The sequence below is a fragment of the Nesterenkonia pannonica genome (assembly GCF_019575955.1).
GTDB classification, from domain to species: Bacteria; Actinomycetota; Actinomycetes; order Actinomycetales; family Micrococcaceae; genus Nesterenkonia; species Nesterenkonia pannonica.
Genome location: NZ_CP080575.1, coordinates 700,064 through 754,429, shown reverse-complemented (window position 1 = coordinate 754,429; position 54,366 = coordinate 700,064). Strand labels below are relative to the sequence as shown.

55 protein-coding genes and 20 pseudogenes (2 of these 75 only partly in view) are annotated in these 54,366 nt (G+C 68.2%); 18 read left to right on the top strand and 57 right to left on the bottom strand.

Annotation, left to right across the window (positions count from 1 at the left end; translation table 11 throughout):
• On the bottom strand, positions 1 to 366 hold the 5' end (the start) of the coding sequence (locus K0H76_RS05750) for a hypothetical protein (RefSeq protein WP_258934775.1). 393 nt of this gene lie to the left of the window's left edge; 366 of the gene's 759 nt are visible here — the first part of the coding sequence; the start codon lies at positions 364 to 366; its stop codon lies beyond the left edge, outside the window.
• On the opposite strand from K0H76_RS05750, the gene K0H76_RS05745 reads away from it, so the two are divergent.
• Positions 358 to 690, top strand: coding sequence for a hypothetical protein (locus K0H76_RS05745; RefSeq protein ID WP_258934774.1), 333 nt, complete (start codon positions 358 to 360; stop codon positions 688 to 690). The two genes, K0H76_RS05750 and K0H76_RS05745, sit on opposite strands and share 9 nt — an antisense overlap.
• Positions 691 to 702: 12 nt before the next feature.
• Here K0H76_RS05745 and K0H76_RS05740 read toward each other — a convergent pair whose 3' ends face one another.
• The 9 genes from K0H76_RS05740 to K0H76_RS05700 all read right to left on the bottom strand — a co-directional run bounded on the left by K0H76_RS05740 (position 703) and on the right by K0H76_RS05700 (position 8,137).
• Positions 703 to 2,157 (bottom strand): ATP-dependent helicase, encoded by a 1,455-nt coding sequence (locus K0H76_RS05740; RefSeq protein WP_258934773.1) that lies wholly within the window; start codon positions 2,155 to 2,157, stop codon positions 703 to 705.
• Positions 2,158 to 2,481: 324 nt separating this feature from the next.
• Positions 2,482 to 3,549, bottom strand: a complete 1,068-nt coding sequence (locus K0H76_RS05735; RefSeq protein WP_258934772.1) for a PD-(D/E)XK nuclease family protein — start codon at positions 3,547 to 3,549, stop codon at positions 2,482 to 2,484.
• A gap of 431 nt (positions 3,550 to 3,980) precedes the next feature.
• Entirely contained in the window at positions 3,981 to 5,129 is a 1,149-nt protein-coding gene (locus tag K0H76_RS05730) for a UvrD-helicase domain-containing protein (RefSeq protein ID WP_258934771.1), read from the bottom strand.
• Positions 5,042 to 5,545, bottom strand: a complete 504-nt coding sequence (locus tag K0H76_RS05725; RefSeq protein WP_258934770.1) for an AAA family ATPase — start codon at positions 5,543 to 5,545, stop codon at positions 5,042 to 5,044. The genes K0H76_RS05730 and K0H76_RS05725 overlap by 88 nt, the downstream gene beginning before the upstream one ends.
• A 136-nt stretch (positions 5,546 to 5,681) precedes the next feature.
• Positions 5,682 to 5,891 (bottom strand): hypothetical protein, encoded by a 210-nt coding sequence (locus K0H76_RS05720; protein ID WP_258934769.1) that lies wholly within the window; start codon positions 5,889 to 5,891, stop codon positions 5,682 to 5,684.
• A gap of 69 nt (positions 5,892 to 5,960) precedes the next feature.
• Positions 5,961 to 6,572 (bottom strand): ADP-ribosylglycohydrolase family protein, encoded by a 612-nt coding sequence (locus tag K0H76_RS05715; RefSeq protein ID WP_258934768.1) that lies wholly within the window; start codon positions 6,570 to 6,572, stop codon positions 5,961 to 5,963.
• A gap of 20 nt (positions 6,573 to 6,592) precedes the next feature.
• Positions 6,593 to 7,210 (bottom strand): hypothetical protein, encoded by a 618-nt coding sequence (locus K0H76_RS05710; RefSeq protein WP_258934767.1) that lies wholly within the window; start codon positions 7,208 to 7,210, stop codon positions 6,593 to 6,595.
• Complete coding sequence (locus K0H76_RS05705) at positions 7,211 to 7,588, bottom strand: SseB family protein (RefSeq protein ID WP_258934766.1); 378 nt, start codon at positions 7,586 to 7,588, stop codon at positions 7,211 to 7,213.
• A gap of 126 nt (positions 7,589 to 7,714) precedes the next feature.
• Complete coding sequence (locus K0H76_RS05700; protein WP_258934765.1) at positions 7,715 to 8,137, bottom strand: SseB family protein; 423 nt, start codon at positions 8,135 to 8,137, stop codon at positions 7,715 to 7,717.
• Positions 8,138 to 8,329: 192 nt separating this feature from the next.
• Between K0H76_RS05700 and K0H76_RS05695 the strand changes: the two are divergent.
• Both K0H76_RS05695 and K0H76_RS05690 read left to right on the top strand, forming a co-directional pair.
• Positions 8,330 to 9,063, top strand: a pseudogene (locus tag K0H76_RS05695) (exonuclease domain-containing protein).
• Positions 9,060 to 9,263 (top strand): hypothetical protein, encoded by a 204-nt coding sequence (locus K0H76_RS05690; protein WP_258934764.1) that lies wholly within the window; start codon positions 9,060 to 9,062, stop codon positions 9,261 to 9,263. Before K0H76_RS05695 ends, K0H76_RS05690 begins: the two are co-directional and overlap by 4 nt.
• Here the strand turns inward: K0H76_RS05690 and K0H76_RS05685 are convergent.
• From K0H76_RS05685 to hemE, 8 genes and pseudogenes are all read right to left on the bottom strand, one after another.
• A pseudogene (locus K0H76_RS05685) lies at positions 9,260 to 10,558 on the bottom strand (glutamate-1-semialdehyde 2,1-aminomutase). The gene K0H76_RS05690 and the pseudogene K0H76_RS05685 sit on opposite strands and share 4 nt — an antisense overlap.
• Positions 10,555 to 11,537: pseudogene (hemB, locus tag K0H76_RS05680) on the bottom strand (porphobilinogen synthase). The pseudogenes K0H76_RS05685 and hemB overlap by 4 nt, the downstream one beginning before the upstream one ends.
• Positions 11,538 to 11,541: 4 nt before the next feature.
• Positions 11,542 to 11,997: a uroporphyrinogen-III synthase gene (locus K0H76_RS05675; protein WP_258934763.1), complete on the bottom strand. Its 456-nt coding sequence runs from the start codon at positions 11,995 to 11,997 to the stop codon at positions 11,542 to 11,544.
• A 333-nt stretch (positions 11,998 to 12,330) separates the two neighbouring features.
• A pseudogene (gene hemC, locus K0H76_RS05670) lies at positions 12,331 to 13,362 on the bottom strand (hydroxymethylbilane synthase).
• Positions 13,363 to 13,396: 34 nt separating this feature from the next.
• Positions 13,397 to 14,168: pseudogene (locus K0H76_RS05665) on the bottom strand (chlorite dismutase family protein).
• 69 nt (positions 14,169 to 14,237) lie between these two features.
• Positions 14,238 to 14,690 carry an FAD-dependent oxidoreductase gene (locus K0H76_RS05660; RefSeq protein ID WP_258935344.1) on the bottom strand — a complete coding sequence of 151 codons (453 nt, stop codon included), beginning with the start codon at positions 14,688 to 14,690 and terminating at the stop codon, positions 14,238 to 14,240.
• A gap of 209 nt (positions 14,691 to 14,899) precedes the next feature.
• Positions 14,900 to 15,724 (bottom strand): FAD-dependent oxidoreductase, encoded by an 825-nt coding sequence (locus K0H76_RS05655; protein WP_258934762.1) that lies wholly within the window; start codon positions 15,722 to 15,724, stop codon positions 14,900 to 14,902.
• Positions 15,721 to 16,804 (bottom strand): annotated as a pseudogene (gene hemE, locus K0H76_RS05650) (uroporphyrinogen decarboxylase). Before hemE ends, K0H76_RS05655 begins: the two are co-directional and overlap by 4 nt.
• 90 nt (positions 16,805 to 16,894) lie before the next feature.
• On the opposite strand from hemE, the pseudogene K0H76_RS05645 reads away from it, so the two are divergent.
• Positions 16,895 to 16,999 (top strand): annotated as a pseudogene (locus K0H76_RS05645) (hypothetical protein); the annotation flags it as partial.
• A 35-nt stretch (positions 17,000 to 17,034) separates the two neighbouring features.
• On the opposite strand, the gene K0H76_RS05640 reads toward K0H76_RS05645, so the two are convergent.
• A complete protein-coding gene (locus K0H76_RS05640) occupies positions 17,035 to 17,181 on the bottom strand; it encodes a hypothetical protein (RefSeq protein WP_258935528.1) in 147 nt (48 codons plus the stop codon).
• Between K0H76_RS05640 and K0H76_RS05635 the strand changes: the two genes are divergently transcribed.
• The 3 genes from K0H76_RS05635 to K0H76_RS05625 all read left to right on the top strand — a co-directional run bounded on the left by K0H76_RS05635 (position 17,119) and on the right by K0H76_RS05625 (position 19,591).
• A complete protein-coding gene (locus tag K0H76_RS05635; RefSeq protein WP_258935343.1) occupies positions 17,119 to 17,643 on the top strand; it encodes a hypothetical protein in 525 nt (174 codons plus the stop codon). The genes K0H76_RS05640 and K0H76_RS05635 overlap by 63 nt on opposite strands.
• A gap of 318 nt (positions 17,644 to 17,961) precedes the next feature.
• Entirely contained in the window at positions 17,962 to 18,342 is a 381-nt protein-coding gene (locus tag K0H76_RS05630; RefSeq protein ID WP_258935342.1) for a hypothetical protein, read from the top strand.
• A gap of 193 nt (positions 18,343 to 18,535) precedes the next feature.
• Positions 18,536 to 19,591 (top strand): hypothetical protein, encoded by a 1,056-nt coding sequence (locus K0H76_RS05625; RefSeq protein ID WP_258934761.1) that lies wholly within the window; start codon positions 18,536 to 18,538, stop codon positions 19,589 to 19,591.
• Positions 19,592 to 19,666: 75 nt separating this feature from the next.
• Here the strand turns inward: K0H76_RS05625 and K0H76_RS05620 are convergent, their stop codons facing one another.
• The 21 genes and pseudogenes from K0H76_RS05620 to K0H76_RS05520 all read right to left on the bottom strand — a co-directional run bounded on the left by K0H76_RS05620 (position 19,667) and on the right by K0H76_RS05520 (position 33,738).
• Entirely contained in the window at positions 19,667 to 19,933 is a 267-nt protein-coding gene (locus tag K0H76_RS05620; RefSeq protein WP_258935341.1) for a fructosamine kinase family protein, read from the bottom strand.
• 210 nt (positions 19,934 to 20,143) lie between these two features.
• Complete coding sequence (locus tag K0H76_RS05615; protein WP_258934760.1) at positions 20,144 to 20,437, bottom strand: hypothetical protein; 294 nt, start codon at positions 20,435 to 20,437, stop codon at positions 20,144 to 20,146.
• Positions 20,434 to 21,291 (bottom strand): inositol monophosphatase, encoded by an 858-nt coding sequence (locus K0H76_RS05610; protein ID WP_258934759.1) that lies wholly within the window; start codon positions 21,289 to 21,291, stop codon positions 20,434 to 20,436. The genes K0H76_RS05615 and K0H76_RS05610 overlap by 4 nt, the downstream gene beginning before the upstream one ends.
• A pseudogene (gene ligA, locus K0H76_RS05605) lies at positions 21,288 to 23,619 on the bottom strand (NAD-dependent DNA ligase LigA). Before ligA ends, K0H76_RS05610 begins: the two are co-directional and overlap by 4 nt.
• Before the next feature lie 88 nt (positions 23,620 to 23,707).
• A complete protein-coding gene (locus K0H76_RS05600; protein WP_258934758.1) occupies positions 23,708 to 24,010 on the bottom strand; it encodes a flavodoxin domain-containing protein in 303 nt (100 codons plus the stop codon).
• 190 nt (positions 24,011 to 24,200) lie between these two features.
• Positions 24,201 to 26,131, bottom strand: a pseudogene (locus tag K0H76_RS05595) (NHL domain-containing thioredoxin family protein).
• Between the two features lie 63 nt (positions 26,132 to 26,194).
• Positions 26,195 to 27,418 (bottom strand): cytochrome c oxidase assembly protein, encoded by a 1,224-nt coding sequence (locus K0H76_RS05590; protein ID WP_258934757.1) that lies wholly within the window; start codon positions 27,416 to 27,418, stop codon positions 26,195 to 26,197.
• A 94-nt stretch (positions 27,419 to 27,512) separates the two neighbouring features.
• On the bottom strand, positions 27,513 to 27,944 hold the full coding sequence (locus tag K0H76_RS05585; protein WP_258934756.1) for a hypothetical protein: 432 nt from the start codon (positions 27,942 to 27,944) through the stop codon (positions 27,513 to 27,515).
• Positions 27,895 to 28,323, bottom strand: coding sequence for a hypothetical protein (locus K0H76_RS05580; protein WP_258934755.1), 429 nt, complete (start codon positions 28,321 to 28,323; stop codon positions 27,895 to 27,897). Before K0H76_RS05580 ends, K0H76_RS05585 begins: the two co-directional genes overlap by 50 nt.
• The gene (locus K0H76_RS05575) at positions 28,307 to 28,522 is read right to left on the bottom strand and encodes a hypothetical protein (protein ID WP_146339865.1); all 216 of its coding nucleotides are present in this window, start codon (positions 28,520 to 28,522) and stop codon (positions 28,307 to 28,309) included. The genes K0H76_RS05580 and K0H76_RS05575 overlap by 17 nt, the downstream gene beginning before the upstream one ends.
• Before the next feature lie 106 nt (positions 28,523 to 28,628).
• A pseudogene (locus tag K0H76_RS05570) lies at positions 28,629 to 28,911 on the bottom strand (HU family DNA-binding protein).
• Between the two features lie 259 nt (positions 28,912 to 29,170).
• Positions 29,171 to 29,474, bottom strand: a pseudogene (gene rpsN, locus K0H76_RS05565) (30S ribosomal protein S14).
• 2 nt (positions 29,475 to 29,476) lie between these two features.
• Positions 29,477 to 29,644 (bottom strand): 50S ribosomal protein L33, encoded by a 168-nt coding sequence (gene rpmG / locus K0H76_RS05560; protein WP_258934754.1) that lies wholly within the window; start codon positions 29,642 to 29,644, stop codon positions 29,477 to 29,479.
• Positions 29,644 to 29,880 carry a 50S ribosomal protein L28 gene (gene rpmB / locus K0H76_RS05555; protein WP_146339871.1) on the bottom strand — a complete coding sequence of 79 codons (237 nt, stop codon included), beginning with the start codon at positions 29,878 to 29,880 and terminating at the stop codon, positions 29,644 to 29,646. Before rpmB ends, rpmG begins: the two co-directional genes overlap by 1 nt.
• A 257-nt stretch (positions 29,881 to 30,137) precedes the next feature.
• On the bottom strand, positions 30,138 to 30,641 hold the full coding sequence (locus tag K0H76_RS05550; RefSeq protein ID WP_258934753.1) for an MFS transporter: 504 nt from the start codon (positions 30,639 to 30,641) through the stop codon (positions 30,138 to 30,140).
• The gene (locus K0H76_RS05545) at positions 30,638 to 30,844 is read right to left on the bottom strand and encodes a hypothetical protein (protein ID WP_258935527.1); all 207 of its coding nucleotides are present in this window, start codon (positions 30,842 to 30,844) and stop codon (positions 30,638 to 30,640) included. Before K0H76_RS05545 ends, K0H76_RS05550 begins: the two co-directional genes overlap by 4 nt.
• Positions 30,820 to 31,341 carry an MFS transporter gene (locus K0H76_RS05540; protein WP_258934752.1) on the bottom strand — a complete coding sequence of 174 codons (522 nt, stop codon included), beginning with the start codon at positions 31,339 to 31,341 and terminating at the stop codon, positions 30,820 to 30,822. Before K0H76_RS05540 ends, K0H76_RS05545 begins: the two co-directional genes overlap by 25 nt.
• 48 nt (positions 31,342 to 31,389) lie before the next feature.
• Positions 31,390 to 31,590 (bottom strand): amidase family protein, encoded by a 201-nt coding sequence (locus K0H76_RS05535; RefSeq protein WP_258934751.1) that lies wholly within the window; start codon positions 31,588 to 31,590, stop codon positions 31,390 to 31,392.
• Between the two features lie 82 nt (positions 31,591 to 31,672).
• Positions 31,673 to 32,598 (bottom strand): annotated as a pseudogene (locus K0H76_RS05530) (amidase family protein); the annotation flags it as partial.
• Positions 32,599 to 32,872: 274 nt separating this feature from the next.
• Positions 32,873 to 33,436 (bottom strand): D-2-hydroxyacid dehydrogenase, encoded by a 564-nt coding sequence (locus K0H76_RS05525; RefSeq protein ID WP_258934750.1) that lies wholly within the window; start codon positions 33,434 to 33,436, stop codon positions 32,873 to 32,875.
• The gene (locus K0H76_RS05520; RefSeq protein ID WP_258935340.1) at positions 33,370 to 33,738 is read right to left on the bottom strand and encodes a hypothetical protein; all 369 of its coding nucleotides are present in this window, start codon (positions 33,736 to 33,738) and stop codon (positions 33,370 to 33,372) included. The genes K0H76_RS05525 and K0H76_RS05520 overlap by 67 nt, the downstream gene beginning before the upstream one ends.
• Before the next feature lie 218 nt (positions 33,739 to 33,956).
• On the opposite strand from K0H76_RS05520, the pseudogene K0H76_RS05515 reads away from it, so the two are divergent.
• A pseudogene (locus K0H76_RS05515) lies at positions 33,957 to 34,956 on the top strand (aldo/keto reductase family protein).
• 37 nt (positions 34,957 to 34,993) lie between these two features.
• Positions 34,994 to 35,386, top strand: coding sequence for a hypothetical protein (locus K0H76_RS05510; RefSeq protein WP_258934749.1), 393 nt, complete (start codon positions 34,994 to 34,996; stop codon positions 35,384 to 35,386).
• A 746-nt stretch (positions 35,387 to 36,132) separates the two neighbouring features.
• Here the strand turns inward: K0H76_RS05510 and K0H76_RS05505 are convergent.
• Positions 36,133 to 36,726 carry a response regulator transcription factor gene (locus K0H76_RS05505; RefSeq protein WP_258934748.1) on the bottom strand — a complete coding sequence of 198 codons (594 nt, stop codon included), beginning with the start codon at positions 36,724 to 36,726 and terminating at the stop codon, positions 36,133 to 36,135.
• 270 nt (positions 36,727 to 36,996) lie between these two features.
• On the opposite strand from K0H76_RS05505, the pseudogene K0H76_RS05500 reads away from it, so the two are divergent.
• A pseudogene (locus tag K0H76_RS05500) lies at positions 36,997 to 38,785 on the top strand (AMP-binding protein).
• 48 nt (positions 38,786 to 38,833) lie between these two features.
• On the opposite strand, the gene K0H76_RS05495 reads toward K0H76_RS05500, so the two are convergent.
• Entirely contained in the window at positions 38,834 to 38,986 is a 153-nt protein-coding gene (locus tag K0H76_RS05495) for a hypothetical protein (RefSeq protein ID WP_258934747.1), read from the bottom strand.
• Positions 38,980 to 39,720, bottom strand: a complete 741-nt coding sequence (locus K0H76_RS05490) for a hypothetical protein (protein ID WP_258934746.1) — start codon at positions 39,718 to 39,720, stop codon at positions 38,980 to 38,982. The genes K0H76_RS05495 and K0H76_RS05490 overlap by 7 nt, the downstream gene beginning before the upstream one ends.
• Before the next feature lie 241 nt (positions 39,721 to 39,961).
• On the opposite strand from K0H76_RS05490, the gene K0H76_RS05485 reads away from it, so the two are divergent.
• Complete coding sequence (locus tag K0H76_RS05485) at positions 39,962 to 40,807, top strand: CoA ester lyase (RefSeq protein WP_146339889.1); 846 nt, start codon at positions 39,962 to 39,964, stop codon at positions 40,805 to 40,807.
• On the opposite strand, the pseudogene K0H76_RS05480 reads toward K0H76_RS05485, so the two are convergent.
• From K0H76_RS05480 to K0H76_RS05455, 6 genes and pseudogenes are all read right to left on the bottom strand, one after another.
• Positions 40,786 to 41,510: pseudogene (locus K0H76_RS05480) on the bottom strand (2-oxo acid dehydrogenase subunit E2). The gene K0H76_RS05485 and the pseudogene K0H76_RS05480 overlap by 22 nt on opposite strands.
• 156 nt (positions 41,511 to 41,666) lie before the next feature.
• Positions 41,667 to 42,242 carry a hypothetical protein gene (locus K0H76_RS05475; protein ID WP_258934745.1) on the bottom strand — a complete coding sequence of 192 codons (576 nt, stop codon included), beginning with the start codon at positions 42,240 to 42,242 and terminating at the stop codon, positions 41,667 to 41,669.
• Positions 42,239 to 43,222, bottom strand: a complete 984-nt coding sequence (locus K0H76_RS05470) for an alpha-ketoacid dehydrogenase subunit beta (protein WP_146341854.1) — start codon at positions 43,220 to 43,222, stop codon at positions 42,239 to 42,241. The genes K0H76_RS05475 and K0H76_RS05470 overlap by 4 nt, the downstream gene beginning before the upstream one ends.
• Positions 43,223 to 43,308: 86 nt before the next feature.
• The gene (locus K0H76_RS05465) at positions 43,309 to 43,572 is read right to left on the bottom strand and encodes a hypothetical protein (RefSeq protein WP_258934744.1); all 264 of its coding nucleotides are present in this window, start codon (positions 43,570 to 43,572) and stop codon (positions 43,309 to 43,311) included.
• A complete protein-coding gene (locus K0H76_RS05460) occupies positions 43,530 to 44,240 on the bottom strand; it encodes a thiamine pyrophosphate-dependent enzyme (protein WP_258934743.1) in 711 nt (236 codons plus the stop codon). Before K0H76_RS05460 ends, K0H76_RS05465 begins: the two co-directional genes overlap by 43 nt.
• Positions 44,186 to 44,416 carry a hypothetical protein gene (locus K0H76_RS05455; protein WP_258934742.1) on the bottom strand — a complete coding sequence of 77 codons (231 nt, stop codon included), beginning with the start codon at positions 44,414 to 44,416 and terminating at the stop codon, positions 44,186 to 44,188. Before K0H76_RS05455 ends, K0H76_RS05460 begins: the two co-directional genes overlap by 55 nt.
• Positions 44,417 to 44,518: 102 nt before the next feature.
• Here K0H76_RS05455 and K0H76_RS05450 point away from each other — a divergent pair.
• A pseudogene (locus K0H76_RS05450) lies at positions 44,519 to 44,906 on the top strand (phage holin family protein).
• A 5-nt stretch (positions 44,907 to 44,911) separates the two neighbouring features.
• On the opposite strand, the gene K0H76_RS05445 reads toward K0H76_RS05450, so the two are convergent.
• From K0H76_RS05445 to K0H76_RS05435, 3 genes are read right to left on the bottom strand one after another with little or no spacing between them, the layout of a single operon-like run.
• Positions 44,912 to 45,694, bottom strand: coding sequence for a hypothetical protein (locus tag K0H76_RS05445; protein ID WP_258934741.1), 783 nt, complete (start codon positions 45,692 to 45,694; stop codon positions 44,912 to 44,914).
• Between the two features lie 19 nt (positions 45,695 to 45,713).
• Positions 45,714 to 46,298, bottom strand: coding sequence for a hypothetical protein (locus K0H76_RS05440; RefSeq protein WP_258934740.1), 585 nt, complete (start codon positions 46,296 to 46,298; stop codon positions 45,714 to 45,716).
• 14 nt (positions 46,299 to 46,312) lie between these two features.
• Positions 46,313 to 46,801 carry a hypothetical protein gene (locus K0H76_RS05435; RefSeq protein ID WP_258934739.1) on the bottom strand — a complete coding sequence of 163 codons (489 nt, stop codon included), beginning with the start codon at positions 46,799 to 46,801 and terminating at the stop codon, positions 46,313 to 46,315.
• A 185-nt stretch (positions 46,802 to 46,986) separates the two neighbouring features.
• On the opposite strand from K0H76_RS05435, the pseudogene purB reads away from it, so the two are divergent.
• The 4 genes and pseudogenes from purB (at position 46,987) to K0H76_RS05415 (ending at position 50,456) form a co-directional block, all read left to right on the top strand.
• Positions 46,987 to 48,406 (top strand): annotated as a pseudogene (gene purB, locus K0H76_RS05430) (adenylosuccinate lyase).
• A 5-nt stretch (positions 48,407 to 48,411) separates the two neighbouring features.
• A pseudogene (locus K0H76_RS05425) lies at positions 48,412 to 49,316 on the top strand (ATP-binding cassette domain-containing protein).
• Positions 49,313 to 49,726, top strand: coding sequence for a hypothetical protein (locus K0H76_RS05420; protein WP_258934738.1), 414 nt, complete (start codon positions 49,313 to 49,315; stop codon positions 49,724 to 49,726). Before K0H76_RS05425 ends, K0H76_RS05420 begins: the two are co-directional and overlap by 4 nt.
• A gap of 58 nt (positions 49,727 to 49,784) precedes the next feature.
• A complete protein-coding gene (locus K0H76_RS05415; RefSeq protein ID WP_258934737.1) occupies positions 49,785 to 50,456 on the top strand; it encodes an ABC transporter permease in 672 nt (223 codons plus the stop codon).
• Here K0H76_RS05415 and K0H76_RS05410 read toward each other — a convergent pair.
• Positions 50,411 to 50,758, bottom strand: coding sequence for a Pr6Pr family membrane protein (locus K0H76_RS05410; RefSeq protein WP_258934736.1), 348 nt, complete (start codon positions 50,756 to 50,758; stop codon positions 50,411 to 50,413). The genes K0H76_RS05415 and K0H76_RS05410 overlap by 46 nt on opposite strands.
• A gap of 32 nt (positions 50,759 to 50,790) precedes the next feature.
• Here K0H76_RS05410 and K0H76_RS05405 point away from each other — a divergent pair, with 32 nt between their 5' ends.
• A complete protein-coding gene (locus tag K0H76_RS05405) occupies positions 50,791 to 50,961 on the top strand; it encodes a hypothetical protein (RefSeq protein WP_258934735.1) in 171 nt (56 codons plus the stop codon).
• Between the two features lie 176 nt (positions 50,962 to 51,137).
• Here K0H76_RS05405 and K0H76_RS05400 read toward each other — a convergent pair whose 3' ends face one another.
• Positions 51,138 to 51,398, bottom strand: coding sequence for a hypothetical protein (locus tag K0H76_RS05400; protein ID WP_258934734.1), 261 nt, complete (start codon positions 51,396 to 51,398; stop codon positions 51,138 to 51,140).
• Positions 51,368 to 51,919: a SurA N-terminal domain-containing protein gene (locus K0H76_RS05395; RefSeq protein WP_258934733.1), complete on the bottom strand. Its 552-nt coding sequence runs from the start codon at positions 51,917 to 51,919 to the stop codon at positions 51,368 to 51,370. Before K0H76_RS05395 ends, K0H76_RS05400 begins: the two co-directional genes overlap by 31 nt.
• Before the next feature lie 182 nt (positions 51,920 to 52,101).
• Here K0H76_RS05395 and K0H76_RS05390 point away from each other — a divergent pair.
• A pseudogene (locus tag K0H76_RS05390) lies at positions 52,102 to 53,241 on the top strand (aminotransferase class I/II-fold pyridoxal phosphate-dependent enzyme).
• A gap of 4 nt (positions 53,242 to 53,245) precedes the next feature.
• On the opposite strand, the gene K0H76_RS05385 reads toward K0H76_RS05390, so the two are convergent.
• Positions 53,246 to 54,031 (bottom strand): ABC transporter permease, encoded by a 786-nt coding sequence (locus tag K0H76_RS05385; protein WP_258935339.1) that lies wholly within the window; start codon positions 54,029 to 54,031, stop codon positions 53,246 to 53,248.
• 5 nt (positions 54,032 to 54,036) lie between these two features.
• Positions 54,037 to 54,366, bottom strand: a pseudogene (gene modA / locus K0H76_RS05380) (molybdate ABC transporter substrate-binding protein); it runs 416 nt beyond the window's last position.

Sequence of the window (54,366 nt, the reverse complement as noted above, 5' to 3'; positions counted from 1 at the left end):
GTCTCCTCGAAGGGGCCAGGGCAGATTCGCCTCACTGTTGAGCCAGTTCTGGGCCTTGCCCTTGGGCTGGGAACTTCTCCTCGCGGAGTAAGCCACGGCCACCACGTCCCATTCGAGGCCTTTGGAGGCGTGGACTGTCAGCAGCTGGACCGCACCGGGCATCGGATCTTTGGGAGCCTGCTCCAGGCCTTTCTCCTGGGCAGCGGCGGCGTCGAGCCACTCGAGGAAGCCGCGGAGATCTGTGGGATCGGCGCCGGAGCTGTAGGACTGTGCCTGCTCGATGAACGCGTCGATCTGGCGAGTCGCATGGTGCTGGGCCTCCCAGGGGCGGGAGGCAACCTCCACGTCGAGGCCGATGTGCGCCACGAGACGCTGGATGAGGACGCCGAGTTCGAGGCCGACGAGTCCGCGGAGGGCGCGGAAGTCGTCCTGCGCCTGCAGGAGGCGCTGTGCGCCGGTATCGCTGAAGCGGTGCTGCTCCGTCAGACGCACTGGGTCTCGCGGGAGGGAGTCAAGGGCTTCGACGAGGCTGGAGAGCTCCTCGATCTCCAGGTCGGAGGTCGGGAGCCGCTCGGCGTCGTGGGCCTCGTCCGTCTCGGGGCGGGGCTGGCGCCGCCGATGGCTCTGCAGGCCGGATGCGTACTGTCCGAGGGTGCGGAGGTCCTGGGCCCGATCCGCCAGCGGGCGTAAGCAGGATGCGGATCATGGCGTCGGACCGGCTCGGATCTGCAAGGACCCGCAGATGCGCGAGCGTCTCGGCGACTTCGGGAACGTAGAGCAGGCCGCGCAGCCCGAGGAGCTCGTACTCCAGGCCCGCCCGGCGCAGATGCTCGGCGATGTCGGCAAGCTGGCTGTGGGTGGGCGCCAGCACCGCACACGAGGGCGGTTTCTGTCCCTGACTCCGAGCAGACTCGATCTCGTGGGTGAGGTGAGCGGCGATGGTCTGAGCCTCGTCGGCGTCCGAGGTGAAGAAGCCGTACCGGACCTCGCCGTTCGGGACGCTGCTCTGAGGAGGATCTTAAGCCGCGTCGGGGTGCGCAGGGGTTTGAGCTTCTGCCGCAGGTGGGCTGTGGATCGATGCCATCGCTGCTGCGGGCTGCGCGCATCCTGTGCGAAGCGCTCCACAGCGGTGTTGGCGATGCGCAGGATGGCGCGGCCGTTGCGCCAGGCAACGGTGAGCTGCCGCAGCTGGGCGGGGGCACGTGCGCCTGTGCCGGGATGGACCGTGGGGAATCTGTGAGCGAAGTCGAAGAGCTGCCCGGCCGAGGCGCCCCGGAAGCCGTAGATGGACTGGTTGGGGTCCCCGACCGCGGTGACCGCAGTGCCCGCGCCTTCGCCGTAGAGCTTCGCGAAGAGCTCCAGCTGCGCGTAGGAGGTGTCCTGGAACTCGTCGAGCAGGACCAGCTTGTACTTGCTGCGTTCGGCTGCCGCGGCCGCAGGCACGTTCTGGGCGATGCTGACTGCGTGACGGAGCAGGTCGCCGAAGTCCATGAGCCCTTCGGCCTCTTTGGCCTGGTGGTATCGGCGCACCAGTTCGGGCAGCTCTCGGCGGGTGCGCAGCAGGTCGAGGAGGCGCTGCTCTCCGTTGGTGAGAGCCTTGCCCTTCTGCTCGGCGAGCCGCTCGCCTCGAGCAATCTCCTCGTCGAGGTGCTGGGTGACCTGCTCGGGGGCGACGAGATGCTCAGCGCAGTCGCCGGCGAGTGTGAGGACCTGCTTCGGCAGTGAGGAGGCAGCTGTTCCCGCATCGACGAAGGCCTGCCCCGCTCGTAGCGGCGGATGAGGGGTGACGAGCTGCCATGCTGCGGCCTGGCCGATGAGTGCCGTCTCCGGCTCCAGCCCGATGTGCATGCCGTGCTCGGCGACGAGCGACTGTGCGTAGGAGTGATAGGTGGAGATGACGGGTGCGACGAGCCCTTCCGGATCGAGCACCACGTCTTCGCCCAGGGTGTTTTCGGGCAGGAGCGCGTCGCGGTCGACCATGCCGACGCTGACGAGCTGGCTGAGCTTGTGGACCACACGTTCCCGCAGCTCGTAAGCGGCCTTGCGGGTGAAGGTGACGCCGAGGACCTGGTCGGGGCGGACCATGCCGTTTGCCACCAGGTAGACCACCCGGTCCGCCATGGTTGCGGTCTTGCCGGATCCGGCGCCTGCGATCACCAGTGTGGGCTCAAGGGGCGCCTCGATGACGTCCTTCTGCTCGGGCGTGGGCGGGTTCGCTCCGAGCCGCTCAGCAATCTCAGCGGATGTGTATCGCGGTAAGGGGGCTGGGCGCTCACGGCTGGGTCACCTGCTTGTTCTCATCGGCGAGGGGCTGAGCGGACTGACGGCCTGGCCGGGCCCGCTCCAGCCTCCCCTGGAGTGCGGCGGGAGACGAAGCGGGCGCCCGTCATCACTTCTGCGGCGGAGCGCAGCATGCGGTGCGGCCACGCCTCGGGGTTGTCGAGGGCGCGGCATCCTGCTCTCGGGTCGTCGGGTTCCTGTTCACGCCGACGTACAGCAGGGCGGCCTTCTCCAGCGGAGCGCGGAGACCCTCGGGAAGCTCTGCATGGGCAAGCAGCAGCTGATAGGTGCCCAGCTGGCCGTGGCGGGCGGTCGCCTGGGCGGTGGCCGCACTGCGGCCGGTCTTGAGTCGATGACCCACAGTCCGCCCTCAGGGGTTCTTTCCACGCGGTCGATCATGCCGCTGATGATGACGTCCCGCTCGCCGTGGGACAGCGTGAGGGTGGTGGCTGCAGCCGCTTTGAGCTCGACGTGGGCCAGCTCGCGCGCAGCGCGTGACTCCCGGTGATACTGGGCGAGCTGCCGGAGCATGTCCTGGGCGCGCGCCCATTCGGCCTCTGCCTGCCACCCCGGGTCGAGCGCCAGCTGGCTCCATCGAGAGGCGAGCGCGGCGCTGAGCTCCTCGGGGTCGGTCTCCTCCGGGTGGTTCTCGGCGACTTCGTGGATGAGGGTGCCCAGCATGCGGCTGAAGTCGGTGGGCTCGGTGCCGCCCGCCTCGGCCGTGAACCATCCGAGCGGATCGGCGACCGCGCCGCCTACGCTGGAGGGTGAGACCCGGACCTCCTCATCCGGGTCGAGCAGCGGCCCATCGTGGCTCAGCGGATGGAGGCCCCACCACTGCAGCGGGTCTGCTCCGCTGATGCGGTGTTCGGCGAGCGCTGCCAGCGCTTCGGCGGCGGCACGATCCTCGGGGTCCGCCTCGAGGCGGCGTCTGAGCTGGGCGACCAGCCGTGGGCCTGTGACGGGATCCGGAGCAAGTGCGGTGACGGGCGGACGCTGGTGGGCGGGCGTGATCAGGTCGAGGAACATGCTGGGTTGCTCCTCCTCCGCCTCCACCGCAACGGAGAAGATGCGGGCGCGCGCCCGGGACGCCGCGGCGGCGAAGAGACGGTATTCGTCCTGCAGCGTGCGGATGCGGCGCACCAGCGGGCTGCTGTCCTCCGGCGAGGCTCCATGCTCCACCACCTCGACCAGGTCCGTGCTGCTGAGCATCTGCCCGCGCGGCTTGAGATTGGGCCAGACGCCTTCCTGGAGGCCGGTGAGAATCACCGTGTCGAACTCCCGGCCCGCCGCGGTCGCGGGGTGAGGAGGTGAACAGCATCGTCGGGGCGGCACCCTCGGCCAGGGTGTCCATCGGCAGCTCGAGACGGTTCATGTGATCGGCGAAGCTCGCAGCCGACGCTCTGGGATTCTGGTCGGCGAAGCGCTCCGCAGCATGGAACAAAGCGAGCACGGCGTCGAGATCCTGATCGGCTCGCTCAGCCTCCCATCCGGTTCCCCGCGTGGTCTCCGCCCAGCGGTCGGAGACGGCTGCGGCCTCCCACGCGGCCCACAGAACCTCCTCGGGGCCGACGCCGTGCGGATTCGTCTCGACGACCTCTCGGGCCGCGCGGATCATCCGCGCGACGCGGCTGATCCCGTAGGCCATGCCGGGAAGCTCTCTGCCACGTCGCGCAGCACCTCCGCATCCGGATCGTTGCTTAAGCTTCGACGAGCAGCGCATCCGAGTCCCGTGCCGAGGCCCCGGCTTCCTGGACGCGGCGGCGCTCCGCCTGGCGCAGGAGCTGCCGCAGTCGGCGCTGCTTGAACGGGTCCGTGTCGCCGTACCGACTGCCGAGCAGGTCGATGAGGCTCTCGAGCTCCACGCGGAAGCTCGGCACGTCGCTCTCCTGGGCGAAGGGCAGGGTGTCGGCGGTGACGAGCTCGAGGATGCTGAGCAGGGGCGCCACCGCGGGCTCCTGCTTGAGGACGAGTTCGCTCATGGGCTGGATCACCGGGATGCTGTGCGCACGCAGGACCTGCCCAAGATGGTGAGCAGCTGCGCCGCTTCGCGCAATGACCGCGATCTGGTCGAACAGGACCCCCGCATCATCGGAGCGGGTGAGGATCTCCGCAACAAGGGCCTGTTCGGCCACGTGGCCGCTTGCGGCGGTCACCGCTGACGCCGGGACATCGACTCGCTCGTCAGCGGCAGCGAGGCGGGGGCGGCGGAGGCTTGCCGGCCCGACAGCTCCGATCCGCTGCACAGTTCGGGCATAGATGTCCGCCAGTCCCGGGCTGAGGCGGTAGCCGGTGCTCAGTGTGAGCACGGAGGCTTCCCTGCCCGGAAGCCCTGCGGCAGCGTCGGGCTGCATGGCTCCCGGCTGACCGGCGGCGGTCCATTCGCGGAGCCTGTCGGGGCGAGCGCCGCGGAAGCCCTGGACGGCGGCGTCGGGGTTGGCGAAGGCGACGACGGGTACGTAAGCACCGATGAGGCGCAGAAGTCGGAAGGTGCTGGCCCCTGCCTCCTGCAGATCATCGATGATGATGAGCTGGAGCCGCTCGCGCTCAGCGGCCAGCAGCTCAGGACTGTCCTGAAGCAGCCGAACTGCCGCATTGATGAGTCCGGCGGGGTCGAAGGCGTCGGCGTAGGCAGGGCTGCTGAGGACCTTTCCGTATCGGCGGCAGACTTCAGCCCCTGCTTCCCACTCCGGCTTCCCATGCTGCAGTCCGAGGCGCGTGAGGAGCTCCGGGGAGATGCCGTGCTCCGAGGTGCGATCGATCAGCTCACGGATCTCTTTGCGGAAGCCCTCGGTGGTGGCCGCGTCGGCGAGCGATCCCTTCCAATGCTCGGCCTCAGCCGTACGCATGTCGGTGAGGATCTCCCGTATGATCCGGTCCTGCTCAGCGCCCGAGAGCAGCCGGGGCTCCTGGCGGCGAAGTTCAGGATGCGACGGCGCCGCGCCTCGCCGAGCAGCCAGAAGGCGTAGGAGGCGAAGGAGCGGGAGGGCTGGTCGCTCAGCGCTGCGTCCGGGGTCTCGGCAGCCCATCGATCTTCGATGCGCTCCCGCATGCGCGCCGCGGAGGCTCGGGTCGGAGAGAGCAGCACCGTCCGACGGGCATCGTGGCCCTGGGCCAGGAAGCGCACGCAGAGCTCCTCGGCCAAGGTGCTCTTCCCGGTCCCGGGGCCGCCCCACACCAGCACTGGGCCATGCTCAGCGCCGGACAGCTGAAGGACCTCCACCTGATCAGCGTCCGCCGTCCTGCTCTCGCTCAGCTCAGCCACGCGGCTCCCATCGACGCTTCCCATGGCACACCACAGTAGACGCCCCTACGGACATCTCCTCCGACGCACAGAGCTGCAGGGGCCGAACCGGTCGCATCGGCTCCGTCCCTCCGCATGCTCAGGGCCCCGCCGAGCATCAGAGATGGTGCGTGATGAGGAACTCAGCGGCGTCGTCCAGCTCCCTGCGATAGCGGGGCTCCAGCCGCCCACGAATCATGTTCAGCGCCGCCCGGTTCCTCGGATGCCGCAGGCCGATCACTGCGCCGCCCAATGCCGCAGTCGACGTGGAATCGCCCCGAACTGAGACCAGTAGGCGCAGAGTGGGGATGACCGCTTCGCTAAGCATAGACCGACGGCACTCCCACCGCGCTGTAGAGCGTCGCATCGGCTGCGTCTCCTTCGCCGAACACCGTGCTCACATCTGCCTGCGGGCTTCTGGCCGGGTCCAGGGTCTTCTCCACGGCGTACCAGCGCGCCGCGAAGCCGAGCAGCTCCGCTCCAGGGCATCGAGCTCCTCCACCATCACCTGCATCAGGGGCGAGTCCATCTCACGCACCTCGTCGACGATCCTCGCCGCATGCAGCAGCAGCTCAGGCTCGGCAGGCGCTGAGACGCGCCCGTTGAGCAGATCGTTGATCAGCAGAGTGGTGACTGCCGCAGCGGCCCATCCCCTGGGGTGCCCGTGGGTGGTCTGCGCCTGCAGCACCGCAAGGCTCATCAGGGTCGGCCGGGTGTAGGGCAGCAGCCCCAGCCAGGGCGCACGGGTGACAGCGCCGGAGCCGAGGCTGCTGTTGTCAGCGCCCTCGTCGCCGGTGATCTTGTCCATCGCCGCCTCGTAGTAAGCGAGCGCCGCCATCTCCGTCGCTCCCGTGCCGCGGTCATTGTCCGGGTCATGGGCGAACTCGAGGTAGGCATCCGCGAAGGCCCGCCGCACTGTGTTCTGCATTCCGGCGTCGGTCGAGAGCCCCTCCAGCGTGAAGCCGCGACGGCGCAGCGTCCTGATGGCATCGAGCGTGCAGAGTCCCATCTGCGTCTCATCGGTGATCCTCAGCTCCTGGGAACCGGCGGAGCAGCCGGCGACCGACGGCTCATCGGCCGTGACGGAAGGAGCTTCCCTGCCCCATGCGTCTCCCAGCGCGAAGAGCAGCACGCAGCTGCGGATCCGGCTGTTCCGGCGAGCCACGAGCTCCGCCTCCACCGCCTCAGCCTTCTTCGCCGCCTCGGCCATAGCCTGGGGTCCGCCGAGGCAGGGAGCGGCGCGCGGGACTTCTCGAAGGTGCGGCGCACCCAGGCAAGGTCGGTGCGTCCGGCGGCGAACTCTGCCCAGGCGTTGGGGTTCTCCTCCCGCACCCATTCGGCGGCATCGAGGGCCTGCAGGATGGTGACCTCGGGGTTGCGGAGAGGCTCCCCGTACCCGCGGGGGCCGAGTGCGGCCTCTATATCGCGGGCCACCCCGTCATCGGCGGCCTCCAGCCGCGCCTCCAGCTCGGCGCCCTGGACGCCTGCGGCCTCAGCGGCAGCCTCTGCGTCGTTCCAGATGCGTTCCCGGAACGCCAGCAGGTGGGTGATCTTCTCCGCTGATGCGCGATGCTCATTCTCCTGAGCGCGGGCCGCTGCCACCAGCTCGGGGACGCCGCGCAGGCGTCCGGGGACGTCAGCGCTCACTCATGCCTCCTCAGTGTCGAGGACCTGGGAGCGGAACCAGGACCACTGGTCGGCCGTGATGAAGAACTGGTGGCCTGTCCCGTGGTCGAGAACGACCATGACGTTGGCCAGCGACTGGACCACCCCTGCCCCCGGCACTTCTGCGACGGTCTCGACCTGCTCCCGCAGCTCTGCGGGGACCGCCTCGTCCGAGGTGTACACGGGGAGGATGGGCCCGCCGTCCAGACCCTTCATCAGCAGCGGCGAGAACCCGTCGTCATCGGCCGCGCTCACGCTGGGAATGAATACGTCCACCTGGAGGAAGGAGGTGAAGATGGCGCTGATGTCGTCATCGAGGTACTGCTTGCTGTTGGCATCGGCATTGGCGGCGGAGGCCACCAGGACGCTCCTGAGGTCGGAGAGGTCATGGTCAGTCTCGGGGTCTGATCCGTCATGCTCCCAAACCTACCGTGGGGCGGCGGGCACACGGCCCACCGCCCCACGGTGAATGGTTCAGCTCAGCGCTCACTCGGCTGCGTCGTCGTAGGCTGCCTCACTGATCTGCTGACGGATGGCTGCCATCTGCTCCTGGCTCAGCGGGAACTGGTGGTCTGCGCCCGGGTCGATGACCACGCCGGCGTTGTCCACCGACTGCAGGATGGCCACTCCGGTCACCACTGCAGTGTGCGGGGCGCGCTCGGCGTACTCCGCCGGGATGGCGTCCTCGGAGCTGAAGAGCGGCATCACCGCGTTCTCCTCAGTGTCCTGGAGCATCAGCGGGTTGATCGTGCCGTCCTCAGACGCCTGCTCCACCGTGGGCAGGTAGACCTGCGACTGCAGGAAGGCGTTGACGACGTCGACCAGCTCCTCCGTCTTGGTCTCACCGTCTGCTGCGGTCAGCAGGGCCTGTTTCAGATCTGGCTGGGGAGCTGCAGTTTCCTGGGACATCTCAATTACCTCATAACGGTTCGGTTCAGCGCGCTCAGTCTTCTTCTGCACGTCTCGGTGCTCACCACGCTACGCCAGGCCCATGCCTGTGTGAAGCGGCCTGAGCCCACTTCGCCGCGCGCGAATTGCGCACACACTCGGAGCTGCCTTGCGAGTCCTGCGGCATGTCCCGGCCGCGCTGTAAAGTGCTGGATCATGAGCGATGCCCTGTTTGAGATCACTCCCGCCGCCGGTTCGTGGCACACGGGGCGGGTGGTCGGGTTCGACGTGGAGACCACGTCCCGGCACCCGGCCCAAGCGCGCATCGTCTCCGCTGCCCTGGCTGAGCTCGAGCCCGGCGCTGAGGCCGTCAAGATCCGCGAATGGCTGGTGGACCCAGGGGTCGAGATCCCCGCCGAGACCACCGAGATTCACGGAATCAGCACCGAATACGCCCAGGCAGAGGGCATGCCTGCTTACGAAGCTGTCCGACAGCTCGTCGTGGAGCTGGCCAAAGAGTTCGATGCCGGGGCCGCTGTGGTGGCGATGAACGCCCCTACGACTTCACCGTCCTCAAGCACGAGGCCGCTCGGCACGGCGTGGGCTTTCCGCTGCCCTTCCCCGTCATCGATCCGCTGGTGATCGATAAGCAGGTGGACAAGTTCCGCCGCGGCAAGCGCACCCTCGGAGACCTGTGCGGGGTGTACAAAGTGGTTCTCGACGCCGCCCACTCAGCGGCCGCCGACGCCGCAGCCGCCGTGGAGGTGGCCATGTGCCTGGCGAAGCAGTACCCGCAGCTTCAGGTCCCAGCTGCTCAGCTCCACCAGATGCAGGTCAGCTGGAAGGCGGAGCAGGCCGCCGACTTTCAGGAATGGCTGAGGCGGGCCAAGCCGGAAGCAGTCGTGGACCCTGCCTGGCCCGTGCAGCAGGAGGTGTCAGCCGCATGAGCAACTACCCGCACCTCAACGACGACGATGAGCGCCCCGAGGAGGACACGGGCAAAGGGCTGCCGGTGAGAATCATCATCCTCGCCGTTCTGGCATTCATCGGCCTCTACCTGCTGGTCAGCGGCTGGCTCGGCGACCGCGTCGACTACGGCCTGCTCGGCGCAGCCTCCGAACAGCTCAGCCTCCCGGCCCTTCGCTAGTAAGCCTGTGCGGCAGCCTTTGCCGCCGTGGGCAGCGCTTCCAGGATCCGATCGACAGCGGCCTCATCGTGGGCCGCGGACACGAACCATGCCTCGAAGACACTGGGCGGCAGGTACACCCCAGCATCCAGCATCGCGTGGAAGAACGGGCCGTAGCGGAAGGCCTCCTGCGCCCCAGCCTGTGCGTAGTTGCTCACACCGCTCTCCGAGGTCCCGAAAGCCACCGAGAACAGATTGCCCACCTTCTGCAGCGAGTGGTCCACCCCGGCCGCGGTCAGGGACGCAGTGAGTGCGTCAGCGACAGTCCGAGCCGTCTCGTCGAGATGCGCATAGACCGCAGCATCGGCGTTCTCCAGCGTGGCCGCCCCGGCAGCCATCGCCACTGGGTTACCGGACAGGGTGCCCGCGTGATAGACGGCCCGGTGGGCGCCAGGTGCTCCATCAGCTCGGCGCGGCCTGCCAGCGCCGCCGTCGGAAGACCTCCGCCGATGACCTTCCCGAAGGTGAACAGGTCGGGACCCACCCCTCGACACGGCCGGAGGCTCCCAATAGCTTACCTCCGTGATGCGGAAGCCGGTCATGACCTCATCGAAGATCATGAGGGCGCCGTGCTCCTGCGTGACCTCACGGATGAACGCGTTGAAGCCCTCATCGGGGGCACCACGCCCATGTTCGCGGGGTCGCCTCCGTGATCACCGCAGCGATGCTCTCGCCGTGCTCAGCGAAGACCTGCTCGAGGGCTCCCCGGTCGTTGTACTCGATGACGATCGTCTCGGAGGCCTGCGCCGAGGTCACTCCCGCAGATCCCGGCAGGCCCATGGTGGCCACGCCCGAACCTGCCGCGGCGAGCAGCCCGTCAGAGTGCCCGTGGTAGCAGTAAGCAAACTTGACCACGATGTTTCTGCCGGTGGCGCCACGGGCCAGCCGGACCGCCGTCATTGTGGCCTCCGTGCCCGTGGAGACGAACCGCACCCGCTCTGCGCCCGGCACCCTGTCCCGCACCAATGAGGCCAGCCGGGCCTCACCAGGGTGCGACGTGCCGAAGCCCAGGCCGGAGTCGACCGCCGACCGCACCGCCTCGATCACCGCAGGGTGCCTGTGCCCCAGAAGGGCAGGGCCCCACGACCCCACCAGGTCCACATAGGAGCTGCCCTCGGCGTCGGTCAGCCAGGCGCCATCGCCCGCGACCATGGACACCGGGGTGCCTCCCACGGACCCGTGGGCCCGCACCGGGAGCTCACCCCGCCGGGCATCAGCGTCTGCGCGGTCTCGAACAGCTCAGCGTTGGTCGTCATGGTGTCTCCTTGATCCATCGAGCCGCCTCAGCGGCGTAGTAGGTCAGCACAGCGTCGGCTCCTGCACGGCGGATGGCCATCAGCGACTCCATCGCCACCTGCTTCCGGTCGATCCACCCTTGGGCGGAGGCGGCCTCGATCATCGCGTACTCCCCGACACCTGATAGGCAGCAACGGGCACATCGGACGTCGCAGCGACATCGGCCAGTATGTCCAGGTAGGCGGAGGCAGGCTTGACCATCACCATGTCCGCGCCCTCGGCAAGGTCCAGTTCGACCTCCTTGAGCGCCTCCCGGCGGTTCGGGGCATCCATCTGATACTGCCTGCGATCTCCCTTGAGCTGGGAATCCACTGCTTCCCGGAAAGGTCCGTAGAAGCCGGACGCGTACTTCGCGGCGTAGGCGAGGATCGGCACGTGCTGGAAGCCGGCGTCGTCGAGAGCCTCCCGGATCACTGCCACCTGGCCGTCCATCATCCCTGACGGCGCCACGACGTCAGCACCCGCCCTGGCCTGCTCCACGCCCATCAGCGCGTAGATCTCCAGGGTGGCGTCGTTGTCCACATACCCAGTCTCATCCACGATGCCGCAGTGCCCGTGGTCGGTGAACTCATCCAGGCACAGGTCGCTCATCACCGGCAGCTCCTCCCCACGGCATTCTTCACAGCGCGGATCGAGCGGTTGAGGATGCCGTCGGGATCGGCGCCAAGCGCTGCCCTGCGGGTCCCGCGCGGAGGGAATGCCGAAGAGCATGATGCCGCCCAGGCCCAGGTCACGGGCCTCCCGCGCAGCATCCAGGAGGGTCGCCTCAGTGTGCTGGACGACGCCGGGCATCGAAATGATCGGCGACGGCTCCGAGAGGCCCTCCCGCACGAACATCGGAAGAATGAGGTCAGCGGGGTGCAGGCGCGTCTCGGCGACAAGCCGGCGAAGGGCAGGCGTCCGGCGCAGACGGCGGGGACGATCAGCGGGGAAAGGCATGGGCTCAGCCTAACGATTCGACCGCCGCGAGCACGCCTGCGGCGGTCGGCTCTGCGAGAACAGCATCCGCCGGTGCGCCCAGCTCGCGCAGACTCCGGGCGGTGGGCTCACCGATAGCCAGGACCGCCCGGGCGCTGAGACCACGGCGGACCCACTCGTGAGCCGCCGATGAGGCCGTGACCAGAACGACGTCCTCGGCTTCGGGCCGCCAGGGCAGAGGTCCCTGTACGGGGACCGTCTCGTAGGCGGGGGCCGAGACAACCTGCCAGCCCATGCTCAGAAGACCATCCGCAAGCAGCGGCCGGGCCTGGGCCGACTGCGGAAGGAAGATCCGATTCGCTGCGCCTAGCCTGCCCGAACTCGTCGAGGATTCCTTGTGCGCTGTGGAGCGCGGGCACCCATGGGCGGTCGATCTCCGTGAGCCGGGCCAGCGCCTGGGCAGTGCCGGGACCCACCGCACCCACTCGGGTGCCCGGGGACGGCGCCCGCCCACCCGGCCTCGAGGAGGAACCGAACAGTATTGCCTGAGGTCAGCAGCAGCCAGTCACATTCGCCGCGGCCAGGCGATCGATGCCCTCGGTGAGCCGACTCCCGTCCTCAGGGGCGCTTGGCGCGTGAGCGGCAGGTGGGTAGGCACGAGGCCCGCCTGTTCGAGCCCGTCCTCCAACGGCCCAGCACCGGACGCCGGTCGCGTCAGGACGATCCGGAGACTGCCCATCAGTAAGCCTCGTCGACATGTCGTCTCTGCAGAATGTCCGCAGCGTGCGGCGCCGCATCACCCATGCGCTGCTCCTCAGGTGTCGATGACGTGCTTCAGCAGGCCTCTGTCCTCGGCGAGGAGCGTCTCTGCGACGCGCGTGCCGAGCTTCGCAGCGGCGTCCATCCCGGCCTCCCGGGTCAGCCCCGCCTCCATGGTGATCTCCTCACCCGCGCGCTGGACGTCCGAGCCGTCCGGTGCGCAGACCACAGTGTCCAGGCGCAGGCGCACCCCACCGTCAGGCTCATCGACGCAGCGGCTCAGCCCACCAATAGGGGCGGAGCACCCAGCGTTCAGCCGGGCGAGCAGAGCCCGCTCCGCTGTGACCTCCAGGCGCGACGGGATGTCCTCCAGCTGCGCCAGCGCCATGCTCAGACCAGTCATGCCGCCGGCATCAGGGGCCCGCACCTCCACAGCCAGGGCGCCCTGCCCTGGCGCGGGGTCATGACCTCCGGGTCGATGAGCTCAGAGATGTAGTCCTCCAGGCCGAGTCGGCCCAGACCGGCGCTAAGCCAGCACCACGGCATCCAGGTCGCCGCGTGCAGCATCGGGAGCCTGCGAGGACGCCTCCGCCGCCTCTTCGAAGCCGCGGACCCGTGCAAGCCGGGTGCCCACATTGCCTCGGATGTCCACCACATTCAGGTCCGGACGCGCGGCCCGGAGCTGCGCAGCCCGGCGCGGGGAGCCGGTCCCGATCGTCGCGCCCTCGGGAAGCTCCTCCAGCATCATGCCCTCTGCTGCGCACAGGGCGTCGCGCACCTCTTCGCGCACCGGAACCGCCGCGATGGAGAGGCCCTCGAGGTCCTTGGACGGGAGGTCCTTCATGGAGTGGACGGCCACGTCGACGCGCTCATCGAAGAGGGCCTGCCGCAGGGCCGTCGCGAAGACTCCGGTCCCGCCCATCTGCGAGAGCGGACCGGTGAGCACATCGCCCTCGGACCTGATGGTGACGAGCTCGTACTCCTGACCGGCCAGATCCGACAGTGCGTCAGCGGTCGTGCCCGTCTGCTTCAGGGCAAGCCTCGACGCGCGGGTTCCCACGCGCAGTGCGGCACCGCTGGGGCTCATGCGGCCCCTTCGGAAGACGCAGCGAGCAGGATGATCACCGGAGCACCTCCAGCAGCTCTGCAGCGGAGCCCAGCCGACGCCCGGTGTAGAACGGGGTCTCGTCGCGCACGTGATAGCGGGTCTCCGACTCCCGGAGTAAGCGCATCATGTCCACCAGATCGCGAAGCTCCGGGGCCTCGAGCGCCAGGAGCCACTCCCAGTCGTTGAGGGCGAAGGCGCTCGTGGTGTTCGCCAGGACAGAGGGGAACTCCTGGCCCAGCTCGCCGTGCTCACGCAGCAGCGCGCCGCGCTTGGCCGGGTCCATGAGATACCAGTCGTATGAGCGGTTGAACGGGTAGACGCACAGCCACTCCTCAGCCTCGACGCCGCGCGCGAAGGTTAAGCACATGGCCGCGAGCGAACTCGGCAGTGCGGTGCACGCCCATCGCCGAGAACGCGATCTCGGTGCGCGCGAGCAGGTGGGTTCGGTGCAGAGCGCGCAGGGCGGCCTGGATGTTCTCCGCCTTGTGCCCCACCAGCCAGACCATCACGTCCGCGTCGGCGCGCATCCCGGAGACGTCGTAGACGCCCTGAAGCTCCACAGCGTCCTCGTCGCGGCCCAATCCCTTGCCCGCAAAGGAGCCGACCTCCGCGTCGAACTCCTTGACGTGCTTCTTCCGGGGCAGGAGCTGAGACGGCAGCCGTCCCTGCCCTGCCAGGGAGCCGCGCCAGGAGGCGCGCTTGAACACGGCATAGAGCGTGAACCAATCCTTGCCGGACGAGTTGACCTCTTCGGGAGTCCGCTGCGCATTGCGTCCGTAGCTCATAGGGGCGCCTCCTTCGGCACAGGCTTTTCTGAGTTATTCGCAATTCGTCATTCTAGCGGCTCTTCTACGTCACGTAGAAGAGATCCGCGCGATGTCCGTCGCCACTCTACGCGCGTGAGGGACGACGCGCGCCAGGCCTGTTCCGGCAAACCACGTTCCCGCCAGATGCAGCCGAGGACGGCCGCTCCCGGACATCCTGCCGCTGCGCCGCAGCGCGGCCTGCACCTCACGGAGCCGGGCCGCCTGGACGGCGCTTGTGCCCGGCAGCGCCCTCTGCCATCGCGCCACTCGGGCATCAAGGATCTGCTCCCCAGAGATCGGGCCTCCCACAAGATCCTGGCCGAAGAGGGTCACCACGTCCCGTCGCGCCAGTGCGATCAGCTCCTCGTCGGAGGAGCCCCGACCGGGGCCGTGCGGATCCTCGATGCGGCCGTAGGACAGTCGCACGGCGTGATGACCAGCTCCGAGCTGCGCGTCGAGCTCCTCCTTCGCCCACCCCCACTTGGCGGAGATGTGCGTCATGGCCTTCGCCGTGATGCCCTCCGCCTTGGGCGAGACGAGCATGCCTGTGCCGCGGGGCCTGGCATCGAGCTGAGGCGCGTTCAGCAGCAGCGTGACCAGGGCGACTCCTCGCGTAGCGTCATCGATGAGCCACGGAGGGAGTCCGCTTCCGCTGGACCGCGGGATCGTCGTGCCGAGGCCGCCGAACGCGGACGGCAGGGGAGGGAAGCTCAGCGCCCTCGACAGCAGGTCCGAGGCCTCCGGTGCGTCGAGGGCGATGACGATGTCTTCGCAGTCGGAGATCTCAGCAAGATCCTCGATGCGCCGACCGCGCTCGATCCTGACCCCTGCGGCGAGCAGCTGCCGCTCCAGCACGTCGACCAGGCCCCAGAGCCCTCCCTGAGGGACTGCACAGCGGACCCGGCCTTCGCCGCAGCCTCCTGCCGCCCCTTCTGCGCGCCCACGGCACGCGCCAGCGAGCCCTCCGTGAGCATCGTCTCGAACAGCCCGGGTGCGACCGTCCTCAGATCCAGGGCGTCCGGGCCCGCGGAGTAGACCCCAGCAGTGATGGGGGCCACCAGGGTGTCGGCGAGCGCATCGCCCATGCGATCCCTCACCACGGCTCCGACCGAGGGGCGGTCCTGTGCGGTCCACCTCATCGGTGCGTGCAGGTCCTGCGCCGCACGCTCGGCGGCTGCGTCTCCGATGAGGGCACGCACATCCTCAGCCTCAGGATCCGCGGGGATGCCGAGGATTCCGGCGAGCGGCAGAGGCCCGGCGGCGTGCGGGAGCTGCAGCCACGCGCCGACGGGGTGGGGGTCGGTCAGCAGGCTCTCCAGGCCGAGCTGCTCGACGAAGTCCCGCACCTCGGGCCCGCGGGTGGCGAACGCCTCGGCCCCGGCGTCCAGGGTCACGGAGCCGAACCGCAGAGGCGCCAGAGCCCCGCCCAGCCGGTCAGATGCTTCGAAGATCACGACGTCGCGCTCGGAGGTGCGCGCAAGCTCCCAGGCGGCCACCATTCCGGCGACCCCGCCCCCGACGACGGCGACGGTCACAGGGAGTGGATCAGCTCTACGACGCGGGTGAGGACCTCGGGGTCAGTCTCGGGAGGCACACCGTGCCCCAGGTTCAGCACGTGCCCGGCTGCGCCGGACCCTGCTTCGGCGACCGCACGCACATGGGCCTCGAGGACCTCCCAGGGCGCCGTCAGCAGCGCCGGGTCGATGTTCCCCTGCAGCGGGGTCTGGGCCCCGAGGCGACGAGTGGCCTCCGCCAGGTTCAGGCGATAGTCCACGCCGACCACGTCAGCTCCCGCCTCCTTCATCAGATCCAGGATCTCGCCGGTGCCGGTGCCGAAGTGCACCAGGGGCACACCCAGGTCCCTGACCTGCGAGAGGGCAGCCGTCGAATGCGGCATGACATGTTCGGCGTAGTCGGCTCGGCCCAGCGAGCCTGCCCAGGAGTCGAAGAGCTGAGCCGCGGAGGCTCCGGCCTTCACCTGGGCGCGCAGGAACGCGCCGGAGGCGGCTGCAGCCCACTCGGCGAGCGCCCTCCAGGTGTCCGGGTCGGCGTGCATCATGGTGCGCGGCCCCAGGTGGTCCCGTGAGGGCCCTCCACCATGTAGGCGGCGAGGGTGAACGGGGCCCCTGCGAATCCGATCAGCGGAGTGGAGCCCAGCTGGGCTGTGGTGAGCTGCACGGCCTCGACGATGGGAGCGAACGCGTCCTCATCCAGCTCCGGCAGCTTCGCCACATCTGCGGCTGTGCGCACCGGGCTCCCCAGGACAGGGCCCACGCCCGGCTGGATCTCCACGTCGATGCCTGCCAGGCGCAGCGGGATCACGATGTCGGAGAAGAAGATCGCCGCGTCGACGTCGTGCCGCCGGACCGGCTGCATCGTAATCTCTGAGGCCATCTCAGGGTCGAGGCACGCACCCAGCATGGTGGTGTTCTCGCGGAGCCTGCGGTACTCCGGGAGCGAACGTCCCGCCTGCCGCATGAACCACACCGGGCGGCGATGCGGAGCCGCCGTCTCACCGGCTGCGCTGCGACCGCCGCGGTACTGGTTGAGGAGCGGGAGTCTGCGGTGGCACCGGAGGCGAGCGGGTGGTTCTCAGGGAGGCCGGTCAGAGTCATGGCGCCCATTCTGCCAGTGCACGCTGGCCCCCGGCGCGCGTGCGCCCCTGAAGTGCCCCGGGAGATCGAGGAGTTAGACTGTAGGACGCCGTGGTTCTGTTCTCACTTGTCGCAACCCACTCCGACCTCGACCTCGAGACCGTCGGAACCCTCTCGTCAGGAGCGGCCGATGTCGCCGCTTCTGTATCTCTGCCTGCCGTCACCCTGGCCACGTGCAATCGTCTTGAGATCTACGCGGAGTCCCAGTCGGACACCCCGAAGGCATCGACGCATCCTGCCGCACCCTCATCGAGGCGGTCGCGGAGTCCTCCCAGCTGGACACGGAGACCGTCGCCCGAAGCTTCAAAGTGCTCGTGGACGACGACGCCGTCAGCCACCTCTTCGAAGTGGGAGCGGGCCTCGACTCCGCCGTCATCGGGGAGCGTGAGATCGCCGGGCAGGTCAGGCGCTCACTGACGGAGGCGCAGGAGGCCGGCACGGTCTCGGCCAATCTGACCAAGCTCTTCGAAACCGCCACCCGCACGGCCAAGGACGTGGGCGCCCGCACGGCGCTCGGAGCGCGCGGCCGCTCCATCGTCTCCGTGGCACTGGACATCGCCGGGGACATCCGCGGCGGATCGGACGCGTTCTATCCCGGCGCCAACGCACTGCTCATCGGCACCGGCGCCTACGCAGGGACGACGCTGGCCCAGCTCGCCGAGCGCGGCGTCCAGGACATCTCCGTGTTCTCCGGCTCCGGACGGGCCGAGGCCTTCCTCGCGGAGCGCGCGGTGCACCTTGCCGCCCGAGGAGGCTCCGCCCGTCACCTGCAGATGCACGAGCTGGCCCCACCCTGGTAAGCGCTGACGTCGTCATCGGAGCGTCCGGCGGAAACCGACGGATCACGGCAGGCGAGATCCGCAGCCTGGCTCAGCTGGAGCGCCGCCAGGCCGAGGGCCGCCCCCGCTGATCGTCATCGACCTTGCCCTCTCGCACGACTTCACCCCGGACGTGGCCGAGCTGCCCGGAGTGGAGCTCGTCACCCTGGAGTCGGTGAAGCTCGCAGCCCCCGACGAGACCTCCGCCTCGGTGGAGCAGGCCCGTGCGGTGGTGGCGGACTCGGTGCAGCAGTACCTCGCCGCCCGCAGGAGCGCACCGCAGACCAGGCCATCGTCGCTCTGCGCAAGCACACACAGTCCCTCTTCGACGACGAGATGGAGAAGGTGCGCAAGCAGCACGGCTGCACGGCCGCCGCCGAAGAGGTGGAGTTCGCCGCCCGACGGATCGTGCGGAAGCTCCTGCACACCCCCACAGTGCGCGCCCGCGAGCTGGCCTCCGAGGGGCGGACGAACGAATACGTCGCCGCCCTCGAAGCACTCTTCGGCCTCGCGGTGGACCCCGGAGGAGTCCCAGCGCACAGCGCCCGCCAGGCGTCGCCGCGTGGAGGACTTCTCCGCGGCCGAGCTCGCCCAGATGGCCTCCTACCTGCAGCAGGTCCCCGAGGGCGGCTTCTGCCGATTCCACAGGCCCGGAGAGTTCTCCGTGGACCGCCTGCCTGAGCTCGGCCTGCTGCGCCGCACAGCCTGACCCGCTGGGCCCTGGTCTTCCGGGCGCCCCAGCCGCCGGCGTCCGCGAGCTTCCTCACACCGGCCTCTGCATCCAGCAAGCATCCAGGATTCTTTCACCCGGTGCCGACCTCGGTCTCCTAGCGTTCCCCACAGTTCACATACGTCACAACGAAAGGTGGATCGCATGCAGCTCTCCGAGATTCGCGGCATCTACGAGGCCGAAGGCCCCTTCGCCACCGTCTACCTGCAGGCTCAGCCCGCATCCGCAGAGGCCGAGCACGAGGTGCGCCTGCGCTGGGACTCGCTGCGCGGACAGCTCGAGGATGCCGGCGCCCATGACGAGGCGATCGAGGCCCTCGACGACGCCATCATGACCGAGAACATCACGGCCGTTCAGACCGAAGGCCGTGTGCTGGTCGCCAACCGCGACGGCCTGCTGCTGGAGCGGGACTTCGACTCCACCCGCGACGGCGGCGACTACGCCATCCTCGGCGAACCCGCCGCCCTGGGCGACTACATCCGCCAGCGGGCCCGCTCCGTGCGCGCACTGGTCGTCATCACCGACCAGGAGAAGGCAGTGCTTCGCCGCGAGGTCTTCACCTCCGAGGAAGTCCTTGCCGCCGCTCCCGAGACGCAGGTCGAGGGCTCAGCCACCGAGAGCGTCAACAAGCCCCGCGAGGGTGCTGAGCACCACCGCAGAATGCAGCAGCGGGCCGAAGAGGCAGCCGCGCTGAACATCCGCGACATCACCGAGCGGGTCGCCAAGGCCGCCTCGGCCTGGAACCCCGACGTCGTCGTCGTGGTAGGCGAGGTCCAAGGCCGCAAGCTCCTGCTGGATGAGCTCCCGAACGACCTTCAGTCCATCGCCCGCGAGGTCGAAGCTGGAGGCGGCATCCCGTCGGACTCCGCGGATGAGGGCGTTGAGAACTCGCTGTACGAGAGCCTCGGCCGCATGGCCCGTGAGATCACCCTGGAGCGTGCCCGTGAGGTCACGGAGCGCTACAAGGAGAACAAGGGCAACGGTCAGGCCGTCGAAGGATACGACGAGATCATGAAGGCCGTGCAGCTGGGAGCAGTCGACACCATCCTGCTGCGCTACGACGCACCGGCCGAGAACGAGGACACTCTGCTGGCCGCAGCGGCCAGTGTGGACGCCTCGGCCGCCCTGGTGGGGGCCAGCGTGACGGACAACGTCGCTGCCATCCTCCGCTACCAGGCACCGACCGACCAGATCGACTGATTCGCACGCACGCCTGATAGAGCAGACGCAGAGAGCGGGACCGGTCCCAATGGCCGGTCCCGCTCTCTGCGTCTGTCAGAGCTCCACGGTTCTCCGAGCCGCCTCCACGGTCGACGGGCCGTAGCTCCCGCCGAACAGCAGCCAATGCGTGGCCAGGTAGAACAGCTGGTGCGCGGGGACCCGCTCCTGCCAGCCGTCGGTGAGCGGCCAGGCATCCTGGTAGGACTCGAGCACCGTGTCCAGGTGCGGAAGCCCGAACAGCGACAGCATCGCGAGGTCCGCCTCCCGGTGTCCCGCATGCGCGGCGGGGTCGATGAGTACGACTCCCTCTGCGCTCCAGATGACGTTTCCAGCCCACAGGTCACCATGAATCCGTGAGGCTCCTCGAAGTCCAGCTCGCCTGAGGCGATCCGGTTCCGCGCCTTGGCCAGAAAGGCAGCGTCCTCCATGCTGATGCTGGCGCTCAGCCGCTCCAGCACCGGATCGAGCCGCTCCCTGGCGTGGAAGACGCCCCAGGATTCGTACGCATCGGCACCCACTTCGAACAGGGCGTCAGCCGGACCGAACAGCGGAGGCACGCCCCGGGTGCTCCGTCGGAAGCTCGCCGAATTCGGCCTCCGCTAACAGGGACCCATGCATGCGGGCCAGCGCCTGCCCGAACGCTGCGGCAGCCTGTGAGGAGGGCCCGTCCGCCGAAACGGTCTCTATGACCAGGCGGCCGTGCTCCGCTGCGATCACCTCCGCGATGCGGGGCCCGCCCTGGGCCTCCGCCTCCTTCAGCCAGCGCAGGCCGGCTGCCTCCACATGTGCGGCCTCAGGCGGCTCAGCGCTCTTGGTGAAGCTCATGCCGGATCAGAGACCTTCGGGGCGCGGACGCAGGCGGTCATGAGGAACGCCCAGGTTCCCGGCGATCGTCCAGTCCGGGTGCTCATTGCCGTTGACATGGGCGGCCGTCGCATGGGCGTGCCCGCCTCCTCGGCGATCACGGCGGCCGCAGCCCAGTCGTGCTCCTGAATGCCGTACTCCGCGTAGGCGTCCATGGTCCCTTCTGCGACCATGCAGATGTCCAGGGCGGCCGCACCCAGCCGACGCATATTGCCGAACTGGGCCAGCATGTCCGTCACCGCTGCGGCCTGCTCCTCGCGCCGCTCCGCGTCGTATGCGAAGCCGCTGGCCAGCAGACCCGCCGACAGCTCCCCGCTGGGGCCGTGCATGCGCACCGGCTCGGAGGTGTAGGACGCCGTCCAGGCGCCCTGACCTGCGGAGGCCCACCACATCTTCTGCAGGGCGGGGGCGTCCACGACCCCGACGATCCACGCCCCGTCAGGCGCCTGAAGCCCCACGGAGGTGCCGTAGTAGGCGATGCCGCGGACAAAGTTGGTGGTCCCGTCGAGCGGGTCGATGGACCAGCGGTAGCCGGACGGGTCCGCCACCTCGGTGGTGCCGTACTCCTCGCCCGAGATGACGTCATGGGGCCGGTAGGAGGTGATCACATTCCGCACAGCGTCCTCGGCCTTCTTGTCGAAGTCCGTCACGAAGTCGGCCGCTGAGGTCTTGATCTCCAGGCCGGAGTTCTCCGCGGTGAGAGGAATTCCCGCCGGAGCTGTCTGTGCCCGCCCGGCGAGCACATCCGCTCCAGCACGGGCGGCCTCGCCTGCGATCTTCAGCAGCTCGTTCAGCGTGCTCAGGTCAGTGCTCATGCGCTTTCCTCCAGTCCTTGGGGACCCTGCTTCAGCAGAATCTCAAATTGGTCCTCATCCAGGACGGGCACACCCAGCTGCTCCGCCTTGGCAAGCTTCGAACCGGCGGAGCCGCTTACCACCACATAGTGGGTCTTCTTCGACACCGAGCCTGAGGCGCGGCCCCTCGGGCGAGGATCGCCTCCTTGGACTCGTCCCGGGAGAACCGCTCGAGCGAGCCGGTCACCACGACGGTGAGCCCTCGAGGGTGCGAGGCATGGACTCGTCGATCTCATCCTCCATCCGCACCCCCGCGGCGGCCCAGGCGTCGACCAGGCGGCAGTGCCAGTCCACGTCGAACCAGTCGCGAATGGAGGAGGCGATGATCGGGCCCACACCGTCGATCCCTGCCAGCTCCTCCTGGCTGGCAGCGCGGATCTTCTCCATCGAACCGTAGGCGTTGGCAAGAGCCCGCGACGCCGTGGGCCCCACGTGCCGGATGGAGAGGGCCACCAGGACCCTCCACAGGGGCTGCTCCTTGGCCTTCTGGAGCTCGCTGAACAGGGTGTTGGTGTTCTCGCGGGGCTTGGAGGGCTGACTGACCTCACCGCTCCCTCCGTACTGCGGCTTCGTCCAGAAGTAGAGCACCGGGGCGTAGCGCCCCGTCGGCTCGAACTTCCCGCTCTGCGAGGACTTCTCCAGCACCTCACGCCACCGGTAGACCCCTTCAGAGCCTCCGGGGTCAGGTCGAAGAGGCCAGCCTCATTGCGCAGCACCGGAGTCTGCGGCAGAGGCTCACCCTCATCGTCGAACTCCACCGGAGCTCCGGACTCCGCCGTCTTCTCCCGGTGGATCAGCTGCGCCGGGGACGCACATCCTCAGGATCCGGGTTGGTCAGCGCAAGTCCCGACTCCTCGCCCAGGGCCTCGATGTCCAGTGCGCCGCGGAGCCGACGTGGATGACCCGCTCAGCCAGCTGCGCAGGACACGTCTCGGCATTGGGGCACCGGTAGTCCACGTCGCCCTCTTTGGTAGGCGCCAGCGAAGCGCCGCAGGCAGGGCAGAGCTCCGGGAACACGAACTCGCGCAGCAGACCCTGCGCCTCGCGGCGCTCACGCTCGGCCTAAGCACGGGACCCAGGACCTCAGGGATGACGTCGCCAGCTTTGCGGACGGTGACCCGATCACCGATGCGGACATCCTTGAGCTTCACGACCTCCTGGTTGTGCAGCGTGGCCTTCTCCACGGTGGAGTAACCACCTTCACCGGCTCGAGCATGGCGAACGGAGTCACCCTGCCCGTCCGGCCCACGTGCACTCGGATGTCCAGCAGCTCCGTGGACGCCTCCTCCGGCGGGTACTTGTACGCCGCCGCCCAGCGCGGCACCCGAGAGGTGTGCCCCAGTGCCCGCTGACCCTCGAACCCGTCGACTTTGATCACGACGCCGTCGATCTCGTGGAGCAGGCTGTGCCGGTTGGCCTCGTGCTCGTGGAGGTATGCCTCGAGCTCCTCGAAGGTCTCAAGGACCTTCGTGTAGGGCGAGACAGGGAGGCCCCACTCGGCGAGCTGGTCGTAGGCCTCATGCTGACTGTCCAGGGAGAGGCCTGAGCGGGCGCCCAGGCCGTGGACGAACATCGACAGGGGCCGTTCGGCCGTCTTGGCGGGATCCTTCTGCCGCAGCGAGCCTGCGGCGGCGTTGCGGGGTTGGCGAACTCCTTCTCGGAGGCCTCCCGAAGCTTTTCGTTCAGGGCGGCGAACTCCTGGGTGGGCATGAAGATCTCCCCGCGGACCTCGAGTTCCTCAGGGTGCCCCTCGCCCGTGAGCCGCTGCGGGATGTCGTCGATGGTGAGCACATTGTGGGTGACGTCCTCACCCGTTGTTCCGTCACCGCGGGTGGCGGCGCGCACCAGCTCCCCGCGGCGGTACACCAGGCTGACGGCCAAGCCATCGATCTTGACCTCCGCCAGCCAGCGAGGCTGCTCGTCCGGACGCATGCGAGCCAGCGACGCCACGGCCCGGTCGTACCAGACCCGAAGCTCCTCCAGCGAGAACAGGTCCTCCAGGGAGTACATCCTCTGCAGGTGCTGCACCGGAGCGAACGCTGAGGACGGCGCACCGCCCACCTGCTGGGTGGGCGAGTCCGCGGAGATCAGCTCAGGATGCTCAGCCTCAAGCTGGCGGAGCCGATGGACGAGCTCGTCGTAGTCGGCGTCCGGGATCTGCGGTGCATCCTCGACGTGGTAGGCCACCTGGTGGGCGCTGACCTGCTCGGTGAGCTGGGCGTACTCCTCACGCAGGTCCTGGCCGGGAGGCTGTTCGGCGTCGCCGTGCTCTTCAGTCACCCGGGTCATTCTAGTGCTTCACCCCGACGGCGCGCGGGAGCAGCCAGGCCTATGCGACTCCGTAGGCGAGCAGGCCGTCTGCCCACTCCTCGATCGCTTACCAATCCCGATAATCCGCGTCGGAGGGCTGCTTGGCCACCTTCAGCTGGAGCTTCTCGAAGAACGACAGGGTCTCCTCGGTGATCGCGCCGCGGAAGTAGGTCACCTCCCGCGTGGGAAAGCGGCGCAGCTCGGCAGTGAGCTCCGGGGCGAGCCGCGGACCGCCGCCCACCGCGAAGATGAACAGAGGCTTGCCCTGCAGCTCCGTCCGATGCGCGTCCAGGAACAGCGGCCCTCGCTGAGGAACTTCTGCCGGTACACGGGGAAGCCGACGATCACGTTGTCGGACTCGTAGAGCCACGCTCCGGCCTCGCCCACGTCCTTCACGTGGGCGGCCACGCCCGGGCAGAAAGCGTCGAGGCGATGCGCTCGCCGATCTCAGCCGTCGAGCCATGCTTGCTCGCCACCACGACCATAGTCGTCATCGTCTTCTCAGCCTTTCGCCGGGTCCGGGTGCTGAACCCAGCCTAATCGACGCGGGCGCGCCCGGCTCACTTGACTCCGCGCAGGTCAAGCTCCAGGTGCGACTCCCCGCCTTCGCCCAGGACGACGGGGATGCCCCAGTCCTGCTGGTACAGGTGGCAGGCGGCATGCATCGGGATGTCCTCGCCGGGCGCGCCGTCGCATGCGGCGGCGCGCGCTGTGATGTGCAGGACGCCTTCGACGACCTCCGGGTTCAGCCGCAGCGTGCGGCGGAGCCCTCCGAATTGCCGCCGCCGTCGGTGATGAGCTCAGGCGGCGTCGATGAGATCTTCAGCTGCGTGGGGTCCCCCACCGGTCATCCAGCTTCTGTCCCGCCGGCGCGCTGAACCCGATCTGGAGGTCGAACTCGCTGGCTGCGACCTGCGTCGCGGGCCGCTGAGTCTGCGCAGCCCCTCATCGACCGTGAGGTAGTGCTCCGGCACGGCCACCCGCACCAGCTGGTGGGCATTCGTCTCGACAACCAGCAGGCTCGTCCCGTCAGCGTCGACCATCACGTCGCTGGGCTCCTTCAGGCCCCGCGCCACCGTGGAGACCTCTGCGGGCAGCTGCTGACCATCGGCGGCGGTGCGGGCCGGGGCGTAGCGCCTGATGGCACCGTTGTACGTGTCTGCGATCAGCACGGACCCATCCGGCAGGGCGGTGACTCCGAGGGTGCTGCAGGCGCGCCTGCGAGGGATCCCCGTCGCGGAAGCCGAAGTCGAAGAGCCCCTCCCCACCAGCGTCTCGGTGATGGGTTCATCGGGGCTGGCTGCCGCGCGCATCACCCGCAGGCTGGAGGTCTCGGAGTCCGCGAGCCAGATGTCGCCCGCGGCATCGACCGCCAGCCCGGAGGTCTGGGCGAACCAGGCCTCCTCGGGGGCGCCGTCCGTCAGGCCCTCCAGACCGGTGCCCGCCCAGAGGACAGCTCGCCGGAGATCGGCTCGTAGGTGAAGATCTGATGGGTGCCCGCCATCGCGACGACCACTCGCTGGAGCTTCTCGGACCACACCACGTCCCAGGGTGAGGACAGCGACACGTGCGCCGGGGCAGTGCCCGTCTCGCCGTAAACCAGCGGGCCGACCGACTCAGCCTGGTTCTCCTTGGCCCGGTCGCCGTCGATCAGACGCTGCACACCGCCGTTTACCAGCGTGAGGATCTCACCGGTGGCTGTGCTCAGGGCTCGCAGACGATGGTTGACGGTGTCGGCGACCAGCACGTCGTATCCGACCTGCTCCGCCACCGCGGCGGGCAGTACGGCAAGCCCCTGAGGCTCGTTCAGGCGGGCACTCTCGGCAGGTCCGTCCAGGTGGCCGCGCTCGCCCGAGCCCCAGGCTCGAACCACGGTCTGGAGATCATCCTCGAGCTCGACGATTCTGTGGTGGCCGGTGTCCGCGACCAGGAAGCGTCCCTCGCCCCCGGGGACTCCACCGCCTTGCTCGGGAAGCGGAGGGTGCGCGAAACCGGCTCGGGGGCACATAGACCCCTGTCCCCGGTGCAGGGTGCCCTTGGCCTCGTGCTCGGCGACCAGCTCCTCCACCAGGGACGTCAGACCGGCCACGTGGCCCTCGCCCGCGAGGTTCGCGGCGATGTAGCCCTCGGGGTCGATGACGACGAGGGTGGGCCATGCGCGCGCCGAGTAGGCCTGCCAGGTGGTCAGCTCGGGGTCGTCGAGCACCGGGTGCTCGATCTCGTAGCGCTCCACCGCGGCGGCGAGCGCGTCGGGGTCAGCCTCATGCTCGAACTTGGGCGAGTGCACGCCGACCGTGACGAGGACGTCGTGGAAGGCCTCCTCCAGCGGCCGCAGCTCGTCGAGGACGTGGAGGCAGTTGATGCAGCAGAAGGTCCAGAAGTCGAGGATGACGATCTTCCCACGCAGGTCCTCCAGGGAGACCTGCTCCCCGCCGGTGTTCAGCCAGCCTCGGCCGACCAGCTCCGAGGCGCGGATACGGGTGCGCGGCATGGTGCGCTCTGCTGCAGTCTCAGTCATAGTCGTTCCCAACTCCGGTGGTGCGGTGCGCATTCCTCATCGGCGCGCGTCGTGCTCGGCCATCTCTTCGAAGACTCGGTTGTACGCCTCAAGGTCGGCGTCGCCCGTGCGGTCGGCCTCCCGGTCGACGCGCTTCATTTCGCGGGTGTCGTCCTTGGCCCATTGGATGCAGGCGATGACGCCCAGGACCACGGCAGGAATCTCACCCAGTCCCCACATCAGCTCCGCGCCGTTGTGCTGGTCCTGGATGGCGGGGAACCAGCCGTGGCCCATATTGCCGAACCAGCTGGCCTCGATGAGCTGCTCGGCCTGCATCAGGGCGATGGCGAAGAACGCGTGGAACACCATGGTGGCCAGCAGAATGATGACCCGGACGAAGTGGGGCGGCCGCTGGGGCAGCGGGTCCCGCCCGATGAGGACGAGCGCGAAGATGTACCCGGTGATCAGGAAGTGCGCCACCATCAGGACGTGCCCCAGGTGGTATTCGAGGGCGAAGCCGAAGATCGGCGTGTAGTAGAAGACGATGATGGAGTAAGCGAAGTTCACGCAGGCGACGATCGGGTGCGTCACGAACCGGGACCACCGCGAGTGCACGAGCCACAGGATCCATTCCCTGGGGCCGCGGGAGCCGTCCGTGCGGGAGGTCAGCGCACGCATCGCAAGCGTCACCGGTGAGCCGAGGACCAGGAAGATGGGCACCACCATGGTCAGCGTCATGTGCTGGATCATGTGCCCGGAGAACAGCACCATTCCGTACACCGCGGGCCCTCCGGAGGTGACCCAGAGCAGCACCCCCAAGCCTGTCAGCCAGGACACGGTCCGCATCACAGGCCAGGCGATGCCGCGTCGGCGCACGCGCAGGAAGGCCCGCACATACCAGACGGCGAGGAGCAGAACGACGGCGGTCCAGAGCCAGTCGATGCGCCACAGGGTGAAGTACTCGGCCAGTCCGGGCTCCGGAGGCAGGTCGTAGCCGGTCAGCGTGCGAGCCGCTGAGGCGTCGTCCGGCAGCTCCTCGGGCACCGGCGGGGAGGTGCGGCCCAGCACTGCAGAGACGGCCACGACCGCGGCCATCAGGGCGACCTCGACGAGGATGAGCTGCCACAGCAGGCGGCTGGTGCCGTAGGAGGTGACAGGCTGCCCGCTTCCGCCGGCACCCGCTCCTCGGGAGTCCCCGGCCAGCCGCGGGATGATCCAGGACCTGTGGGCCCAGCCGATGAGCGCAAGAGCGAGGGTGAGCACCGTCTTGGCCACCAGCATCAGGCCGTAGGGGTGCTGAAGAGGTCCGCCAGCCCGAAGACGCGCAGATCGGCGTTGATGACCCCGGAGACCGCCACCAGCACCAGAGCGATGCTTACCAGCCCCGAGTACCGGCGCAGGACAGTGCCCAGCAGCTCGGCACCGCCCTGATCCCGGGCGGACAGCGTGAGGGCGCTTCTGCGCAGCTCAGGAGCCAGCAGCGCGAGGACCACGACTCCCCGACCCAGATCACCACACCCACAAGGTGCAGCAGCAGCGAGTTCACCGCGGCGATGTGATCATCGCCGGAGGCCGAGTGGCCCACCATCGCCATGGGGATCAGAGCGCACAGTCCCAGCAGTGCGACGAAGCCCAGGCCTGCCGGTTGGCGCACCGCCGTGACCAGTGTGGAGAAGAGCCCCGCCAGGATGACGATGCCCAGCCACGCCTGGCCGGTGGCGATGTTGGTGGCGTAGTCGAAGAAGCCTGCGGAGAACTCATCCTCGGCGGTGACGGCCATGCTTACCAGCGAGGAGAAGGAGAGCACGAGCACCGCGATCGCCGCGACCGTCCAGACGATCGAGGCGACGGTCGCTATCTGCAGAGTTCTGGAGTAGAGCGGGTGCTCCGGCGCCCTCCGGGCCGCGGGATCTGCGCTGCTGGCGGCTGCGGGGCCCGGTGCGAGGCGGCACGGCCACGGCGGCGAGGAGGGCTGCGGAGACTGCCGCGGCCATTGCGATGTGGTGGACGTACCGCGCGATGGGAAGACCCCAGCGCGTAGCGGCACCGGGGTCCTGGATGCGGTAGGCCTCGCCGAGGCCTGTGAGCATTCCGGTCGCAGCAAGGACGAGCAGGCCGAGGCAGAGGGCCGCCGCGGTGAGGGGCAGCGGGGCTGCCCAGAGCTTCGGCTCAGTCCTCGCGGTCATGTCCGGTGCCGTGGTCGTTCCCCTCGGTGTCCTCTTCGGCCTGGTGCCACTGCTCGTTGGTCCGAATCTTCTTCCACATGGTCAGCAGCACGACCACCATGAACGCGAATGCACCCGCAGCGAAGAGGATGGGCGCCCACGTGGGGCTGTCCGGCTGTGCGTTCGCTGCCGCGGAGGCGTGAAGAGCTGCGAGGTGCATGGTGAGAATTCTACCGGCCCCGGACGCAGAAGAGCCCGTGACGATCTTCACGTCACGGGCTCTTCTGCACCCTCCTCAGCACGGCTGAGGGGCACGCTCGGGCGGATCACTTGCCGGAGGCGGCAGCCTTCAGCTTGGAGCCATGGAGAGCTTGACGGAGTATCCGGCCGGGATCTCGATGCTCTCACCGGTCTGGGGTTGCGGCCGGTGCGGGCGGCGCGCTCAGTGCGCTCCACGGACAGCCAGCCGGGGACGGAGACCTTGGAGCCGTTGGAGACCTCTTCGGAGAAGACCTCGAAGACGGCGTCGAGCACACCGTTGACGGCGGCCTGGGAGTTGCCGGACTTCTCAGCGACGGCGGCGACGAGCTCGCTGCGGTTAAGTGCCATGGTGATTGTCCTCCTGGACTTGTTCCTCAATAGGTCCTGTGGACCGCCGAATTCCGCATGATTCCGCGGATCTCGGCCCAGCGGGCTGTCAGAACGGCAACTTACCACCACCGCCTGAGCCTGCAAGCCCGAAACGCGCTGGTGCGGCGATTCGGCGGGCTTTTCCGCTCCGAGCTGAGTGATTCCGACACTTTCAGGGCAAAGAAGAAGGGACCCTCCCTCGGGAGGATCCCTTCTGAACGGCTGCTCGCCTAAGCGGTCACCAGGAGGACTTGGTGATGCCGGGGAGCTCGCCGTTGTGAGCCATGTTGCGGAAGCGGATGCGGCTGATGCCGAACTTCCGGAACGTGCCGCGGGGCGGCCGTCGATGCTGTCGCGGTCGCGGACGCGGACGGGGCTTGAGTCGCGGGAAGCTTCTGCAGACCCACGCGTGCGGCCTCACGCTCTTCGTCGGAGGCGTTGGGGTCAATCAGGGTCTTCTTCAGCTGGGCGCGCTTCTCGGCATAGCGCTCAACGATGACCTTGCGCTGTTCGTTCTTTGCGATCTTGGACTTCTTGGCCATGATCAGCGCTCCTCTCGGAAGTCGACGTGCTTGCGGACGACCGGGTCATACTTCTTGAGCACAATGCGGTCAGGGTTGTTGCGGCGGTTTTTGCGGGTCACGTAGGTGAACCCTGTGCCTACCGTCGACTTCAGCTTGATGATCGGACGTACGTCCTTGTCCTTTGCCATTAGAGCTTCTCACCCTTCGCAAGCAGGTCGGCGACGACGGCGTCGATCCCGCGCACGTCGATGGTCTTGATCCCCTTGGTGGAGATGTTCAGAGTCACCTTCCGTCCGAGGGAGGGGACCCAGTAGGTCTTCTTCTGGATATTCGGGTCGAACCGGCGCTTGGTGCGGCGGTGCGAGTGCGAGATCTGGTTGCCGAACTGCGGCACCACTCCCGTCACCTGGCAACGTGCTGCCATGATCACTCCTTGAGCTGATGAGTACGTAGATGCTGTTTTTCGGTCCGCGGTGCGAACCGCTTCACTGGCACCGGTACGAGCGACCAGGCTGGGTGAGATCCAACCGAAGCTGCCTGCGGACGCGCGGAGACCACGCGGACGGTGCAAAATTTTGGCGCCTGAGCTGCTTTCCGGGCGCTGAACCCCGCGAAGGGGCACAGCACAGCCAAGCGGACAACGACTCATACTACGCGGGAAGCCGACCGGCTGCAAAGCCGCTACGCGCCGCCCTCACGAGGAGGGCGGGGCACGCTGAGCGCCAGCGACGCCACGGCCGCAGCGCCCACCGCAGCCAGCACCACGTACATCAGCTCCCAGCTTCCCAGCAGCTGAGCTCCCCACGCACCGGCGGCGGGCGCGACCGCGATGGCCAGCATGACCGGGGCGTTGAACACCCCGGAGAGCCGTCCGTAGGCCCGCGGCCCCCAGCGATCCGTCACAGCCGTCGCCTTCAGCAGGGTGGACAGCCCCCGACCCACGCCTGCCCCGACTGAGACGATCACCAGCCACACCGCATTCGAGGCATCGAGGGCAAGAAGCCCCGTGGCCACTGCCGTGACGCCGTAGATCAGCACGGTCCGGGCGCGCACGCTCATGCCTCGCTCCATCGCCCAGTAGAACAGCCGCCCCAGCACCTGGTAGGCGCCTCCCAGCCCCAGCACCCACGCGGCGAGCGTCGAGGAGACCCCTCGGTCGATGAGCATGGGCACGAGATTGATCATCGCCGCGAACATCGACAGCGCCCCAGCGTCATGCCGACGGTCATCAGCACGTACGACGGGGAGCGCATCACGGCCCGCGCGTACTGCTGGTCGGTCTCGTCCGCTCCCTCGGCCGATGATGCGCTCTGGTCCGAGGGCCACGCGCGGTTCAGGACGACGGCGTGCAGCGGCAGGGTGATCAGGGCGTAGATTCCGGCGAGCACCAGATAGACGTGCTGCCAGGGAAGGCTTCCGCGAGCGCCTCCGTCACCGGAGCGAAGACCGTGGAGGCCAGCCCGCCGATGAGCGTGATGACGGTCAGGGCGAACACCCGCCGATGTCCGTACCACCTCGTCACGGCCGCAAACGCCGGAGGATAGAGAGTGCCTGCCATGCCGACCCCGGCGAGCAGCCAGCCGACCACGAAGACGGGGTAGTTGGGGGCCGCGGCGATGATGACCAGAGCAGCGGTTCCCGCGACGGAGCCCGCAGTCATCACAAGGCGCGGTCCGCGCCGGTCCAGCAGCCTGCCTGCGGGGATCCCCAGCAGAGCCGACACGACGAGCCCGGCGGAGTATGCGGCGGTCGTCTGCGCCACAGTCCATCCGGTGTCCTCTGCGATGCGCGCCGAGAGCACGGGGAAGGCGTAGTAGAGCGTGCCCCACGCGGTGATCTGTGTGATGCACAGGCCGGTGAGGACCGCCCTCAGCGAAGGGCGCACGGAGCCCCGCCTGCCGTCTGCCCGGCTCCTGGGAGCCTGCCCATGGGGTCAGGCTCTGGGCCGGGCGAAGCTGCTGCCCTCCAGCTGCTCGTAGGCGGCTGCGGCCCGCAGCACTGCGGCGTCCTGGTTGCGCGCGCCGACGAACTGCAGTCCCACCGGCAGGCCGTTGTCGGCCACTCCGCAGGGCACCGAGACGGCGGGCTGCTGCGTCATGTTGAACGGGTAGGTGTAGGGGTCCAGGAGGTCCACAGGTCCGAGGACCAGCCCTGGGGGACTGCTTACTGCAGTCGAAGGAGGTGATCGGCATGGTGGGAGTCACGAGCAGGTCGTACTTCTGGTGAAAGGCGCCCATCTGCACGCCCATGTTCATGCGCACCTGCACCGCCTGCAGGTAGTCGCGGGCGGTGGCGTCCTGATACTTTTCGATTCCTTCCCGCAGGCCCGGATCGATCTTCTCCATGGCGTCGTCGTCATAGGCCTCGAGGACCTTGCTGGCACCGGTGAACCAGAGCACGTGGAACGGCTCCACCGGGTCCTCGAAGCCGGGGTCCACCTCCTCGACGATCGCACCGCCCTCCTCCAGTGTCTTCACGGCATCCCGGACCAGGCGGTCCACCTCAGGGTCGTTGGTGCCGAACCCGAGGTCAGCGCTGAAGGCGATGCGCAGCCCCTTCAGATCGCCCTCGAGGCTCTGCACGAACGAGGTGTGCGGCGTCGGCAGCGAGGACCAGTCCCGAGGGTCGTACCCGAGATGACATCGAGAAGGAGCGCAGTGTCGGTGACGGTCCGGGTCATCGGACCGGCGTGCGCGAGGGTGCCGAAGGGCGAGGACGGGTACATCGGGATGAGGCCGTAGGTGGGCTTGAGCGCCACCGTCCCGGTGAAGGAGGCCGGGATTCGGACGGAGCCGCCGCCGTCGGTGCCCACCGACCACGGACCCATGCTTACGCCCACCGCTGCCGCCGACCCGCCGGAGGAGCCGCCTGCGTGGGTGGACGCGTCCCAGGGGTTGGATGTGGCGCCGAACCGACTGCAGTCCGTCACGCCCTTCCACGCGAATTCCGGGGTGGCGGTCTTCCCCAGGAGGACCGCGCCGGTCTCACGCAGGCGCGCCACGCAGGGAGCGTCCCACTCCCAGGGACCTGCCTCATCGATGAGGGTGGTGCCGCGCAGGGTGGGCCACCCTTTGGTGCCGAAGATGTCTTTGATGCTGGTGGGCACCCCGTCGCCGGGGCCGAGCGTCTCCCCGATCGCCATCGGGCGGCGGACTCCTGCGCCGAGGCCAGTGCGGACTCCCTGTCCACCAGGACGAAGGCGTTGAGGTCGTCGTCCCGCTCCTCGATGCGGGTCAGGGCCGCCTCCGCTGCGTCGACAGGTGTGAACTGTCCCGACGCATAGCCGTCGAGCAGCTCCGCTGCGGTCAGGTCTGCCAAATCGGTCATGGGGCCTCCTCGATCACGGTGTCGCCGAACACGTTCTGCGGTCAGTGTGCCACGCGGCGCGCCTGTGCCCCGCCACGGACACAGACCAGTCACCGGGGCTGGGGCACGTAGCCCTTCTCCTTGTCCACCACGTTGTTCAGCGACTGACCCTCGAGCCACCTTTCGGCGTTGTCGAGGAACTGCTCTGCGAGGGTCTCCTGCCACCCCACCACGTCGCCTGACATGTGCGCGCTGATGAGCACGTTCTCCATCTCCCAGAGCGGCGAGGACTCAGGCAGCGGCTCGGTCTCGAACACGTCGAGCGAGGCGAAGCCCACAGGCCCCTGCCGCAGCGCGTCAGCCAGTGCGGCCTCATCCACCGACTGGCCGCGGCCGATGTTCACAAAGTGGGCCCCAGGCTTCATGGCGCTCAGGACGCCGCGGCCGATCAGCCCGTGCGTCTGCGGGGTCAGAGGCGCAGCGTTGACGAGGATGTCCGCGTCGCCGACGTGCTCCTCGAGGCTCTCTGAGAGCACCACCTCGCCGAAGTCCGGGTCGCCCTGGCGGGCTCTCCGGCCTGCGCCGCGCACCTCGATGCCCACAGCCTTCAGCAGACGAGCCGTCTCGCGTCCGATCGCGCCGGTGCCGACCACGATCGCTGAGAGCCCCTGCACCCGACGCGTCTCACGGTGCTTCCAGACCTTCTGCGACTTGTACTCGTAGCCGCGGCGAAGTCCTTGGCCTCGGCCAGAACTGCCCCGAGCACCCACTCTGCGATGGGCCGGTCGAACGTGCCCTGAGCGTTGGTGACCGTCACCTCGGATGCGGCGAGCTCGTCGAAGATCAGCTTGTCCACTCCTGCTGCCGCCACGTGGATCCAGGACAGTCGGTCCGCCTGCGGCCATGCGTCCTGCACAGCCTCCGAGAAGAAGTCCCAGAGGAAGAGCGCATCTGCGCCGCGGACTGCCTCAGACAGGCCCTCGGGGCCGGTGAGCCGGATGTCGGCCCGCCCCTCGAGGCGCTCCAGACCAGGGGCACAGCCATCGGCCCTGAGGCGTCGGCGGGGTGCAGGACTGTGATCACAGGAAGCTCTGCCATGAAAGCAACCTACCAGCGACCCGGTGCGGACCCGAGGGGCCCGGGGCGGCCCAGAAGGGGGAGACTTTGCCGAGGGCGTGGCCTACGCTGGCGATCATGGAGTTCAGACACCTCGGCAATTCCGGCCTGAAGATCTCAGAGATCACCTACGGCAACTGGCTGACCCACGGGTCCCAGGTGGAGAACGAAGTGGCCGCGCAGTGCGTGCACGCCGCCCTCGACGCAGGGATCACCACCTTCGACACGGCGGACGTGTATGCCAACACCATCGCCGAACAGGTTCTCGGCGATGCTCTGAAGGGCCAGCGGCGGGAATCCCTGGAGATCCTCACCAAGGTCTACTTCCCCACCGGCCCCAAGGGCCCGAACGACACCGGCCTGAGCCGAAAGCACATCATGGAGTCGATCAGCGGTTCGCTGAAGCGGCTCGGCACCGACTACGTGGACCTCTATCAGGCGCACCGGTTCGACTACGCCACACCGCTGGAGGAGACCATGCAGGCCTTCGCCGACGTGGTGCGCCAGGGCAAGGCGCTCTACATCGGCGTCAGCGAGTGGACTGCGGAGCAGATCAGGCTACCATGCACTGGCCGAGGATCTGGGCATCCAGCTCATCAGCAGCCAGCCGCAGTACAACATGCTCTGGAGGGTGATCGAGGAGGAGGTCGTTCCAGCCTCCGAGGAGCTGGGGGTCAGCCAGATCGTCTGGTCTCCCATTGCCCAGGGCGTCCTCACCGGCAAGTACAAGCCCGGGGAGCCGTATCCGGAGGGGTCCAGGGCAGCCCACGAGGAATCCGGACACTTCGTCGAGAAGTACCTCAACGACGAGGTCCTGCGCGCCGTCCAGCAGCTGCGCCCCATCGCCGAGGACCAGGGTCTGACGATGGCCCAGCTGGCCATCGCGTGGGTCCTGAACCGGCCCAACGTGGCCTCAGCGCTCGTCGGCGCCTCGCGGCCCGAGCAGATCGCCTCGAACGCGGCCGCCGCAGGTGTGACGCTGCCCGCAGAGACCATCTCAGCGATCGAGGAAGCCGTGGGGCACCTGGCCCAGACCGACCCGTCGCTGACTGCGTCCCCTCCGGAGCGTCTCGCGTGATACCAGCTGTTACTGGCCTGTAGACTCCTCGGCGTGCGTGCACGTCCAGCTGCGGCAGCTCCTCCTCGCCGCCCTCCTCCTGATCCCCGGGGCAGCGGTTTCGCATGCCTCCGAGACTGCGGAGCCGACGCCCGCTCAGACCGCCGAAGGCACTGAGGACGGTGTGTCAGAGGACGAAGAGGACGATTCCGTGACGCAGGACGATGAGGGGGCTCCTGAGCCCACCGTCGACGCCTCCCCGACGCCCACACCTACTCCGACGCCTACGCCGGAAGAGCCTCTGGAGCCTGAGCCCGAGGAGACAGATTCGGAGCCGGAGCCGGAGCTCGAGACCGACCCGGCGGAAGACACTGATGTGCCGGATGAGACCGAGCCGGAGGAGCCTGAGGCGTTCAGCTTTGAATGCCCTCGCACCAGCATCAATGCTTAGCGAGCAGGCCACTCTGACGATCAACGCGCCAAGCGGAACGCAGCTGAGCCTAGGCCCCGGCGGCTCCTCCCTGGGCGCATCCGTCTCGCTCAGCGGCAGCCAGCTCACATACACGGCCCCTGAATCAGTCACCGGCACCCAACAGGACACTCTGACGATCAACGGGACCTCCGCGGACGGGGAGACGTTCGGGTGCTCCGCCGTCATCACCGTCAACGGCGACGCCGCAGCCAGCCCAACGCCGGAGACGGAGACGGAGCCGGAGTCCACTCCCACACAGACCCAGCCCGACGAAGACGCCCAGACCCCCGACACTGACGAGCCGGACGCCACCGTCCCGGAGGACGGTGAGGACGACGAGACCGACACCACCGACGACGCGGTCGCGGCTCCGACGCCCACAGAGGAGGGGCCGCAGGGCACTCCTTCGTCCCCGGCCGCAGGACTTTCGCTTCCCGGAGCGCCCAACCCCGCACCTGAGGACAGCCTCGAAGTCCCGGAGGGCAGCTACTCGCTGACCATGCCGGGGATGACCGGCACACTGAACCCCTTCACCGGACTCCAGCAGGGCGCGCGGGTAGCGAGGACGCTGCTGAGGGGCCGTTCGAGACGGAGGGCACGCAGGCCAGCGAGGAGATCGGTCTGGCCCAGACCGGCGCCACCCTGTGGGCAGCCATACTCGCCCTGCTCGCCCTCTCGCTGGGACTCGGGGCCGTCAGGGCCTCACGGCGCGCTCAGTCCGAGGCCTACCGCAGCACGTAGCCGGCGCCCCGAACGGTGTGGATCATTCGGGGCATGCCGTTCTCGATCTTCTTGCGCACGTACGAGATGTACAGCTCCACCAGGTTGGCCTGGCCAGCGAACTCGTACTCCCACACCTCCTGAAGGATCTGAGACTTGGGAAGCACTGTGCGCGCGTGGCGCATCAGCAGGCGCAGAAGCCGGAACTCCGTGTCCGACAAGTCGATGTCCACACCAGCGCGCGTGACCGTCCGGCTGTGGGCGTCAAGCTCAAGATCTCCGATCACCAGGCGCTCGCCGTCCCTGCTCTCAGGTATGCGCCCTGTGAGCAGGTGCAGCCTCCGCAGCGACTCGTCGACACCGATATGAGCAGCCATGTGATCATCTGCGGAGGTGCACAGGCTGAGGATCTCGGCGTCGGGGGCATCCGAATCGAACCACAGCAGACCCGCCATCTCGGCGCGCCCCTCGCGCAGACGAGCGACCGCGTCGTCGAGCTCCGCGATCCGACGTGACGCGCGGGCGTCGGCCACCACCAGATGCACGTCCTCCTCCTCGGCGAGCTGCACCGCCGCGTCAGCGGCAGATGCCGTGAGCACCTTGACGTCGAGGCTCCGAAGCCGCGCCGTCAGCTCACTCGAGGCGGGGATGGTCCGGCCAGAATGAGCACCGGTGAGGAGATGCGCAGCCCGACGCTGAAGCCCTCCTCAATGCTCTGCATTCAGCCTCCCACCAGTAGAAATATTGTCCCGATCATATAAGGATCACTATGCGGACTCATGGGCACCGCACCAGTGCGGGGCTCGCATACAGTCCTAGGCTGTCACGGAAGCCGCACTGTCCGCCGAATCGAAGGACGTACCCGCGTCGTGACACACACCAGCCAGAACCCCGCAGCTGACGCATTCCGCACCGCACGCGACCAGCTGGTGGACTGCCGAACGGACTACGACCGGGCTCGCGCAGAGTTCCGCTGGCCCGAGATCCCGCACTTCAACTTCGGCCTCGACTGGTTCGACGTGATCGCTGCAAGCCCCGAGCGCCGCGACCAGGATGCCCTGGTGATCGCCGAAGCAGACGGCTCAGTCCTGCGGCGCACCTTCGCCGAGCTGGCCGACAGATCGAACCGGACGGCCACCTGGCTGCGCGCAGCCGGAGTCCGGCGCGGGGACCGAATCATCCTGATGCTCGGCAACCAGGTGGAGCTGTGGGAGATCATGCTCGCCGGCATCAAGCTCGGCGCCGTGCTGATCCCCACCGCCACCCAGATGGGACCGGCCGACCTGCAGGACCGCGTCGCGCGCGGCAGAGCTCAGTGGGCCGTCGCCGGTGCGGCAGACTGCGAGAAGTTCTCCGCGGTTGAGGGCGACCTCACGCTCATCCACGTGCCCGGGCAATACACCCCGGATGCCTCGCTCCCGGCGGCGGACTCCCCTCAGAGCGGGGCCCGGCGCATCCTCTCGTTTCCGCAGGCATACGAGGCATCCCCGGAGTTCGCCCCGATCGGGCCACCGCAGCCGACGAGACCCTCCTGCTGTACTTCACCTCCGGGACCACGAGCCTGCCCAAGCTGGTGGAGCACACGCACACCTCGTACCCCGTGGGGCATCTGACCACCATGTACTGGATCGGCATCCGGCCGGGCGATGTGCACCTCAACGTCGCAGGCCCCGGGTGGGGCAAGCACGCATGGTCCAGCTTCTTCGCGCCGTGGATCGCCGAAGCCACGATCTTCGTCTACAACTACGGCCGCTTCGACCCGGTCGCTCTCATGCAGACCATGGAGAAGCACGGCGTCACCAGCTTCTGCGCACCGCCCACCGTGTGGCGCATGCTCATCCAGGCCGATCTCGCCCAGCTGACCAGTCCGCCCAGGGTGACCGTCTCCGCTTACGAGCCGCTCAACGCCGAAGTGATCGCGCAGGTGGAGCGAGCATGGGGAACCACCATCCGCGACGGCTACGGCCAGACGGAGACCACTCTGCAGGTGGCCAACACTCCGGGGCAGGACGTCGTGCCCGGCTCCATGGGGCGTCCCCTGCCGGGCTACGAGGTCGTCATCGTGGACCCCCAGACCGGCGAGGCCTCCGATGAGGGTGAGCTCTGTCTGCGGGCGACGCGGGAGCAGAGCCCGGATCGGCCTGCGGGCCTCTTCAAGGCCTACTTCGGAGACGAGGAGCGCACCTCGGAGGCCTTCCGCGACGGTGTTTACCACACTGGCGATGTGGTCCGACGGGAGGAGTCGGGCGTGCTGACCTACGTCGGGCGCTCCGACGACGTGTTCAAGTCCTCCGACTACCGCATCTCCCCTTCGAGCTGGAGTCGGTGCTGGTGGAGCATCCTGCGGTCGCCGAGGCCGCCGTCGTTCCCTCTCCTGACGCCCTGCGGCTCTCCGTCCCCAAAGCTTTCGTGTCTCTGACCCGGGATGCGCAGTGGAGCAGGGAGACGGCCGCCTCCATCCTTCAGCACTGCCGGGACTCTGTGCCCGGATTCAAGAGGGTGCGCAGGATCGAGCAGGCAGAGCTGCCCAAGACCATCTCCGGAAAGATCCGGCGGGTGGAGCTGCGTGATCTCGAGATCCGGCGGGCTTCCGGCGAGGAGCCTGCCGAGCCCGGTGCGGAGTTCGCCGAAGCTGACCTCGATCTCAGGAGGAGCTGAGGACCCGGCTTGAGGCACGTGCGTCCTCAGCCGGTGCGCTCAGGCCGCTCAGTACTCCACTTCGGGTTCGATCTCGTTGATCTGCAGCGGCGAGTCCTCGCTGATGCCCAGCTGCTCGGCCAGGCTCGCGCCCTCGAGGAGGACCTCTGCCTCATCCGCGCCCGTGGCCATCCGGGCTGTGGTCTCGATCTGCTTCAGCACCTGCCACGCCTGGCAGCCGCCTGCTGCCGGGGCTGGCCCGAAAGCTCCACCGTCACGGTGCCTCCCGAATGCTCGACGCTCTCGATGCTGAGATCAGTGACAGCCAGGGCATTCACGAACTCAGGGCTGCCGTGCTGGCCGTACTGATCCTCCAGCAGAAACTCAAGGGCCGCTCCGGCGGGGTCATCCACCACCATCGGCACCGTCTGGATGACCGAGATGCGGTCCTCACATCCGAAGGCGTCTGTTCTGGCGATCTCCGTCAGGTGCGGCTCCGACTGCTCAGGCTGGGCCTGAAAGGGATCGCCGGGAGCGTCATCAGCCTCGCCGATGCCGCCGTCCTCCAGCGGTGCTGCCTCGTTCTGCCCCACCGGGCTGATGAAGCCCAGAGGCAGACGCACTGAGTCGTCGTCCTCGTACTCCGGGGCAGGCACCGGGTTGTCGTACTCCTGCTCCTGGGCGCCCTGGTCTCCGCTGCCCTGCGAGCTGCTTCCGTCGTCCTGACCTCCTCCGCATGCGCTGAGGGTCAGCGTGAGGCCGAGAGCAGCACCGAGAATGGATGAGAGCCAGCAGGTAAGCACCGGAAAAGAGTACGTCAGAGGGCCCTGGGGCAGGAAACCGCCGCGGTGCAGGTGCAGCCTGATGCGGGTGGTCTGCGCGAAGAAGGGCGGGCGAGGTGGGGGCGGTGAACGGGGCCGCCCCACCTCTGTTGAGAAGGAGTCCGGATGCCGCACGGAGGGGTGGGATGGTTGGCACCCAGCCTCAACTTCTCAACTATTCAGAGTGTGACACAGAGGGAACGGATGCTCTGAGTCACGTCTGTATCCAGGGGTAACGAGAACAACGTAGAAGTCATTCCCGCGGATTTCTTCAGAGTCTGAAGCACCCGCTGTGGACTAAGTGTGCGGCGCTGGGAAGGGGTGTGTCAAGCAGAAGGTGCCGCTCCACGAGCTCCCCTCAGGCTAGGCTGGAGGCATGCCGATCCGAAACCGCCGAGCTGCCGCTCTGCCCGCCAAACTGTCGCGTTCGTGGCTGCTGATCAACGCCTCGAGGGAGGACGATTTCGCACCGGGGCTGGCATCGGAGGCGGACTCGGTGATCTTTGATCTGGAGGCGTCCGTTCCCGCTGACGGCAAGGCGGCGGCGCGGGAGTCGGTGCTCGGTGCGCTGAACGGCGGGATGACTGCATGGGTTCGGATCAGCCCGACGACCTCCGAGCACTGGGAGGATGATGTCAAGGCCCTGTCGAAGGCGGACGGCCTCCGGGGCGTGATGCTCGCCGAGACCGAGCGGCCTGACCAGGTGGCCTACACAGCGATGCGCCTCAGGGCGGGCACCCCAGTCATCGCGCTCATCGAATCCGCTCTCGGTGTCGAGAACGCCGTTCAGATCGCCTCTTCGCCGGGTACGTTCCGTTTGGCATTCGGAACCAACGACTTCCGCAAGGACGTCGGCGTCTCATCCGACCCCATGGCACTGGCGTATGCACGCTCGCGCCTGGTCATCGCCTCTCGTGTGGGCGGCCTGCCCGGGGCCATCGACGGACCCGCGGAGGCCAATGCCTCTGCTGAGGCCGTCGCAGAGGCCTGCCGAGTCACCGCCGAGATGGGAATGACCGGCAAGCTTTCGCTGAACCGCACCCAGGTCGAGCAGGTGAATCGAGGGCTGGCCCCTTCGGACGAGGAGCTGCAGTGGGCCAGGGAGGTCATCCAGGCTCATGAGTCTGGTGCGGCGATCGGGGACGGCTCATACCTTCCCCGCCTGGCTCGGGCGCAGAAGATCGCAAGCCTGGGTGACAGCTACGGTCTGTGGAACGCCTGACCGGGAGCTTCGCCCCTGACAGGAGCATGGCTTCTGGGCAGTGACCTCAGTTGATGAGCAGGCCGGGCTGCTCCATCACGGAGGCCACATCGGAGATGAAGGCCCCGCCTTGTCGCCGTCGATGAGGCGGTGGTCGAAGGATCCCCGATGACCATCACATCGCGCGGAACAATTTGGCCGTCGACGACCCACGGCTTCTTGCGCACCGCACCGAGGGCGATGATGCTGGCCTGGCCGGGCGGAAGGATGGGGTCCCTGAGTCCAGGCCCAGGGTTCCGATGTTGGTGATGGAGATGGTCCCGCCCTGCATTTCGCCGGGCGTGGTGCGGCCATCCCGCGCGTCGACGGTCAGCTGGGTGATGGCGGCCGCGAGGCCCTGCGTGTTGTAGGTGTGGGCCTCGTGGATGACCGGGACCACCAGTCCGCGAGGCGTCGCTGCTGCGACGCCGAGGTTCACATAGTTCCGCAGCGTGTAGTGCGTCTCGTGCCAGGTGGCGTTGACTTGGGGGTTGCGGCGTGCGGCCCAGATGATCGCCTTCGCGGCGAAGAGCATCGGTGACACGCTCAGGCCCTGGTAGGAGGGGTCCTGCTTCAGGGCTGCCCGCAGCTCCATGGTGCGTGTGACGTCCACCTCTTTGAACACCGAGACGTGGGGCACGTTCTGCGCCGAGGCGGCGACATTGAGCGCCGTAGCCTTGCGCACGCCGCGCACCTGCACGTTCTCCTCGCGAGGCCCGTCGTAGAGAAGGCCCACCTCCTGCGGCGTCGGCGGCCTGCCTTGGGGTGTGGGGGCGCTTAAGCACGGGGCGTCTGGCCCTGGTCCTGCTGAGCCTTCTTGGCGCGAGCCTGCCGTTCGACGTCATCCCGGGTGATCTGACCGTTGCGCCCGGAGCCGACCAGCTCCCAGACGGCGACGCCCAGCCTTTGGCCAGGGCGCGGACGGGCGGGCTTGCCCGGGAGACGATCTCCGCCAGGTCGGTGGTGTGCAGACCGGGGCCCGGGATGCCGGGGCCTGCTCCTCCAGCCCCAGCGCCGCGGCGTCGATGACGTCGGGGACGTGGGGCGCAGCCGCGCATGGTGCTTGGCGGGGTCTGCCTTGGGGCCTGAGCCGACGAGGGCCTGCTCCCCTCGCTGGAGTCTGCGGCCTCTGAGCCCGTCTCGACGCTGCGGTCCGAGGTGGGCTCGCTGCTGTCGTCGCCCTCCCTGCGATGCGGATGAGGGGCTTGCCGACTTCGACGGTCTCCCCTTCTTCTGCGAGGAGCTCCGCGACTTCGCCGCACGAACGGCACCGGGAGCTCGACCAGAGACTTGGCCGTTTCGATCTCGCAGATGATCTGGTTGACTTCGACGGTCTCGCCGGGGCGACCTTCCAGGAGGTGACCTCAGCTTCAGTGAGGCCCTCTCCGACGTCGGGCAGCATGAAGGTCTGCGTCATCGCGCGGCTCCCTTCTGGTACGCGAAGGCCCGTTCGACGGCTTCGAGCATCCTGTCGATGTCAGGCAGGTAGCGGTGCTCCTGCCCTGAGGGCGGGTATGGCATGTGGAAGCCGCCCACGCGCAGCACCGGGGCGGTGAGCCGGTGGTAGGCGCGTTCGGTGACGCGGGCTGCGATCTCTGCGCCGAAGCCGCCGAAGGTCGGCGCCTCGTGGGCGACGATCAGGCGCGTGGTCTTGGCCGCTGAGCGGGCGATGGTCTCGTCGTCGAGCGGGCTGATGGAGCGGACGTCCACCACCTCGATGCTTCGGCCCTGCGCTGCGGCCGCTTCGGCGGCGGCGAGCGCCACGGGGACCAGCGGCCCGTAGACGGCTATGGTGGCGTCGCGGCCTTCGCGCAGGATCTGGGCGCTGAATGCGTCGGGGGCCGGGTTGGCGGTGTCGACCTCGCCTTTGAGCCAGTAGCGGCGCTTGGGCTCGAAGATGATGACGGGGTCGTCCGAGACGATGGCCTGACGGGTCATCCAGTAGGCGTCCTGGGCGGAGGAGGGGGTGATGATGCGCAGCCCTGCGGTATGGGCGAAGAGTGCCTCGGGCGACTCTGAGTGGTGCTCGATGGAGCCGATGTGCCCGCCGTACGGTATGCGCACGGTCACCGGCACTCGCACCGCACCATCGGTGCGGTTGTGGATCTTGGCCAGCTGGGTGGTGATCTGGTTGTAGGCGGGGAAGACGAATCCGTCGAACTGCATCTCGGCGACGGGCCGGTATCCCCGCATGGCCATGCCGATGCATGCTCCGATGATTCCGGACTCGGCCAGGGGCGAGTCGATCACGCGGTGCTCGCCGAAGTCTGCCTGGAGCCCGTCCGTCACCCGGAATACGCCGCCGAGGGCTCCGATGTCCTCCCCGATGAGGAGGGTCTTCTCGTCGGCGGCGAGCTCGTCGCGCAGGGCGGCATTGATCGCCTTGGCCAGCGGCATGGTCCGTACGGCGGTGTCGGGGCTGGGGAGCTGCCCGACGCTTCTCGGCGGGGGCTTCGGCCTGAACGGCGGACGACTGCTGGGGCTCATCGGCCTTCCTCCTCGTCTGCGAAGCCTGCCTCGTAGTCTTTGAGCCAGGCCTTCTCCGTCTCGACCTGCCTGTGCGGCTCGGAGTAGACGGTGTCGAAGACGCGTTCGATGTCTATGGGGCGCATGGCTGGAACGATCCGGCGCAGCTCGGAGGCGAGCTCCTCCGCCTCGGAGTCGATCTCGTCGAAGAAGCTCTGGTCGGCTTTGTCCGATGCGGTCAGCCAGGTGCGGTACCTGACCAGGGGTCTTTGGCGGACCATTCCTCGACCTCTGAGGCGGGCCGGTACTTGGTGGGGTCGTCTGCTGTGGTGTGGGCGCCGATCCGGTAGGTCACAGATTCGATGAGTTTGGGCCCGCTGCCTGCACGGATGCTGTCGGCACAGGCCGCAGCCGCCGCGTAGCTGGCCAGCACGTCGTTGCCGTCGACCCGGATGCCTTCGAATCCGTAGCCGGCGGCCCGGTGCGCCAAGGGTGCGCGCGACTGGGTGCGGCTGGGGACTGAGATGGCCCAGTGGTTGTTCTGGATCAGGTAGAGCAGCGGCAGCTCGTAGGACGAGGCGAACACCATGGACTCGTGGATGTCTCCTTGGGACGAGGCTCCGTCGCCGAGGCAGGCGAGGACGATCTCGTCGGCTGCCCGGTCTCGGGGCACCGCATCGAGCCTGAGGTCCTGCTGGATCCCCATGGCCCAGCCCGTGGCGTGCAGCGCCTGGGAGGCGAGGACGATGGCGTAGAGGTTGAAGTTGTAAGCGTTGGGGTCCCACCCGGAGTGGGCGGTGGCGCGGAAGAGAGTCATCATCTCTTCGGCGCTGATGCCGCGGTAGAGCGCCATGGCGTGCTCGCGGTAGGTCGGGAACACCATGTCGGTGCTCTTCAGCGCCGCGATGGTCCCGATCTGCGCGGCCTCCTGGCCGGTCGCGGGGCCCATAGGGCGAGCTGCCCCTGGCGTTGGAGGCTCGTGGCTTCGGCGTCGAAGCGACGCTCTACGGCCATGTGCCGGTAGAGGTCCCGCAGGAAGGCGTCGTCGAGCCCTTCGAGGTAGGGCGTGTACGTCTCGTGCTCCTTCAGCGTGCCGTCTTCGGCGAGCAGCTGGATTGGCTGCACAGGTGGGGCTCCTCTCGGCGACGACGGCGGTCCCGCTCACCCTCTCATAGCCGATCGCGGCTTCCAGGTGCTGACAAGGTACAAACCATTAGGATCGTGGCTGTGAGAATCCTACTGGTGATCCTTCTGAATGCCTTGGCCGTCTGGGCCGCCACGCTGGTACCCGGCATCTGGGTGAGCGGGTGGAGTCAGGATCCGCTGATGGTGGTCCTGGCCTACTTGGTCGTGGGGGCCGTCTTCGGCGTGATCAACGCTGTCATCAAGCCTGTCCTGTCCCTGCTGGCCCTGCCGATCACGTGCCTGACGCTCGGCCTGTTCGCGATCGTCATCAATGCCGCCATGCTGATGCTCACCGGGTGGCTTGTCACGGAGTTCATTCCGGGGTCGAGTTCGTGATCGACGGCTTCCTCTGGTAGGCGTCCTCGGGGCGATCGTTGTTGCGCTGGTCTCCGCGCTCCTGGGCCGGTTCCTGCAGCCCGAGCGCGCCTGAGGGGTTCACGGCACGGGCTCCCAGCCGGTGTCGTAGGCGGTGACGGAGGCTGAGCCTCGCAGCAGCGCTTCGAGCTCGTCGAGGTTCATGCGGTCCTCATCGCTCAGCTCCCCGTGCGGGTCAGACTCTGTGGACCGGATGCCTTCCACGTTGTGGCCGTAGTCGTGGGAGAGGAAGTCCAGCGGTCCGGAGTCCGAGTCCTCGGCCGCTTCCTCCGGGCGCCTGTAGTCGTAGCGGTACTCGTGCCGGTCGGATGAGACCCCGTTGAACCCGCCTCCGAGCTTGGGCACGGGATGCTGATGTGGCCGCTGATGTGGCTGATGGGGCTGAGGGCTGATGTGGCCGCGACGGCGGGCGGTGGCCGTGTGCTTCACGGAGTACTTCTGCGACACGGCGGAGGAGCCGTCCGCCAGCTTCACCGCCGCCAGCCCTCCTTGACTGTGCCCGGTGAGGACCACAGAGGCTCCGGCGGGCGCACCCTGCTGTCTGAGCGCCTCGAGAACAGCGTCGCCCAGGCGCTCCGCATCGTTGAAGAACGCGTCGGTGGTGGTCAGCGCCCCTCGTCCGGATGAGCGATCAGCGCTGCCGGGCGTCACCGCCTCAGGGTCCAGTCCGGGCAGGTGGACGACATAGACATCGTCCTCCTGACCCTTGTCCACTGTGCTGATGACGATGTTTCCGCTCTCAGCGGCCCCCTCGACGCTCTCCAGGTAGTTCGACAGGGGCCCGGTGTAGGCAACCTGCGGCAGCTCCTCGGCGCCTTGGACCACCAGCCGGTTCCGACGCATCAGGTCCTCTGTCCACCGGTTAGGCTCCGGCACCGGCGATGCGAAGAGTCCCCTCCGCCTGCATCGCTGCGGTGTGGGCCTGGCGTCCCATGGGGACGAATCCTCCGAACAGGGCCGCAGCCTCTCGAACCCCATAGGTCTCCTGGATCACGGACGAGGCGAGCCGATCTGAGTCGTACTCGTCCGAGCCGTCGCCCTGAAGCCGACCCCAGAGCTGCGCCGGAAGGCTGCCGCGAGTCAGCTGATCGATCCAGCGCTGCGCTGAGCTCTCCGCCTCGCGATAGGCCTCGTGCGCGGCCTCGACACCGATGAGCGTCTGCTCCATGCTCCACTGCCCCGTGGTCACCGCGCTGCACAGCAGCAGGAGCCTCGCCTGAAAGCCGACGCATCGCCACACCGGTGCTGGCAGGGAGGCTCGGTCTGCGTCGATGAGGTGGGTGCGCTGCTCGTTCATCACCGTGACTGCTTCGCCGAGATGCACCGAGGCGCTGATGAGCGACTCCCAGTTGAGGTTGATCCGGCTGGGGCCGCCGCGGGCGGTGACGCTGAAGCCTCCCTCCTCATTCGTCGAGGACGACGGCTGCCATGCGGACGGCGAAGACATGGAGGACCCTTCTCTCAGAGAATTTGGGCGCCGAGGCGCTGCAGAGTCAGACGAAACGAGGCGGAGGCATCGCCCTGAACGAACTCCACGAAGGCTTCGGATGAGCTCATCGCGCCCTCCAGTGCGGTCCGAGCGGCGCGGGCCCTCAGCTCCTCCGCGGCCGTACCGAGGAGCCCGCTGATGTCGACGCCGCCTAGCGCGCCGAGGACTGCCTGCCAGTGCCTGGCCTGGTCGGCCAGGCCTGTGAGCTCCTGGGAGATGAGGAGCGCCTCCGCGGCCAGGGCCTCCGCCTCGTCCCTGGCGTGCTTGCTGCCCGCCGCCAGCGGGACGAGGGCATTGCGGAACAGGCCTGCGGCCTGAGACTCCCACTCGACGGTGAAGGCCTGGACCACATGGCCCTGCTGCTTCTCATAGAGACCCGCTGCCTCCAGCAGCTTCTGCGCGGCCGTGGCGTAGTTCTGCGACAGCTGCTCCAGCTGCTGGACCGCCGCTCCTGCCACCATGCCTGCCCTCCCGAGCTCCTCGAACCGCGATCATCGTGCGGTGCCAGTCTCGATGCGATCAGCGCTGGAGAATCGGGCCTCGTCCGGGCCTGGGGAGAAGAGTGCGTGTCTGCTCGGCCCTCTTCAAGGTGTGGAAGGCCGGACTGAACGGCCCGCTCGCCCGGGGTGATGAAAGAATGGCGCTCATGCTGACCTCCGCTCACTCCGCTGCACAGAACCGCGTCTCCCTGGCCGACGCCGAGCCGACCATCGCGCTCGGAGCCCTCGACGGCCGGTACCGTCCAGCCGTCGCTCCGCTGGTGGACCACCTCTCCGAGGCTGCGCTGAACCGCAACCGGATCCACATCGAGGTCGAATGGTTCATCCACCTGTGCCAGCAGCAGGTGCTGCCGGGCCTCCCCGCCTCACCGACGAGGACATCGAGGGCCTGCGCGGCATCGTCACCGCCTTCGGGCCGGAGGAGATCGCCGAGCTGGGTGCTATCGAGGCGCAGACCGTCCACGACGTCAAAGCCGTCGAGTACTTCATCGCCCGGCGCCTGGACGGATTGGGGCTCGGCGAGCTCAAGCCCTTGGTGCACTTCGCCTGCACCTCGGAAGACATCAACAACCTGTCCTACGCCGTGGGCATCAGAGACGCCGTGCAGCAGGTCTGGCTGCCCGCCGCCGCGATGCTCGAGGGCCTCAGCGCACTCGCCGAGCACGCCGCCGACGTGCCGATGCTCTCCCGCACCCATGGCCAGTACCACGCCGAGCACCCTGGGCAAGGAGATTGCAGTCTTCGTGCACCGACTGGGGCGCCAGGTGCGGCGCATCGAGCAGCAGGAGTACCTGGGCAAGATCAACGGCGCCACCGGCACCTATGCGGCCCACCTCGCCGCCGCTCCCGACGCCGACTGGCCGAGCATCGCGGAGAGCTTCGTCGAAAAGCTGGGCCTGAGCTTCAACCCGCTGACCACACAGATCGAGTCGCACGACTTCCAGGCGGAGATCTACGCCGACATCGCCCGCTTCAACCGCATTCTGCATGGGCTCTGCGTCGACGTGTGGAGCTACATCAGCATCGGATTCTTCAAGCAGATCCCCGTCGCAGGCGCCACCGGGTCATCCACGATGCCGCACAAGGTCAACCCCATCCGCTTCGAGAATGCCGAGGCGAACCTGGAGATCTCCAACGCCCTGCTGGACGCCCTGGGCGCCACCCTCGTGGAATCGCGGTGGCAGCGGGACCTCACCGATTCGTCCGGCCAGCGCAATATCGGAACCGCCCTGGGCCACTCCGTGCTCGCACTCTCCAACGTCACCAAGGGCCTCAAGCAGCTCGACGTGGCGGAGCAGACGATCGCCGCCGACCTCGACGCCAACTGGGAGGTGCTCGGTGAGGCGATCCAGACGGTGATGCGGGCTGAGGCGATCGCAGGCACCCCGGCATGGAGGACCCGTACGAGCGGCTCAAGGAGCTCACCCGCGGACGCCGTGTGGACGCCGAGAAGCTCCAAGAGTTCGTCGGGGCTGGGTCTCTCCCCGGCGCCGAGGCCCGTCTGAAGAGCCTCACCCCGCCGAGTACACCGGCCTGGCCGCCCACTTGGCACGCCGGTTCGGCTGAGTCGCATGCTCGAGCTGCAGGGCATGTGCCGGTCATATTCCGGGCGGCAGGTGCTCCACGACGTGTCCTTCAGCGCAGGCCGGGGTCAGCTGACAGGCTTCGTGGGCGGCAACGGTGCCGGAAAGACCACAGCGATGCGCATCATCCTGGGGTCCTGCACGCGGATTCGGGGCGAGTGCTGCTCGACGGGGAGGAGCTCTCGCCCAGCGCGCGCACCCGGTTCGGGTACATGCCCGAGGAGCGCGGCCTTTACCCGAAGATGCGCCTGGGCGACCAGCTCTCCTACCTCGCGCGTCTTCACGGGTACTCCCGGGCGCATGCGCGCGGACGCGCCGAGGCCCTGCTTGAGCGGCTCGGCCTGGATTCGCGGATGAAGGACCCGCTTGAGGCGCTGTCCCTGGGCAATCAGCAGCGCGTCCAGATCGCGGCGGCGCTGGTGCACGAGCCGGACGTTCTGGTGCTCGACGAGCCCTTCTCCGGACTGGATCCCCTCGCGGTGGATGTGGTGCGCGGCGTCCTTCAGGAGCAGGCCGCCCAGGGTGCGGTGGTGCTGTTCTCCTCCCACCAGCTGGATGTGGTGGAGAGGCTCTGCGACGACCTGGTGATCATCGGCTCCGGCAAGGTGCTGGCCGCAGGGCCCCGCGAGGAGCTTCGGCGTCAGCACGGCACCCGACGTTTCGAGCTGGTGATGGACGAGACTCCGACGTGGCTGTCCGGGATGCCGGACATCTCGGTGGACACCATGGAGGACGGTGGTGCGCTCTTCCGCGCATCCGACGAGGCGGCGCAGCATGTGCTCTCCGCTGCCTCCCAGCGGGGTCCGGTCCGCAGCTTCCGCCCTGTCCTGCCCACCCTGGCCGAGATCTTCAAAGACGTGGCCGCCGACGACGCTCAGGAGGTGCACGCGTGAGCACCCGTTCCGCCCCGGAGCCGCCGCCCGCATCCCGGCCCGGCCGAGCACTGACCCCGTGGAGGGCCTCGCTGCTGGTCGCCGAACGTGAGCTCACCAGCCAGCTGAGGTCGAAAGCCTTCCTCATCAGCCTGGGCGTGATCGTGACCGTCGTGCTCGGCGGGATCCTGCTGATGTCCGCGGCGGGCAGCAGCGAGGCCGAGGATTCTCGCGTCGCCGTGGTGGGACTCTCCGAGCCGCAGCTGGAGAGCCTGGACGATCTGCCCCTCAGCGCAGAGCCCGCCGACACGCGCAGCCAGGCCCTCGACCAGCTCGACGGGGGCTCGGTGGAGGCAGTCATCACCTCACACGGGAGTCGCCGACCGGCCTGCATGTCATCGGCCGCGACTCGGTGCCGATCGGCATCGTGACCATGCTCTCCGAGCAGCCCACCACGGAGACGCTCCGGGACTCCGAGGATCAGGGGCCATGAGATTCCTGATTCCCTTCGGCTTCGGCCTGGTCTTCATCATGCTCGCGATCGGATCCGGAACGATAATTCAGCAGAACACCATCCAGGAGAAGCAGTCCCGCGTGGTCGAGATCCTGCTCTCCGCCATCTCGGCACGCTCTCTGCTGGTCGGCAAAGTGCTCGGGAACACGGCGATGGCCATCGGCCAGGCTGCCGTCATCGCCGGTGCAACGGCGCTGGGACTCACCCTCACCGGGCAGACGGACCTTCTCGGCGTGCTTTCGGCGCCCATGCTCTGGTTCGTCCTGTTCTTCCTGCCCGGCTTCGTCCTCGTCGCGGCGATGTACGCCGCAGGCGCCTCCCTGGTGTCGCGGCAGGAGGATTCAGGCCCAGTCATGCTCCCGACCATGATGGTCGTGATGCTGCCCTACTTCCTCGTGCTGTTCTTCTCGCAGAACGAGCTGGTGATGCGCGTGGCCTCCTACGTCCCCTTCACCGCACCGGTGGCGATGCCGGTCCGGCTCTACTTCGATGAGGTGGCATGGTTCGAGCCCGTCGCGGCGATGGTAGGACTCATCGCCTGTGCGGGCCTGGTCATGATGCTGGCGGCCAGGATCTACAGCCGCTCGCTGCTGCGCACCGGTCAGCGCGTCCCGCTGCGCAGCGCGCTGGCCTCCGATCCGCTGTGAGCACGCAGCAGCAGGCGGTCCAGGCCTAGGAATCCCAGTGCCAGCATGAGATAGAGAGCCAGGATCGACACTACATAGACGCTGATCCCGCTGTAGCCGAGGGTCGGCACGTCGAGGATCGTGTAGGGGTACCAGTCCAACTGCGGACCTCTCAGGAGCGTCGCCGCCAGCCAGGCCACGGGAATCGCCGTCGAGGCGAGGACGATGCGTGCGCTGAGTGTGCCGTGGGGGCCTACGGCCGCCCAGATGAGCGGCACGAGCACGGGCACTGCGACGTGGAGCACCGTGTCGTTGAACAGCATGACCCCGGTCAGGGAGCTCGCGCAGAAGCACGTTGAACACCAGCCCGGTGATGATGACGCAGACCAGTCCCGAGAGCCGGACGGTCCGCAGAACCGCGGACGTCGAAGTAAGCCGCAGAGCCGTCCATACCGAGCTGACGAAGACCATCAGCGCCGAGATGAACGTGAAGTATGCCAGCTGGTTGAGCATGTGCTCCCAGTAAGCCGAGAAGCTGTGCCCGTATCCGACCCCCACCGGGAGGTCGCTGTCCCGGGTCCAGCCCAGGTGCAGAGATGTGACCAGCCCGGTGAGGGTCAGCAGCGCTGTCAGCGCGTGCAGGATACGAACAGTGAGGAGCGCTGCCACAGCATGCGCTCAGGCTACCGCTGTGCGTGCGGCTCAGAGGTGGGTCTCGACGTCGGCCTCGTCGCGCAGCTGCTCAACGTGGTCCTGAGCCGCCTCGTTCTGGCGCTCGTTCACGAGCTGCTCCTCGAGCTCCGCGCGGACGTCGTCGAACTCAGGGGTCTCGGCATCGTCCCCGCCCTCAGCCTCGGGCTGAGCGGCGACGGCCTCGTCATAGGCGTCCTCGACCTCTTCGTCCGTGGGCTCGTCATAGTCGAGGTCCTCGATCAGCTGCTGGACGCGCACCTGCTGCTCCACGTCGTCGCGGAGCTCATCCTCGCTGACGCCCTGCTCGTCAGCGAGCTCGTAAACTCCTCCACCGAGGAGAGGCCGTTGTTCTCAGCCGTCTGCTCCAGCTGCTCCTCAACGTCCTCCTCGGAGGCCTCGTAGCCCTGGTCCTCAGCGTCCTGGATCAGCAGCTGGTTTCCGATGAGCTGCTCCAGGGTCTGCTCCTGGAGCGCCTCCTCGTCCGGCTCCTCGCCCGTCATCTGCGACTGCATCTGGGCATTCATGAACTGCGACTCGTAGGCGGCCTCGAAGTCCTCCCCGGAGATGTCCTCGCCGTTGACCTCGGCCACGACGTCCGGCACATCATCCAGCTGAGGCTCCGGCATCTGGGCGTCACCTTCGGCGCCCTCGGCACCCTCGGGCTGGGTCTCCTCCTGGCCCTGGTCCTGCTGGGCCTCGTCGGCGTCACCTTCGGCGTCGCCGTTGCCGCATGCTGCGAGACCGAAGAGAAGGCACGCCAGGGCAAGACTGGTCAGCGGTGCTTTCTTCATGACGAAAGTGCTCCTTAAAGCGTGTGGTTGAACGGGCACGTTAGCACTGACACCACAACGCACTGATCAGCCGATGTTCAGCCCTGCGGAGCACCCGCAGGGCTTACCGCTAGGCTTGCCTCTATGCATCCCCACCCCCGCGTCAGTCCTCTGAGCGTTCCGGCATACCCGGCTTCGAGGTGATGCGGATCGTGGGGCGCATTGAGGAGCTTCGCGCCGCCTAAGCAGGGACATCGTCTCCTCACCGCCGCGAGCCCGGCGGCGGCGCCCTCCGGGCGTCAACGAGGCGGCAGCCCGGGTCCACTCCGCCCAGACTGTGCTGAACTACGCCCCCGCGCTCGGCCTGAGGCCGCTGCGCGACTCCATCGCCGCCCACTGCCGGGACTGGTACGGAGTCGATGTGCCTGCGGAGCGGGTTGCGGTGACCACCGGCTCCTCAGGCGCCTTCGTGCTGAGCTTCCTGGCCGCGTTCGACCACGGGGACCGCGTGGCCCTGGCCCGGCCGGGCTACCCGGCGTACCGGAACATCCTGAGCAGCCTGGGAATCATCGTCGAAGACCTCGACTGCGGCCCGGAGGCACGCTTCCAGCCCACGGTGGAGCAGCTGAGCGCGGTCCACCGCGAAAGGCCGCTGAAGGGCCTTGTCGTCGCCTCCCCGCGAACCCCACGGGCACCATGCTGGACCGCGAGCAGCTCAGCCGACTCAGCAGCTGGTGCACGCAGAACGGGGTCCAGCTGATCAGCGACGAGATCTATCACGGCATCAGCTACACCCAGCCCTCAGTCAGTGCGCTCGAGACGTCCGAGGACGCCATCGTCGTGTCCTCGTTCTCCAAGTTCTGGGGCATGCCGGGCTGGCGGCTGGGGTGGGCCGTCCTCCTGAGCACTTGGTGGATGCGGTGGAGCGGCTGGTAAGCAACGTCACCCTCTCGGCCCCTCACGGCTCGCAGCTCGCTGCGACGGAGGCCTTCAGCGCGGAGTCGATGGAGTTCTGCAGGGCCCAGGCGGCGGGGTACGCCCAGGCGCGTCAGCATGTGCTGGAAGCCCTGCCCGAGCTGGGATGGGGAGAGCTGGCTCCCGCCGACGGCGCGTTCTACGTGTATGCGCACCTGGGCAGGCACCTGGGCGAGGGTCCCGGACAGCACCGCGATGCCACGGCCTACGCTGAGGCGCTCCTGGAGCACGGCGGGGTGGCGGTGGTCCCAGGGACCGACTTCGACCGCGTCAACGGTCACGAGTGGATCCGAGTCTCGCTGGCACCCGGCCCGGCGAAGGTCGCTGAGGGCCTGGAACGCATCCTCAGCTTCCACGCCCGCGGCTGAGCGCTCACTGCTGCGACTGCGGCCGACGGGAGTAGGCGGCACTGATCACGATGACTGCGACCCCGATCAGCAGCAGGGAGAGCGCGACGGCGGCGTCGGGGTCCGTCTCCCGCTGCAGGTAGACCTCCAGGGGCAGCGTGCGCGTGACCCCCTCCCGATTGCCCGCGAAGGCGAGGGTCGCGCCGAACTCGCCCAGGCTGCGGGCGAAGGCGAGCACCGCCCCAGTGGCCAGGCCGGGGCCAATGAGCGGCAGGATGATGTGGCGCAGGATCCCGGTCCGGCCGGTGCCGTCCACCGCGGCCGCCTCAATGACCTGGCGGTCCATGCCCCGCACGGCGGTCTCGACGCTGATGACGAGGAAGGGCATCGATACGAACGTCATGGCGAGCACCACAGCGATGGACGTGTATGCGATCTGCACTCCGAAAAGATCCAGGGCACCCGAGAGCAGCCCTTGGCTGCCGAAGGTGTAGAGAAGCGCGAGGCCGCCCACCACCGGAGGCAGCACCAGCGGCAGCAGCACCAGGGAACGGACGATCGTCAGTCCCCGGAACCGGGCGTGAGCGAGCATCAGCGCCAGAGGCAGTCCGAGAATGATGCAGAGCACGGTGGCCGCCGATGCTGTCCAGACGGACAGACGCAGTGCGGCCAGGGAGGACTCGGAGGTCAGCAGGGCAGGCAGCTCCGCCCAGCTGATCCGGGTCAGCATGCCGGTGACCGGCAGCAGGATCAGCGCAGCGCCCAGCAGACCGGGCACCAGGACCCAGGCGGGCGGGCGGCTGATGCTCAGCGCAGTCACCGGGGCTCGCCGAACCCAGCATCGTGAAGGACCTGCTGCGCAGCGTCGCTGCCGAGGACGAAGTCCACGAACTCATCGCCCGCCTCCGGGCTCTGAGCATCCTGCAGCAGTGCGATCGGATACTGGTTCGGGTGGGCGTCGGCGCCTTCGATCTCGATGCCCTCCACCTCGTCCCCGGCCTGCAGGACGTCCGTGGTGTAGACGAGGTAGGCTGCGGCTTCTGCGCTGCGCACCCGGCCGAGCACATCCGTCACGGACATCTCCTCCGAGACCGGGAGATGCTCACACCATGCTCTGCGGCGAGACGCAGGGATGCTGAGCCGCAG

Coding starts and splice junctions, on each gene's coding strand:
- K0H76_RS05730 (WP_258934771.1), bottom strand. CDS start 5,129: ATGCGTACGGCTGAGGCCGAGCATTGGAAGGGATCGCTCGCCGACGCG.
- K0H76_RS05720 (WP_258934769.1), bottom strand. CDS start 5,891: ATGCTTAGCGAAGCGGTCATCCCCACTCTGCGCCTACTGGTCTCAGTT.
- K0H76_RS05715 (WP_258934768.1), bottom strand. CDS start 6,572: ATGGGACTCTGCACGCTCGATGCCATCAGGACGCTGCGCCGTCGCGGC.
- K0H76_RS05700 (WP_258934765.1), bottom strand. CDS start 8,137: ATGTCCCAGGAAACTGCAGCTCCCCAGCCAGATCTGAAACAGGCCCTG.
- K0H76_RS05690 (WP_258934764.1), top strand. CDS start 9,060: ATGAGCAACTACCCGCACCTCAACGACGACGATGAGCGCCCCGAGGAG.
- K0H76_RS05660 (WP_258935344.1), bottom strand. CDS start 14,690: ATGACGCACATCTCCGCCAAGTGGGGGTGGGCGAAGGAGGAGCTCGAC.
- K0H76_RS05625 (WP_258934761.1), top strand. CDS start 18,536: ATGCAGCTCTCCGAGATTCGCGGCATCTACGAGGCCGAAGGCCCCTTC.
- K0H76_RS05615 (WP_258934760.1), bottom strand. CDS start 20,437: ATGAGCTTCACCAAGAGCGCTGAGCCGCCTGAGGCCGCACATGTGGAG.
- K0H76_RS05610 (WP_258934759.1), bottom strand. CDS start 21,291: ATGAGCACTGACCTGAGCACGCTGAACGAGCTGCTGAAGATCGCAGGC.
- K0H76_RS05590 (WP_258934757.1), bottom strand. CDS start 27,418: ATGCTGGTGGCCAAGACGGTGCTCACCCTCGCTCTTGCGCTCATCGGC.
- K0H76_RS05580 (WP_258934755.1), bottom strand. CDS start 28,323: ATGACCGCGAGGACTGAGCCGAAGCTCTGGGCAGCCCCGCTGCCCCTC.
- K0H76_RS05575 (WP_146339865.1), bottom strand. CDS start 28,522: ATGCACCTCGCAGCTCTTCACGCCTCCGCGGCAGCGAACGCACAGCCG.
- rpmG (WP_258934754.1), bottom strand. CDS start 29,644: ATGGCAAAGGACAAGGACGTACGTCCGATCATCAAGCTGAAGTCGACG.
- rpmB (WP_146339871.1), bottom strand. CDS start 29,880: ATGGCAGCACGTTGCCAGGTGACGGGAGTGGTGCCGCAGTTCGGCAAC.
- K0H76_RS05550 (WP_258934753.1), bottom strand. CDS start 30,641: ATGATCAATCTCGTGCCCATGCTCATCGACCGAGGGGTCTCCTCGACG.
- K0H76_RS05485 (WP_146339889.1), top strand. CDS start 39,962: ATGCCGATCCGAAACCGCCGAGCTGCCGCTCTGCCCGCCAAACTGTCG.
- K0H76_RS05475 (WP_258934745.1), bottom strand. CDS start 42,242: ATGACGCAGACCTTCATGCTGCCCGACGTCGGAGAGGGCCTCACTGAA.
- K0H76_RS05470 (WP_146341854.1), bottom strand. CDS start 43,222: ATGCCGCTGGCCAAGGCGATCAATGCCGCCCTGCGCGACGAGCTCGCC.
- K0H76_RS05465 (WP_258934744.1), bottom strand. CDS start 43,572: ATGGTCCGCCAAAGACCCCTGGTCAGGTACCGCACCTGGCTGACCGCA.
- K0H76_RS05460 (WP_258934743.1), bottom strand. CDS start 44,240: ATGGGCCCCGCGACCGGCCAGGAGGCCGCGCAGATCGGGACCATCGCG.
- K0H76_RS05445 (WP_258934741.1), bottom strand. CDS start 45,694: ATGCGTCGGAACCGGCTGGTGGTCCAAGGCGCCGAGGAGCTGCCGCAG.
- K0H76_RS05440 (WP_258934740.1), bottom strand. CDS start 46,298: ATGTCTTCGCCGTCCGCATGGCAGCCGTCGTCCTCGACGAATGAGGAG.
- K0H76_RS05435 (WP_258934739.1), bottom strand. CDS start 46,801: ATGGTGGCAGGAGCGGCGGTCCAGCAGCTGGAGCAGCTGTCGCAGAAC.
- K0H76_RS05415 (WP_258934737.1), top strand. CDS start 49,785: ATGAGATTCCTGATTCCCTTCGGCTTCGGCCTGGTCTTCATCATGCTC.
- K0H76_RS05410 (WP_258934736.1), bottom strand. CDS start 50,758: ATGCTGTTCAACGACACGGTGCTCCACGTCGCAGTGCCCGTGCTCGTG.
- K0H76_RS05395 (WP_258934733.1), bottom strand. CDS start 51,919: ATGAAGAAAGCACCGCTGACCAGTCTTGCCCTGGCGTGCCTTCTCTTC.